This is a genomic window from Paraburkholderia sp. GAS199, from assembly GCF_050436585.1.
Lineage (GTDB): Bacteria > Pseudomonadota > Gammaproteobacteria > Burkholderiales > Burkholderiaceae > Paraburkholderia.
The window spans coordinates 690,341-745,946 of sequence record NZ_JBNDMM010000002.1; the positions used below are offsets into that span (position 1 = coordinate 690,341).

At 63.7% G+C, this 55,606-nt stretch carries 56 protein-coding genes (2 of these 56 cut by a window edge); 30 read left to right on the forward strand and 26 right to left on the reverse strand.

The features are described 5' to 3' along the window. Nucleotides 1-551 carry the 3' portion of a DeoR/GlpR family DNA-binding transcription regulator gene (locus P3T18_RS09170; RefSeq protein ID WP_429299593.1) on the forward strand. It extends 220 nt beyond the left edge of the window, so the window shows 551 of its 771 coding nt (coding positions 221-771); its start codon lies beyond the left edge, outside the window; the stop codon is at nucleotides 549-551. Nucleotides 552-576: 25 nt separating this feature from the next. On the opposite strand, the gene P3T18_RS09175 is transcribed toward P3T18_RS09170, so the two are convergent. Then, entirely contained in the window at nucleotides 577-2,244 is a 1,668-nt protein-coding gene (locus tag P3T18_RS09175; protein ID WP_429299594.1) for a Na/Pi cotransporter family protein, read from the reverse strand. Nucleotides 2,245-2,453: 209 nt separating this feature from the next. Between P3T18_RS09175 and P3T18_RS09180 the strand changes: the two genes are divergently transcribed. Then, a complete protein-coding gene (locus P3T18_RS09180) occupies nucleotides 2,454-3,137 on the forward strand; it encodes an HAD family hydrolase (RefSeq protein ID WP_429299595.1) in 684 nt (227 codons plus the stop codon). Between the two features lie 36 nt (nucleotides 3,138-3,173). Here P3T18_RS09180 and P3T18_RS09185 read toward each other — a convergent pair whose 3' ends face one another. Genes P3T18_RS09185 through tauA form a run of 3 tightly spaced genes read right to left on the reverse strand, consistent with a single transcriptional unit; the run spans nucleotide 3,174 to nucleotide 5,903 of the window. Continuing rightward, nucleotides 3,174-4,046: an ABC transporter permease subunit gene (locus P3T18_RS09185; protein ID WP_429299596.1), complete on the reverse strand. Its 873-nt coding sequence runs from the start codon at nucleotides 4,044-4,046 to the stop codon at nucleotides 3,174-3,176. Further along, complete coding sequence (locus P3T18_RS09190; protein ID WP_429299597.1) at nucleotides 4,043-4,840, reverse strand: taurine ABC transporter ATP-binding protein; 798 nt, start codon at nucleotides 4,838-4,840, stop codon at nucleotides 4,043-4,045. Before P3T18_RS09190 ends, P3T18_RS09185 begins: the two co-directional genes overlap by 4 nt. Before the next feature lie 40 nt (nucleotides 4,841-4,880). After that, nucleotides 4,881-5,903 carry a taurine ABC transporter substrate-binding protein gene (gene tauA, locus P3T18_RS09195; protein WP_429299598.1) on the reverse strand — a complete coding sequence of 341 codons (1,023 nt, stop codon included), beginning with the start codon at nucleotides 5,901-5,903 and terminating at the stop codon, nucleotides 4,881-4,883. Between the two features lie 265 nt (nucleotides 5,904-6,168). Between tauA and P3T18_RS09200 the strand changes: the two genes are divergently transcribed. Together P3T18_RS09200 and P3T18_RS09205 are read left to right on the forward strand one after the other, a co-directional pair. Continuing rightward, the gene (locus P3T18_RS09200; protein WP_429299599.1) at nucleotides 6,169-6,639 is read left to right on the forward strand and encodes a hypothetical protein; all 471 of its coding nucleotides are present in this window, start codon (nucleotides 6,169-6,171) and stop codon (nucleotides 6,637-6,639) included. A gap of 58 nt (nucleotides 6,640-6,697) precedes the next feature. Further along, a complete protein-coding gene (locus P3T18_RS09205) occupies nucleotides 6,698-6,832 on the forward strand; it encodes a hypothetical protein (RefSeq protein ID WP_429299600.1) in 135 nt (44 codons plus the stop codon). A gap of 138 nt (nucleotides 6,833-6,970) precedes the next feature. Here P3T18_RS09205 and lipA read toward each other — a convergent pair whose 3' ends face one another. Genes lipA through P3T18_RS09220 form a run of 3 tightly spaced genes read right to left on the reverse strand, consistent with a single transcriptional unit; the run spans nucleotide 6,971 to nucleotide 9,098 of the window. Next, nucleotides 6,971-7,978, reverse strand: a complete 1,008-nt coding sequence (gene lipA / locus P3T18_RS09210) for a lipoyl synthase (protein WP_429299601.1) — start codon at nucleotides 7,976-7,978, stop codon at nucleotides 6,971-6,973. A 12-nt stretch (nucleotides 7,979-7,990) separates the two neighbouring features. Next, nucleotides 7,991-8,716 carry a lipoyl(octanoyl) transferase LipB gene (lipB, locus tag P3T18_RS09215; RefSeq protein ID WP_429299602.1) on the reverse strand — a complete coding sequence of 242 codons (726 nt, stop codon included), beginning with the start codon at nucleotides 8,714-8,716 and terminating at the stop codon, nucleotides 7,991-7,993. Between the two features lie 55 nt (nucleotides 8,717-8,771). After that, nucleotides 8,772-9,098, reverse strand: a complete 327-nt coding sequence (locus P3T18_RS09220; protein WP_429299603.1) for a DUF2917 domain-containing protein — start codon at nucleotides 9,096-9,098, stop codon at nucleotides 8,772-8,774. Nucleotides 9,099-9,196: 98 nt separating this feature from the next. Here P3T18_RS09220 and P3T18_RS09225 point away from each other — a divergent pair, with 98 nt between their 5' ends. Further along, complete coding sequence (locus P3T18_RS09225) at nucleotides 9,197-10,165, forward strand: transcriptional regulator GcvA (RefSeq protein ID WP_429299604.1); 969 nt, start codon at nucleotides 9,197-9,199, stop codon at nucleotides 10,163-10,165. A 13-nt stretch (nucleotides 10,166-10,178) separates the two neighbouring features. On the opposite strand, the gene P3T18_RS09230 is transcribed toward P3T18_RS09225, so the two are convergent. The 10 genes from P3T18_RS09230 to P3T18_RS09275 form a co-directional block, all read right to left on the reverse strand. After that, nucleotides 10,179-10,448, reverse strand: coding sequence for a DUF493 family protein (locus P3T18_RS09230; protein ID WP_429299605.1), 270 nt, complete (start codon nucleotides 10,446-10,448; stop codon nucleotides 10,179-10,181). After that, nucleotides 10,420-11,373, reverse strand: coding sequence for a D-amino acid aminotransferase (locus tag P3T18_RS09235; RefSeq protein WP_429299606.1), 954 nt, complete (start codon nucleotides 11,371-11,373; stop codon nucleotides 10,420-10,422). Before P3T18_RS09235 ends, P3T18_RS09230 begins: the two co-directional genes overlap by 29 nt. 13 nt (nucleotides 11,374-11,386) lie before the next feature. Continuing rightward, nucleotides 11,387-12,616: a D-alanyl-D-alanine carboxypeptidase family protein gene (locus P3T18_RS09240; protein WP_429299607.1), complete on the reverse strand. Its 1,230-nt coding sequence runs from the start codon at nucleotides 12,614-12,616 to the stop codon at nucleotides 11,387-11,389. A 321-nt stretch (nucleotides 12,617-12,937) separates the two neighbouring features. After that, nucleotides 12,938-13,582, reverse strand: a complete 645-nt coding sequence (locus P3T18_RS09245; RefSeq protein ID WP_429299608.1) for an alpha/beta hydrolase — start codon at nucleotides 13,580-13,582, stop codon at nucleotides 12,938-12,940. An 8-nt stretch (nucleotides 13,583-13,590) separates the two neighbouring features. Then, nucleotides 13,591-13,914 carry a (2Fe-2S) ferredoxin domain-containing protein gene (locus P3T18_RS09250; RefSeq protein WP_429299609.1) on the reverse strand — a complete coding sequence of 108 codons (324 nt, stop codon included), beginning with the start codon at nucleotides 13,912-13,914 and terminating at the stop codon, nucleotides 13,591-13,593. A 113-nt stretch (nucleotides 13,915-14,027) separates the two neighbouring features. Continuing rightward, a complete protein-coding gene (locus P3T18_RS09255; protein WP_429299610.1) occupies nucleotides 14,028-15,185 on the reverse strand; it encodes a VanZ family protein in 1,158 nt (385 codons plus the stop codon). Nucleotides 15,186-15,216: 31 nt separating this feature from the next. Further along, complete coding sequence (locus P3T18_RS09260; RefSeq protein WP_429299611.1) at nucleotides 15,217-15,843, reverse strand: ABC-type transport auxiliary lipoprotein family protein; 627 nt, start codon at nucleotides 15,841-15,843, stop codon at nucleotides 15,217-15,219. Nucleotides 15,844-15,872: 29 nt separating this feature from the next. Beyond that, nucleotides 15,873-16,850 (reverse strand): MlaD family protein, encoded by a 978-nt coding sequence (locus P3T18_RS09265; RefSeq protein WP_429299612.1) that lies wholly within the window; start codon nucleotides 16,848-16,850, stop codon nucleotides 15,873-15,875. Between the two features lie 16 nt (nucleotides 16,851-16,866). After that, complete coding sequence (locus P3T18_RS09270; RefSeq protein ID WP_429299613.1) at nucleotides 16,867-17,745, reverse strand: ABC transporter ATP-binding protein; 879 nt, start codon at nucleotides 17,743-17,745, stop codon at nucleotides 16,867-16,869. Continuing rightward, complete coding sequence (locus P3T18_RS09275) at nucleotides 17,742-18,875, reverse strand: MlaE family ABC transporter permease (protein ID WP_429299614.1); 1,134 nt, start codon at nucleotides 18,873-18,875, stop codon at nucleotides 17,742-17,744. The genes P3T18_RS09270 and P3T18_RS09275 overlap by 4 nt, the downstream gene beginning before the upstream one ends. 106 nt (nucleotides 18,876-18,981) lie before the next feature. On the opposite strand from P3T18_RS09275, the gene P3T18_RS09280 reads away from it, so the two are divergent. The 3 genes from P3T18_RS09280 (at nucleotide 18,982) to P3T18_RS09290 (ending at nucleotide 21,066) form a co-directional block, all read left to right on the forward strand. Next, nucleotides 18,982-19,899: a biotin--[acetyl-CoA-carboxylase] ligase gene (locus P3T18_RS09280; RefSeq protein ID WP_429299615.1), complete on the forward strand. Its 918-nt coding sequence runs from the start codon at nucleotides 18,982-18,984 to the stop codon at nucleotides 19,897-19,899. Further along, nucleotides 19,896-20,747 carry a type III pantothenate kinase gene (locus P3T18_RS09285; protein WP_429299616.1) on the forward strand — a complete coding sequence of 284 codons (852 nt, stop codon included), beginning with the start codon at nucleotides 19,896-19,898 and terminating at the stop codon, nucleotides 20,745-20,747. Before P3T18_RS09280 ends, P3T18_RS09285 begins: the two co-directional genes overlap by 4 nt. Nucleotides 20,748-20,826: 79 nt before the next feature. Then, nucleotides 20,827-21,066, forward strand: coding sequence for a hypothetical protein (locus P3T18_RS09290; protein WP_429299617.1), 240 nt, complete (start codon nucleotides 20,827-20,829; stop codon nucleotides 21,064-21,066). Between the two features lie 19 nt (nucleotides 21,067-21,085). Here the strand turns inward: P3T18_RS09290 and rfaE2 are convergent, their stop codons facing one another. From rfaE2 to P3T18_RS09320, 6 genes are all read right to left on the reverse strand, one after another. Beyond that, nucleotides 21,086-21,568 (reverse strand): D-glycero-beta-D-manno-heptose 1-phosphate adenylyltransferase, encoded by a 483-nt coding sequence (gene rfaE2, locus P3T18_RS09295; protein WP_429299618.1) that lies wholly within the window; start codon nucleotides 21,566-21,568, stop codon nucleotides 21,086-21,088. Between the two features lie 207 nt (nucleotides 21,569-21,775). Further along, nucleotides 21,776-22,648, reverse strand: a complete 873-nt coding sequence (locus P3T18_RS09300; RefSeq protein WP_429299619.1) for a ferritin-like domain-containing protein — start codon at nucleotides 22,646-22,648, stop codon at nucleotides 21,776-21,778. Between the two features lie 563 nt (nucleotides 22,649-23,211). Next, nucleotides 23,212-24,012, reverse strand: a complete 801-nt coding sequence (locus P3T18_RS09305; protein ID WP_429299620.1) for a PhaM family polyhydroxyalkanoate granule multifunctional regulatory protein — start codon at nucleotides 24,010-24,012, stop codon at nucleotides 23,212-23,214. A gap of 61 nt (nucleotides 24,013-24,073) precedes the next feature. Next, entirely contained in the window at nucleotides 24,074-24,940 is an 867-nt protein-coding gene (locus P3T18_RS09310) for an enoyl-CoA hydratase/isomerase family protein (RefSeq protein ID WP_429299621.1), read from the reverse strand. Nucleotides 24,941-24,995: 55 nt separating this feature from the next. Then, nucleotides 24,996-26,216 carry an ABC transporter substrate-binding protein gene (locus tag P3T18_RS09315; RefSeq protein WP_429299622.1) on the reverse strand — a complete coding sequence of 407 codons (1,221 nt, stop codon included), beginning with the start codon at nucleotides 26,214-26,216 and terminating at the stop codon, nucleotides 24,996-24,998. 209 nt (nucleotides 26,217-26,425) lie between these two features. Next, nucleotides 26,426-27,409: a fumarylacetoacetate hydrolase family protein gene (locus P3T18_RS09320; RefSeq protein WP_429299623.1), complete on the reverse strand. Its 984-nt coding sequence runs from the start codon at nucleotides 27,407-27,409 to the stop codon at nucleotides 26,426-26,428. 185 nt (nucleotides 27,410-27,594) lie between these two features. On the opposite strand from P3T18_RS09320, the gene P3T18_RS09325 reads away from it, so the two are divergent. The 7 genes from P3T18_RS09325 (at nucleotide 27,595) to P3T18_RS09355 (ending at nucleotide 35,870) form a co-directional block, all read left to right on the forward strand. Further along, a complete protein-coding gene (locus tag P3T18_RS09325; RefSeq protein WP_429299624.1) occupies nucleotides 27,595-28,497 on the forward strand; it encodes an IclR family transcriptional regulator in 903 nt (300 codons plus the stop codon). A 242-nt stretch (nucleotides 28,498-28,739) separates the two neighbouring features. Further along, a complete protein-coding gene (locus P3T18_RS09330; RefSeq protein ID WP_429299625.1) occupies nucleotides 28,740-29,975 on the forward strand; it encodes a DUF3108 domain-containing protein in 1,236 nt (411 codons plus the stop codon). Nucleotides 29,976-30,142: 167 nt separating this feature from the next. Continuing rightward, entirely contained in the window at nucleotides 30,143-30,931 is a 789-nt protein-coding gene (locus tag P3T18_RS09335; protein WP_429299626.1) for an alpha/beta fold hydrolase, read from the forward strand. Nucleotides 30,932-31,050: 119 nt separating this feature from the next. After that, a complete protein-coding gene (locus P3T18_RS09340) occupies nucleotides 31,051-31,308 on the forward strand; it encodes a BTH_I0359 family protein (RefSeq protein WP_007179533.1) in 258 nt (85 codons plus the stop codon). A 277-nt stretch (nucleotides 31,309-31,585) separates the two neighbouring features. Then, nucleotides 31,586-32,656 (forward strand): homocysteine S-methyltransferase family protein, encoded by a 1,071-nt coding sequence (locus P3T18_RS09345; RefSeq protein ID WP_429299627.1) that lies wholly within the window; start codon nucleotides 31,586-31,588, stop codon nucleotides 32,654-32,656. A 128-nt stretch (nucleotides 32,657-32,784) separates the two neighbouring features. Beyond that, nucleotides 32,785-35,502 (forward strand): methionine synthase, encoded by a 2,718-nt coding sequence (metH, locus tag P3T18_RS09350; RefSeq protein ID WP_429299628.1) that lies wholly within the window; start codon nucleotides 32,785-32,787, stop codon nucleotides 35,500-35,502. A 158-nt stretch (nucleotides 35,503-35,660) separates the two neighbouring features. Next, nucleotides 35,661-35,870 (forward strand): acid-shock protein, encoded by a 210-nt coding sequence (locus tag P3T18_RS09355; protein ID WP_429299629.1) that lies wholly within the window; start codon nucleotides 35,661-35,663, stop codon nucleotides 35,868-35,870. 198 nt (nucleotides 35,871-36,068) lie between these two features. Here P3T18_RS09355 and P3T18_RS09360 read toward each other — a convergent pair whose 3' ends face one another. Next, on the reverse strand, nucleotides 36,069-36,395 hold the full coding sequence (locus P3T18_RS09360) for a DUF1840 domain-containing protein (protein WP_429299630.1): 327 nt from the start codon (nucleotides 36,393-36,395) through the stop codon (nucleotides 36,069-36,071). 476 nt (nucleotides 36,396-36,871) lie between these two features. Here P3T18_RS09360 and argS point away from each other — a divergent pair, with 476 nt between their 5' ends. The 6 genes from argS to P3T18_RS09390 all read left to right on the forward strand — a co-directional run bounded on the left by argS (nucleotide 36,872) and on the right by P3T18_RS09390 (nucleotide 43,799). After that, complete coding sequence (gene argS / locus P3T18_RS09365) at nucleotides 36,872-38,662, forward strand: arginine--tRNA ligase (protein ID WP_429299631.1); 1,791 nt, start codon at nucleotides 36,872-36,874, stop codon at nucleotides 38,660-38,662. A 61-nt stretch (nucleotides 38,663-38,723) separates the two neighbouring features. Further along, nucleotides 38,724-39,530: an SPOR domain-containing protein gene (locus P3T18_RS09370; RefSeq protein ID WP_429299632.1), complete on the forward strand. Its 807-nt coding sequence runs from the start codon at nucleotides 38,724-38,726 to the stop codon at nucleotides 39,528-39,530. 174 nt (nucleotides 39,531-39,704) lie between these two features. Then, nucleotides 39,705-40,343 (forward strand): thiol:disulfide interchange protein DsbA/DsbL, encoded by a 639-nt coding sequence (locus tag P3T18_RS09375; protein WP_429299633.1) that lies wholly within the window; start codon nucleotides 39,705-39,707, stop codon nucleotides 40,341-40,343. 16 nt (nucleotides 40,344-40,359) lie between these two features. Then, a complete protein-coding gene (locus P3T18_RS09380) occupies nucleotides 40,360-41,133 on the forward strand; it encodes an SDR family oxidoreductase (protein WP_429299634.1) in 774 nt (257 codons plus the stop codon). A gap of 3 nt (nucleotides 41,134-41,136) precedes the next feature. Then, a complete protein-coding gene (locus tag P3T18_RS09385) occupies nucleotides 41,137-41,955 on the forward strand; it encodes a helical backbone metal receptor (protein WP_429299635.1) in 819 nt (272 codons plus the stop codon). A gap of 257 nt (nucleotides 41,956-42,212) precedes the next feature. After that, nucleotides 42,213-43,799 (forward strand): ABC transporter substrate-binding protein, encoded by a 1,587-nt coding sequence (locus P3T18_RS09390; RefSeq protein WP_429299636.1) that lies wholly within the window; start codon nucleotides 42,213-42,215, stop codon nucleotides 43,797-43,799. A 79-nt stretch (nucleotides 43,800-43,878) separates the two neighbouring features. Here P3T18_RS09390 and P3T18_RS09395 read toward each other — a convergent pair whose 3' ends face one another. Next, nucleotides 43,879-44,961, reverse strand: coding sequence for an MBL fold metallo-hydrolase (locus P3T18_RS09395; protein ID WP_429299637.1), 1,083 nt, complete (start codon nucleotides 44,959-44,961; stop codon nucleotides 43,879-43,881). Between the two features lie 155 nt (nucleotides 44,962-45,116). Between P3T18_RS09395 and P3T18_RS09400 the strand changes: the two genes are divergently transcribed. The 8 genes from P3T18_RS09400 to P3T18_RS09435 all read left to right on the forward strand — a co-directional run bounded on the left by P3T18_RS09400 (nucleotide 45,117) and on the right by P3T18_RS09435 (nucleotide 53,763). Next, nucleotides 45,117-45,521, forward strand: a complete 405-nt coding sequence (locus P3T18_RS09400) for a MerR family transcriptional regulator (RefSeq protein WP_429299638.1) — start codon at nucleotides 45,117-45,119, stop codon at nucleotides 45,519-45,521. Nucleotides 45,522-45,596: 75 nt separating this feature from the next. Further along, on the forward strand, nucleotides 45,597-47,423 hold the full coding sequence (aceK, locus tag P3T18_RS09405; protein ID WP_429299639.1) for a bifunctional isocitrate dehydrogenase kinase/phosphatase: 1,827 nt from the start codon (nucleotides 45,597-45,599) through the stop codon (nucleotides 47,421-47,423). A gap of 94 nt (nucleotides 47,424-47,517) precedes the next feature. After that, entirely contained in the window at nucleotides 47,518-48,291 is a 774-nt protein-coding gene (gene can, locus P3T18_RS09410; protein WP_429299640.1) for a carbonate dehydratase, read from the forward strand. A gap of 49 nt (nucleotides 48,292-48,340) precedes the next feature. Further along, nucleotides 48,341-49,534: an acetyl-CoA C-acetyltransferase gene (locus tag P3T18_RS09415; RefSeq protein WP_429299641.1), complete on the forward strand. Its 1,194-nt coding sequence runs from the start codon at nucleotides 48,341-48,343 to the stop codon at nucleotides 49,532-49,534. Nucleotides 49,535-49,573: 39 nt separating this feature from the next. Further along, nucleotides 49,574-50,251: an SDR family oxidoreductase gene (locus P3T18_RS09420; RefSeq protein WP_429299642.1), complete on the forward strand. Its 678-nt coding sequence runs from the start codon at nucleotides 49,574-49,576 to the stop codon at nucleotides 50,249-50,251. Nucleotides 50,252-50,304: 53 nt separating this feature from the next. Next, nucleotides 50,305-51,435 (forward strand): acyl-CoA dehydrogenase family protein, encoded by a 1,131-nt coding sequence (locus P3T18_RS09425; RefSeq protein ID WP_429299643.1) that lies wholly within the window; start codon nucleotides 50,305-50,307, stop codon nucleotides 51,433-51,435. A gap of 7 nt (nucleotides 51,436-51,442) precedes the next feature. Beyond that, nucleotides 51,443-51,892 carry a YchJ family protein gene (locus P3T18_RS09430; protein WP_429299644.1) on the forward strand — a complete coding sequence of 150 codons (450 nt, stop codon included), beginning with the start codon at nucleotides 51,443-51,445 and terminating at the stop codon, nucleotides 51,890-51,892. A gap of 599 nt (nucleotides 51,893-52,491) precedes the next feature. Further along, nucleotides 52,492-53,763: a dienelactone hydrolase family protein gene (locus P3T18_RS09435; protein ID WP_429299645.1), complete on the forward strand. Its 1,272-nt coding sequence runs from the start codon at nucleotides 52,492-52,494 to the stop codon at nucleotides 53,761-53,763. A 64-nt stretch (nucleotides 53,764-53,827) separates the two neighbouring features. On the opposite strand, the gene P3T18_RS09440 is transcribed toward P3T18_RS09435, so the two are convergent. After that, a complete protein-coding gene (locus P3T18_RS09440; protein ID WP_429299646.1) occupies nucleotides 53,828-54,301 on the reverse strand; it encodes a PAAR domain-containing protein in 474 nt (157 codons plus the stop codon). A gap of 249 nt (nucleotides 54,302-54,550) precedes the next feature. Here P3T18_RS09440 and bioA point away from each other — a divergent pair, with 249 nt between their 5' ends. Next, nucleotides 54,551-55,606, forward strand: the 5' portion of a protein-coding gene (bioA, locus tag P3T18_RS09445; protein WP_429299647.1) for an adenosylmethionine--8-amino-7-oxononanoate transaminase. 294 nt of this gene lie beyond the right edge of the window; the window shows 1,056 of its 1,350 coding nt (coding positions 1-1,056); it begins with the start codon at nucleotides 54,551-54,553; the stop codon falls past the right edge of the window.

A 55,606-nucleotide genomic window follows, 5' to 3' on the forward strand; every position in this document is an offset into this window, starting at 1 on the left:
AATCCAAAACGTCGATTGCGAAGGCGGCCACGGGATTGATTGCGAGCGGCCAGACTTTGTTCATCGACGCGGGCACGACCACGGCGGCGCTGGCCGAAGAACTGGCGAAGCTCGCGAACCTGACGGTCGTCACGAATTCGATCGACGTCGCCATGAAAATGCGCGGCGCGGTCGAACAATCGGACGCGGCCAACGAAGTCATCCTGCTCGGCGGCTCGATCAGCGATCGCGCCATGGCCACCACTGGCGCAACCACGGTGCTGGACATCCAGCGTTATCGCGCCGACATCGCCTTGCTCTCGCCGGTCGGTGTCGATCATCGCCACGGCGCAACGAATTACGATCACGCCGAGACCGAAGTGGCTCGCGCCATGGTGGCGAACGCGGACCGCGTGGTGATACTCGCGGACTACAGCAAGATCGGCCAGCGCAGCCGTATTTCGTACTGCCCGGTAGACCGCATCGATGTGCTCGTCACCAACAAGAAAGCCGCAGATATCGCCGAGTTCGCGTCGCTGAAAAAGAAGCTCGAAGAAATCGTTCTGGCGTAAAAGGCCGCGCCCGCTCGCGAGCGGCCTACTCCTTCACATACATCGTATCGAGCGAGCGCTTGCGCAGGCGTGTGTCGTGCAGCGCACCGGCCGCGTCGAGAACCGGGTACGCCGTCGAACAGAACAGCGAATTGAGCCGCTTCATGTCGCTGATCAGATCCAGATGCAGCGCGCTCGTCTCGATGCTGCGCAGGGTCTGTCCGGACAGGCGGTCCAGATGCTTGTACGAATACGCGCGCTCCAGATCGCGGAAGCGTTCTTTCTCGGCCAGCAGACGTTCCGCGCAACGCAGATCGTTGTTCAGGAATACCGAGAGTCCGAGTTGCAGATTGGAGACGAGGCGCGTCTGCAGGTCGTCCAGTTCGCCCAGACCTTCTTCGGAAAACGACAGACGGTGCGCGATTTTCTTTTCTTCGATGTCGCGCACGATCCGCTCGATGATGTCGCCCGCATGCTCCAGATTGATGGTCAGCGAAATGATGTCGGTCCAGCGGCGGCTGTCAGCTTCGTCGAGTTGCTCGCGTGAGATCAGCGTCAGATAAGTTTTGACCGCGGCGTAGAGTTCGTCGACGTCGTCGTCCTTCCGCACGGTCTCGCGCGCCTTGTCGAGATCGTTGTGATGGATCAGGTCCGTCACGTTGTCGAGCATCTCACGCACGATGTCGCCGATCCGCAGTACCTCGCGGGCGGCGTGCGCCAGCGCGAGTGTCGGCGTGGACAACGCGGCGGGGTCCAGATGCAGCGGCCGCAATTCGCCGTTCGGCATGGGACGATTCGGCAAGACGCGCGTGCAGACGCGCGCAACGGGATCGATCAGCGAGAGGCAAGCGCAGCAGCGCAGCGTGTTGTAGATGAGATGAAAGCCGACCGTGGCCTCCCGCGGATTGGCGATCAGCACCGGCAGACCGCGCGCGAGCAATGGCGCGAACGGCAGGATCAGCAGCGCGCCGGCCAGCTTGAACGCGAAGCTGCCCAGCGCGAGCCGCCGCGCCGCCGCGTTTTGCGCCACCGTGCCGAGCAACGCCAGCAGGCCGCTGCCGAGGTTGGCGCCGATCACGAGGCACAGCGCCACCTTCAACGAGATCACGCCCGACGACGCGAGCGTCGCCGTCAGCAGCACGGCCGCGAGGCTCGAATAGGACAGCATGGCGAAAGCGGCGCCGACCAGCGCGTCGAGCATGGTGTCGCCGGTCAGCGCGCCGAACATCACGCGCACGCCGGCGCCCTGCATCATGGGTTGCGCCGCTTCGACGATCAGATGCAGCGCCAGCAGTATCAGACCGAGGCCGATCAGCGTGCGCCCCGCCTGACCGATACGCGTCTGCTTGCGCGACAGAAACAGCGGTACGCCGAGGAGGATCAGGATGGGCGAGAGCCAGGACAGATCGAGTGTGAGCACGCGCGCCATGAGCGCAGTGCCGACATCGGCGCCCAGCATGATGGCGAGTCCGCTCGTGAGCGGCAACAGTCCTTGTGCGGCGAACGACGTGACGATCACCGCCGTGGCGTTGCTGCTTTGCACGAGGCTCGTGACACCGACGCCCGCGAGAAACGAGCGCCAGCGGCTGCTCGTACTACGTCCGAGCACGCCACGCAGGTCGGCGCCGAGCACTCGCAGGATGCCCGTGCGAACGATGTGCGAACCCCAGACGAGCAGCGCAACACCGGCCAGAAGGTTAAGGAGAATCAACATAACGCACTACTCTTCCATTCCTGCTGCCATGACCGAACCGAATGCCGAGCGCGTCGGCAGTGGAGCGTATATGACAGTAGTGTTGCACATTTTTGCCTTATTGTAATTTTGTGCTTTTAAATATACGCTCGTGCAAAACTGTGGATTACTGTGCACCGGCCGGACGTCGTCGCGTGTTCGCTCCCCCACTCAACCGACGAGGACTCTGGATGAGCCGCAATCTTGCGCTATTCGACCTGGACCATACGCTGCTGCCGCTCGATAGCGACCAGGCGTGGGCCCACTTCATTGCTGACCTGGGGATCGAGGGCGCGGCGCGGCACGCAGAGGAAATCGACGGGTACTATCGGCAGTACGTGGCGGGCACGCTCGATATGAGCGCCTATCTGAACTACACCCTGGCGCCGCTCGCGCGTCATTCGCGCGAACAGCTGGATGCGTGGCACTCGCAGTTCATGCGGGACATCATTGCGCCGGCCACCCTGCCTGCCGCACTCGACCTCGTGCGGCGTCATCACGAAGCGGGCGACCTGTGCTGCATCGTCACCGCGACCAACGAGTTCATCACGCAGCCCATCGGCAAGGCGCTCGGTTTCGAACATCTGCTCGGCATCCAGCTCGGCACGGAAGGCGGCGATCCGCTCGGGCGCTTCACCGGCGCGGCGCTCGGCGTGCCCACGTTCCGTGAAGGCAAGGTCACACGCACCGAGAGTTGGCTGGCGTCGCTCGGTCATGCATTGCACGACTTCCCGCAAAGCTATTTCTATAGCGACTCCATCAACGATGTACCGTTGATGGAGCGCGTCACGCATCCGGTCGCAACCAATCCGGATGCAAGGCTGCGCGCGATTGCCACGGACCGTGGCTGGCCCGTGATCGAACTGTTCGAGTAAGCGCGGCTTTGCTGTGCGGGTCCGCGTGCATCGGAATTAGTGACGGCCCTTCCACGGCACCAGACGCCGTTCGAGCGCGCGCATGCCGAGATCGAAAAGCCATGCGATCAGGCCGATCAGCAAGATGCCCATCACCACGACATCGGTGCGTAAAAAGCTCGACGCGTTGAGCACCATCTGACCCAGGCCGGCCGTGGCGGCGACCATTTCCGCCGCGACCAGCGTGGTCCAGCCGAAGCCGATGGCAATCCGCAAGCCGGTCAGAATCTCCGGCAACGCGGCGGGCAACACCACGAAGCGCACGATCTGCGAAAAGCGGCCGCCGAGCGAGTACGCGGCATGAATCTGCTCGATGGTCGCGCTGCGCACACCGGCTCGCGCGGCCATCGCGATCGGCGCAAAACAGGCGAGATAGATCACGACGATCTTCGCCGTCTCGTCGATGCCGAACCAGATTACCACGAGCGGCAAATACGCCAGCGGCGGCAGCGGCCGATAGAACTCGAGCGGCGGATCGAGCAGGCCGCGCGCCACGCGGCTCACCCCCATCAGAATGCCGACCGGCACCGCCGTGACAGCCGCCAGCGCGAACGCGCCGAATACGCGCAAGGCACTCCATGCCAGATGTTCGGAAAGCGGCAGGCCGCCCTGAATGCGTCCGTGCCAAGCGTCGATGAATGCGCGCCACACGGCTTCCGGGGTCGGCAAAAAAAGCGGCGGCAGCCAGTGCAGGTGCGTGGCGAGCCACCAGAGCGCTGCGAGCGTCGTCACGGAGACGACGCTGAGTGCCGCAGTCGGACCCTCGCCCGGCAGATGCCAGCCTCGCACGGGGCGCGCTTTGCGTTGCGGCGGCTCGCCGGATGGCGCGAGCGCTATGCCGCTGCGCAGCGATTCACGCGACGCCGTCATGACAGCACCTCTTCCCCGTTGCGCTGGTGCAAACGCTGCACCAGCCGTTCGCGCCACTCGATGAAGTCCGGCGCGGATTTGACCGCGCGCGCGTCGCGCGTATCGAGAAAGCGCTGGGCGAACGGCAGATCGTAGCTGTCGGCAATGCGGCCCGGCCCTGGCGTCATGACGACGAGCCGCGTCGCCAGAAAGAGCGCTTCTTCGACGCTATGCGTGATGAAGAACACTGTCTTGCGCGTACGGCCCCAGACATCGAGCACCAGTTCCTGCATCGACTCGCGCGTCATCGCGTCGAGTGCGCCCATGGGTTCATCCATCAGCAGCACGTGCGGATCGCTGGCCAACGCGCGGGCAATACCGACGCGCTGCTGCATGCCGCCCGACAGCGCATAAACCGGCGCGCGCGCATGCTTCGCCAGGCCGACGAGCGCCAGTTTCTCCATCGCGATCTGTTCGCGTTGCGCCTTCGGCATGCGCTGAAAACGCAGCCCGAGTACGACGTTGCCGAGCACGTCGAGCCAGGGCATCAGCGCGTATTTCTGGAACACGACACCACGATCCGCACCCGGACCGAGTACCGGCTCGCCGTTCAGACGCACCTCGCCCGCTGTCGGCTGGATGAAGCCCGCAATGCAATTGAGCAGCGTGGTCTTGCCGCACCCCGACGCGCCGAGCGCGACGACGAACTCACCGGGTTCGATCCGCAGATCGACGTCCGCGAGCGCCACGTGAGGTGCCGCGCCGCGAGCGCCTTCGTAAGCGACTTCCAGCCGCCGGATATCAAGACCGCTCATTGCCGAACCTCATCGTGACGATGTTCCGTGAACGCACGTCTTACTGCGCCGCTTGCTGGACGAAGCGAGGATCGACGCCGCCCGAGTAGTCCGACAGCACGTTTTGAATCGTGCCCTGCGTCTTCAGGAAGGCGGCGGTCGCAGCCAGCGACTTCGCCGCGCCCGATTGCGCGCCGCCGCCGAGCCACACGTTCGACGCCTGCTGCGCCGGCGTCGGAAATGCGTACAACGCGAGACTCGCCGGCACGTCCTGCGCGGTCGCGCCCGATTCCTTCGCTACGGCCTCGACCTGCGGAGACGTCGCCGTCCATGCGGCAGTGTGGTCGCGATAGCTGGCGTCCGTCGCGGCGAGCACCTTCACGAAGCGCGTCACGAATTCGGCATTCTGCGAGGCGAACTTGCGATCCACCACGAAGCCGTCGAATGTCGCCTTACCCGTCTGCCCGGCAACCTGGCCCGAGGTGATCAACACCTTGCCGTTCTTCTTGACCTTCGCCAGAACCGGGTCCCAGATGTACGTGGCGTCGATATCGCCACGCGCCCAGGCCGCCGCGACTTCAGGCGGACGCAGATTGACGATCTTCACGTCGGCCGGATTCACGCCCGCGTTCTGCAGCGCGACCAGCGTGTGAAAGTGCGACGTGGAGACGAACGGCACCCCGATTTTCTTGCCCTTCAAACCGGCAATGCTGGTGACGTTGGAACCGTCGCGCGCAACCAGCGCTTCGGCGTCGTTGATATTGTCGAGAATCCAGAACAGCGAAATGTCCACACCTTGCGAGAGACCGGCCGCGATCGGGCTCGAACCGGCTTCACCGAGTTGCACGGAGCCCGATGCAAGCGCGCGAATCACGTCGGCACCGCTGCCGAGCTTGCGATACGTGACCTTGTAACCCGTCGCCTTCTCGACTTCACCGGTGGCCTGCGCATAGCGCCAGGGCACGACCATGTCCTGATAGGCAATGACGACTTCTTTGGTGTCGGCGTGCGCGACGGTGGCGAGCGGCGCGCCGAGCGCGAGCGCCGTTGCGAGCGAGGCCAGCGGGCGGAGGAAACGGTTCATCGGGAAGCCCCTTTAGTGGATGTTGTACGGGAGGCTTCCGACTATAGGGAGTTTGGTGACGGCCGGTTCTAATTAATCCGCAATTGCTAATCACGCTGTTCAAGCATTGCTTTTCACGCGTGGATGGATGGGGCTGATGGCTCCGGCGTGAAGTGCGCCGGTTCGAGCGGACGGTGGCGCACCGCCGTTACGACTATATCGAGACGGATTGGCGCAAGCTGGCCATCCGGCGGATTGTTGCGTTCAGGTAGCGGCAGCATGATTCATGACGTTACCTTTACTTCGCTCTCCTATGGTCGATATGTTCAGTTGTTTAAGCTGGTTGTTTTTCAATGTCGGCGTGCCCGCGTTTGCGCCGGTAACGTTGCTTCCGCTGCTGGGTTTTTCACGCCACTATCGCGGCGTCGTTCACGACATTGCGCGTCGTTCCATCCAGAACGGGCAACTTTTCTGGGTCGTCATTTCGATGTGCGCGAGCGCCTGCTACGAGATCGGCTGCGCGGTGGGCGACGCGTCGACGCGCGGCACGCTCGCGCTGATGCTGGCGGGGCTTCTGTGGCATGTGCTCTTCATTGTTCTGGCGTCAGTGCTGGTTTGTCTCGGCGCGGCCGATGCGGCAGACCCGATATCGTTACCGGCGAACGACGAGTGCGATGATCGGCTCGTATGGTTTTCGTTGATCATCACCGCCGTGATATCGATCAGCTTTTCTCTGTCTCATTATTCGTTAACCTAACTAATTAGGGAACGCTGAGATATAATTTTTTCGGCCAAATTCAACAAGGAGATCCAGCATGTCGAACCTGATCGACCGTCTCATCGGCGACCGCGCATTCCGCAATCGCTTCATCGACTTTCTCTACCCATTCACCATTATCGGCTCGATCGCTTCGTCGGTCTGCATGCTGCTCGCGCGTCACTACCGGTAGTCTTAATGTTCTGAACGGGCGCAGCGCGGCGTGCTGGAATTGCTCATGCGCGTTCGCATCGACCCCACCCGTCTGCGCAAAAAACAAAGCCCGCAACATGTGCGGGCTTTGCATTCAAACTTCAGGTAATCGAAGCGTTCAGACCACGCCTGCTCCGTGCGCCTGCAAATCGGCGTGATAGCTCGAGCGAACCATGGCACCAACCGCCGCGTGCGTGAAGCCCATCTTGTACGCCTCTTCTTCGTACATCTTGAACGTGTCCGGGTGCACGTACGAGCGCACCGGCAGATGGTGTTCCGACGGCTGGAGATACTGGCCAATCGTCAGCATGTCCACGTCGTGATCGCGCAAGTCGCGCATCACCTGCAGAATTTCTTCTTCGGTTTCGCCAAGGCCGACCATCAGGCCGGACTTCGTAGCGACATCCGGATGCAGCGCCTTGAAGTCTTTCAGCAGCTTCAGCGAATGCGCGTAATCCGAACCTGGGCGCGCTTCCTTGTACAGACGCGGCACCGTTTCGAGGTTGTGATTCATCACGTCGGGCGGCGCGGCATTCAGGATGCCGATCGCGCGATCCAGACGGCCGCGGAAGTCCGGCGTCAGGATTTCGATGCGCGTTTCCGGCGACAACTCGCGCGTCTGACGGATGCACTCCACGAAGTGCGCTGCGCCACCGTCGCGCAAGTCATCGCGGTCGACGCTGGTAATCACCACGTACTTCAGCTTCAGCGCGGCGATGGTGCGAGCCAGATTGCCCGGTTCGTCCACGTCGAGCGGATCGGGGCGGCCGTGACCGACGTCGCAGAACGGGCAACGGCGCGTGCACTTGTCGCCCATGATCATGAACGTGGCCGTGCCCTTGCCGAAACATTCGCCGATGTTCGGGCAGCTCGCTTCCTCGCACACCGTATGCAGGTTGTGCTCGCGCAGAATCTGCTTGATCTCGTAGAAACGCGAATTGCCGGTGGCCGCTTTCACGCGAATCCAGTCCGGCTTCTTGAGTTTTTCGATCGGGACGATCTTGATCGGGATGCGAGCGGTTTTGGCTTGCGCCTTCTGCTTCGCGGTAGCGTCGTAAGCGGCGGCGGTAGCCGGCGTTGCGTCGGTAGCGGGGGAGCCTGCGAGGTTCGCGGTAACGTCAGTCATTCTTCGGTCCAGTCAGGCGGTGAGAGCACCGGCCTGCGGTTGGGCGACGGCCGCGGGACTGCCGTCGAGGTTTGCGGTGAGACAAGCTGCGAAGGTGTGGGCTACGTCGTTCCAGCCGGCGGTGACGCCCAGCGTTGCCATATCGACTGTTTCGAGCCCGGCATAACCGCATGGGTTGATGGCCAGAAACGGCCGCAAGTCCATGCTCACATTGAGGCTCACGCCATGATAGCTACAGCCGTTGCGGATTTTCAGCCCCAGCGCCGCAATCTTGGCGCCGTCATGCTGCCCGGCTTGCGGCCCAGGCGCCACATAGATTCCCGGGGCGCCCGCCTTGCGTTCTCCGGCGAGATTATACGCCGCGAGGGTGTCGATCACGGCCTGTTCGATCCGCGTGACCATCTCGCGCACCATCAGCTTGCGGCGGCGCAGGTCGAGCAGCAGATATGCCACCACCTGACCGGGCCCGTGATACGTGATCTGCCCGCCCCGGTCGACTTTCACCAGAGGAATGCCACTGTCGGCGGCCAGCAGGTGCGCTGGGTCGCCGGCCTGGCCGAGCGTGAAAACGGGAGGATGTTCGACGAGCCAGATTTCGTCGGGGGTGTCGGCGGTGCGCGCATCCGTGAACGCGCGCATGGCGTCGAAACTGGCTTCGTAGGGTTCGCTGCCCCGCCAGCGCAGCGTGAGCGGCGTTGAGGCGGGCGCAAGAGACGGAGAAACCGGGGTAGCGGACATAATCCCGACAGTTTACCGAAATATGGGAAACCCCGCCGGGCGTCGCCGCGTTCCGTCAAACGGTGCGCCAGCCTCCACGCAGACGCATCGCCAGCCGCTCGCCCAGACGGGCAAACCAGTTGAGTGCGCGCTCGTCGCAGCGCGTCGGCACCGAGAAAGCGACTTTCGCCAACGTGTCGTTCTCCGCGCTCAGCCACAGGCGTTCGCCGCGCCGCAATCTCAGCGTGTGACCGGGTTGCAGCCAGTAATCTTCGACGTCGTCGCTACGGGTTACCCAGACCGCGCCGCCGTGCACGACCATCCGGGTACTGCGCGCCACCTTCATGGGAATCGTTTCGCCGTTCCGGATTTCAAACGATATGCTAGAGGAAATTTCTCGCATGATGCCCTCGCCAAAGTTCGTTTCATGGCTACAATCGTAGGTGCATCAAGGGTTTAAGCAAAACGATCTATTTTCACCTCTATGTGAGATTTATTGCGATGGACCTCCGTCAGCTACCGGCCTTGAATGCTATCAAGGCTTTTGAAGCCGCAGCCCGCCACGAGAGCTTTTCCCGTGCCGCAGACGAACTCTTCGTCACGCACGGCGCGGTCAGCCATCAGATTCGCGCGCTCGAAGCCGAACTCGGCATCGCCCTGTTCGCGCGCGACGGCAAGCGGGTGCGGCTGACCGACACCGGCCGCCGCTACGCCACGCACGTGCGCACCGCCCTCATGGCCCTCGCCGACGCCACCCGCGAAATCCGCGCCGGCGACCGCGAGCGGCGCCTCGTGGTGTCGATGCTGTCGTCGTTCGCGGCGCGCTGGGTCACGCCACGCATCGGCAGCTTCATCGAGGCGCATCCGCAGTGGGACCTCGAGCTTCTGTCCACGAATGCGCTGACGGATTTCGCGCGCGACGACGTCGACGTGGCGATCCGCTTTGGCTTCGGCAAATATTCGGGGATGCATTCGGAGCTGCTGCTGGAGGAAATTTTCTTCCCGGCTTGCTCGCCGAATTTCAACGGCGGCAAGCTGCCGCAAACACCGGCCGATCTCGCCAAAGTGCCGCTGCTGCGCTCGGACGACGAACTCTGGCGTCCGTGGTTCGACGCCGCCGGCCTGACGGACTGGCCGGAGCCGAAACGCGGCGTGCTGTATCAGGACTCGTCGAATCTGTTGCAGGCGGCCATCGACGGCCAGGGCGTCGCCCTCACGCGCCGCTCGCTCGCCATGCATGAAGTCGCGGCAGGGCGCCTTGTGCGTCTGTTCGACGTGGACGGCCCGAGTCCGTGGCAGTACTACTTCATCTGCCCGCCGCATATGCTGGAGGCGCCGCGGGTCAAGGCATTCCGGGATTGGGTGTTCGAAGAAGTGGGACGGTTCAAGCAGCTTTTCGACCGCGCCTGCGAGGTGGGACTCACCGCAGGCGCCGATCTGGCGGCGAACGCATTGCGCGTCACGCCGTAGAACGCAGCGGTGCTTACAGCACCACTTTCACCATCGGGTGACCGGTCAGCGCGCGATAAATATCGTCGAGTTGCGCGCGGCTGGTTGCACGCACGGTGACTGTGAGACCGGTGTATGTGCCGCCGCTCGACGGGCGCGTTTCGATGCGCTCGGGGTCCACTTCGCTGTCGAAGTGCCGGACCACGCTCACGATCGTTTCGGCAAACTCAGGATGCGACTTGCCCATCACCTTGATGGGAAAATCGCACGGGAATTCAAGCAGTGACTCGTTCTCGGGATTCATTCTTTACTCCTTGCTGCGCCTCTTGCGCTTCTTTCGCCTTGGCGCGCTGATAGGCTGCATACAGCGCAGCAAACACCGCACCCGGCTTGCCGTCGCCAACCGGCTTGCCGTCCAGCTGCGTGACCGGCAGGACTTCCTTGGTGGCGGAACTGACCACGATTTCGTCCGCGGCGCGCAGTTCGGCTTCGGTAACCTCGCGCGCCTCGAACCCGATGCCGCACTCGCTCGCCAGCTCTTCGATCAGGCTGTAGCGAATGCCTTCGAGAATCTTGTGGCTGCGCGGCGGCGCAAACAACGCGCCGTCCTTCACCACCCACACATTCGACGACGACCCTTCCGTCAGCATGCCGTCACGAAACTGAATGGTTTCGAAGGCGTCGTTTTCCGCGGCGTACTGCGCCATCAACACGTTGCCGAGCAGCGACACCGATTTGATGTCGCAATTGAGCCAGCGGCGATCTTCCGCCGTGACGCAACGCACGCCTTGCGCACGCTGCGCGTCGCCCGGCAGATTCAGCGGCGTGACCATCACGAAGACCGTGGGCTGAATGCCGGCCGGAAATGCGTGACCGCGTTTCGCCACGCCGCGCGTAATCTGAATATAGGCGATGGCGTCCTGATCGGCGGCGAGGCCGGCGTCCGCTTCATTGGCGGACACCACGCGCTCGATCAACTCGCGCCACCCGGCGTTGTCGAACGGATTGGCAATGCCGATCTTTTCCAGCGAGCGCGACAGACGCGCGAGGTGATGCGCGAAGCGAAATGCCGTGCGGCCACCTGCGTGCGCATAGAGCGGCGCGACTTCGTAAATGCCGTCGCCGAAAATAAAGCCGCGGTCCAGCACGGGAATGCGTGCCTCGGACAGAGGCACCAGCTCGCCATTCAGAAAGACAATCGGGTCGGACGAAACGTCGGAAACAGTCATCGCGATGGCGCTCTTACTTCTTCTTGTTGAACATGAGCATCAGCGAATCCCACACGCGACCCACCACGCCCGCTTGCGGCACCGCCTGCAATGCGACGATCGGGAATTGCGCGAGCACCTTGCCGTCGGCCACCAGCTTCGCCGTGCCGACCTGCTGACCGTTCGCGATCGGAGCGATCAGCGGATCCATCTGTTCGATCTGCGGCTTGACCTTGTCGCCCATGCCCTTCGGCACGGTGATGTACTGGTCGCCCTTCACGCCGATCTGCACGACGTCTTGTGCGCCCTTATAAACGCGCGGCGTACCGACGACCTGATTGGCCTTGTACAGACGCACCGTGTCGTACGCGGTGTAGCCGTAGTTCAGCATCTTCAGGCTGTCCTGCACGCGGTCGTGTTCCTTGGTCTCGCCCATCATGACGGAGACGAGACGGCGCGAGCCGTCGTTCGTGCCCGGCAGCGAACGCTTCGCGCTGGCGATCAGGCAGTAGCCCGCCGCCTGGGTGTGACCGGTCTTCAGACCGTCGACCGTCGGGTCGATCCACAACAGACGGTTGCGGTTCGGCTGCTTGATCTTGTTGTACGTGAATTCCTTGACCGAGAAGATGTTGTAGTAGTCGGGGAAGTCACGAATCAGGCGCGCCGACAGGATCGCGAGGTCGCCCGCGGTCGTGAAGTGCTGCGGATCGGGCATGCCGTTCACGTCGGCGAAATGCGTGTGCTTCATGCCGAGGCGAGCGGCTTCGGTGTTCATCATGTTGACGAACTGCGCTTCGCTGCCGCCCACGAGTTCGGCCAGTGCGATCGCCGCGTCGTTACCCGACTGGATGATCATGCCGTACACGAGATCGTGCACGGTGACCGGCTTGTTCGCCTCGATGAACATGCGCGATTCGTCCGTGCGCACGCGGCGCACCGCTTCGCTCGGCATCACCGTCTGGTCCATCGTGATCTTCTTCGTTTGCAGCGCTTCGAAGACGAGATACGCGGTCATCAGCTTGGTGAGCGAAGCCGGTTCGACACGTTCATCCGCATTGCCGGACGCGAGCACTTGATTGCTGGTCGCGTCGACGAGCACCCACGAACGCGCGTTCACCGCGGGCGGCGGCACTTGCGCGAACGCCGTGCTGGCGACCAGCGTGGCCGGCAGGATCGCGCCGAGAGTGACGGCGCGGCTCAACGATGAAGGAACGAAGGAAGCAACAGAAGGGAATGACGTGCGGCCGGAGATGGAGAAACGCATAGGGTCGATTCGTGCAGATAAATACATCGCGCGCAAGGCGCATTGTTTGGAAGAGCCGGTCGGCGAGCGTCAGGCCGTAAAAAACGGCGCGGCGCCCATTGGACTTCCGGCCACGCGATCGGTTCGCGCAGCACGCCTCGCATCCGGCACCGCTGCGCGCGCAAACAGGCTACGCGTCGCGCGAACTGCCGGGTGGGCGGTGCTGCGCCCAAAAAAGAGCGCTCATTATACGCGCGCTATCCTGGTAACTTTGCGCAATGGCCGGTGATTAATTTTCGTTTGCGCGTACCTGTACCCCGGAAAACGCGCGGTGGACGAGTGTCAGCGCCAGGCTTCGACGATGATCCGTTTCAGGATGTGCAACTTGCGATGCAGAAAATGCTCCGCGCCCGGAATCACGACGACAGGCAATTCTTGCGGACGCGCCCAGTCGTAAACGGATTGAATGGGAACGGTCTCGTCGGTCTCGCCGTGAATCACCAGCGTGTTTTCCGGCACCGGCGCCACTTCCCAGCGGCTCGCCGCCGTACCGACGAACACCATCCGCTCGATCTCTTGACCTTCTTCGCGCAGCCGCGCGGCAGCATGCGACAGCACGAACGTACCGAACGAAAAGCCGGCGAGCACGAGGGGCAGATCAGCTTGCCCGCTTTGCTCGCGCATGTGATCGAGTACGGCGCGCAGATCGTCGCGCTCGCCGATGCCCGCGTCGTGCTCGCCCTGCGTTTCGCCGACACCACGAAAATTCGAACGGTAGGTGATGTAATTCAACTGCACCAGGGTGCGCGCAAGCGTCTGCGCGACCTTGTTGTCCATCGTGCCGCCGAACAGCGGATGCGGGTGCGCGACGAGCGCAATGCCGCGCGGCGCGGCGCCGTTCTCGCGCACTTCGTCGGGCAGATCCAGCGCGACCTCGATTTTGCCGACCGGGCCGTCGATCAGATACTTCTTCGTGTGTACATTCATGGCAGAGCTTATTGATCGATTTTCAGACGTTCGACGATCTTGCCGTTGGCGAGATGGGAATCGACGATCTCGTCGATATCCGCTTCATCCACGTACGTGTACCAGACGCCTTCCGGATACACCACGAGCGCCGGGCCGAGTTCGCACCGATCGAGGCAACCCGCCTTGTTGATCCGCACCTGGCCGGGTCCCGCCAGACCGAGTTTCTTCACGCGCTTCTTGGCATGTTCCTGCATCTCCTGCGCGTTGCAATTCGCGCAACTGGGCCGCTCGGCGCCCGGGTCTCGCTGATTCAGGCAAAAGAAGACGTGGTACTTGTAGAAAGAGTCCATGGTGTCCGGGGATCGTTGCTGTATGAGTGGGAACGGCGCGGGCAACGTCGGCGTGCCGCAAGCTTATGCGGTCGATTATAGCGAGCGAGCCTCGCGGCCGGCTTGCGCGCCGTTCAAGCGCGCGGCGCACGCCGCCGGATCCACGTCTGCTCGACCACATAGGCCATCCACACCAGCGCCGCGTATGGCCAGACCCACGCGATCCAGTGCGCGAGGCCGTTGAAGTGCAGATAACGGCCTTGTCGCCAGTCGGCGAGCACGGCGTCGAAGTACGGATTCACCGGCAGCAGATTGACGAACACGAGAGAGACGCTTAGCGCGGCGGCGGCAAGCACCGCGCGCGGTCTGCGCGGCAAACGCAGGGCCAGCAACGCCGCGACCGTGCCGCACACGAGCCCGGCGAGCGCGCCGGGCGTCGCCCAGTCGAAGGCGAGTCCGGACTGCGACTGCAGGAACGTCGCGCCAACCTTGACGCACAAGGTGACGGCAATGAACGCGAACAGCAATCTCAGGCGCGGCGCATGCCGACGGATGGACAGCGACGCGAGCGCGAGCGCCGCAAACAGATTCAGCGTGGTGATCAGGGCCTCCCAGACGTAGTCGGGGAACCATGCGGCAACGGACGCGGGCCATGCGCCGACGTGCCAGCCCGGCGGCGTCCAGGCGAGCAGTACGTCCTGCGTCGCCTGATCGAAGCGCAGCCACAGCGCGCGCGGCCAGTTGCCGAGGCCGAACAGACGCGGCGCCGGATACATGGTCGCAAAAGGCCACGAGGCGACGAGACACGCCAGCGCGGCACGATCGCGCTCGAACCACAGCATCCGCAGACGCCGCAGCAAGCCGCGGTCCAGCAGCGCGCCGGTAGCCGGCGACACGATGGCCGCGCCAAGCAGCGCGCCGAGCGCATTGGCGGCGAGGTCGAGATTGGAAGCGACGCGCGTCGGCAGGTAGGTCTGCACGGCCTCCATGACGCCGGAGAGCAGCGCGCCCAGCAGGAACGCCTGCGCGACGGCCAGCGTGCCGCGCCAGCGCGGATAGACCGCGAGTACCACCAGCGCCCCGAACGGCATATAGCCGAGCACGTTGCTGACGACGTCGAACGCCGTCAGATATTGCGGCATGGGATCGGCGAGATAGGCGAACGGACCGAGGCCCAGCGAACGCCAGCCGGAAAACGGATACCACGAGCCGTAGACGATCAGCGCCGTGTACAGCAGCAGCGTCTGGCGGGCCAGCGCCGACGGCCGGCGCGCCCACGGTTTGACGCTCATGCAGCGCTCCGTGCCGCGCGCTGCACGCCGGTCATTGCGCGGCGACCAGCGCCTGCACGCCGAGCCACGCGCTGATCTGCGAGACGAGGTCGTCGCTCGCGGCGGCGAGCGCCTGCGCGCCGCCGGCGGCGTCCGCCGAACTGGCCGGCGCGCGCGACAGGAAGGTGCGCTGACCGATCACCTTGCCGTTTTGCGTCAGCGTGGCGCGCGCGGTGACGGCCGCGTGACTTTCCGACTGGCTGTCGAACACCTGCTCGAACTCGTTCAGTTCGACCTTGAGCACCGGCGCACGCACGCCGTCGGCGCCGGTCAACACGGTGCCGTGCGAACTGAGCGCGTTGCGCAGACGCTGCGTGAGCAGCAGCGACGGCGCCATGGTCCAGTGACTATTCGCGTACGCCGCCGTCTGCTGCGCGTCCGAATAGCTGAGGCGGTAAATGAGCTTGTCGGTGGCGAGCATTTCGGGCGCCGTCACGTCGAGCACCTTGACCGGCGGCATGGCGCCCGCCGATGCTGCCGGCGCCGGAGGTCCGAGGTCATAGCGGATGTCCGCAATCGCCGCCGGCGTGCCTGCGCAGCCGGCAGCCAGCACGCCGAACGCGAGCAGCGCGGCGAGCGCGCCGCCTGAGGACAACAGTCGGTGGATGGAACGTGACATGAGCTTCTTCCTTCTTCAAAACTTTCGAATTACCTGGCGGCGGGCGCGGCAGCGCGCGCAGCGGGCCATCTAAAACCGGCTTCGCCCGGTCCGGGCGCCGCGGCGGGCGGCGCGCCGAACAGCAGACTGCTCGGGTTGTTGCTGAACGTGTCGGCCGCGCGGTCCACGGAACGCGCGGCGGAACGCACATCGTCGGCGAGCGAATTGACGCGCGGCAGCGTGTCATAACCCACGCGCGCCGACAATTCCTGGATCGTGCTGTCCATCGACATCAGCGCGTCGCCCGCCTGCTGGGCGGCCGTACCGACCTTGTTCAGGTTCGTCTCGAACGGGCCGTCCGGACGGTTCAGACTGGTGATCAACGTGTTGGTCGACGCCAGCGTGCGATCGAGCTGATTGATCGTCGCGGGCAGCTTGCCCGCCACCGGCGCCATCTGCTGACTGATCGCGGCGACACCGTCGGCGGCCTTCTGGATGCTGGCCGCCGTGCCGTGAAACTGATCGATCATTTCCGGCGACAGCAGCCGGTCCACGTCGTCGGCGACCCGATCGAGCTTACGCAGCAACACGTCGCCGCGCTGCTGGAGCTGGTCGAGCAGACCCGGCCGCATCGGAATCTGCGCGACGTCTTTCGCCGACGACGGCAACGCCGAGGTATCGCGGCCGCTGTCGTCGAGCTGGATGAAGGCGAGGCCCGTGACGCCCTGAAAACCCAGACTGCCGTACGTCGAATGCGTGATCGGCGCATTGGTGTCGACGAGGATGCGGATCAGGATTTGTCCGGGATGCGTCCGATCGAATTTGATCGACTGCACCTTGCCGACGTCGAGCCCGCGATAGCGCACGGCGGCGTCCGTGGACAGCCCGGTCACGCTGGTGCGCGCGATCAGGTCGTACGGCACGCGCACCGACCGGTCGACGTTGAACAGAAACGCCGCGAGCGCGATGGCAACCAGCAGCGCCACCGTGAACAGCCCCGCCCAGAAGGCATGTGATTTGTTTTCCATTCTCAGGTTCCCTAGTTCACAGCGGCAATGCGGACGAGGCCGGCTCGAGCGCGGCGCGCGGCAGTCTGGCGCGGCGCTCCGGCGGCAACGCCTGAAGCGCGCGGCGTCCGCGCAGGCCGAGGAAATATTCGCGAATGAACGGATGGTCGTAGCCCGCCGCCTCTTCGACCGGCGCGGCAACCAGCACGCGGCGGTCGGCGAGCACGGCCACCCGCGTGGACAGCGCGATCATCGTGTCGAGATCGTGCGTGATCATGACAACGGTCAGCCCGAGCGCACGATGCAGCGCCGAAATCAGTTCGACGAATTCGTCCGATGCCTGTGGGTCGAGACCGGCGGTCGGTTCGTCGAGAAACAGCAGTTCGGGTTCGAGCGCGATGGCACGCGCAATACCGACACGCTTGACCATGCCGCCCGACAGCGCCGACGGCATTTTCGACGCGTGCTTGCACGGCAGGCCGACCATTTCGAGCTTGAGCATCACGATGTCGCGCAGCAGGTCTTCCGGCACCTTGCCGAGTTCGCGCACCGGCTGCGCGATATTGTCGAACACCGAGAGCGACGAAAACAGCGCGCCACGCTGAAACAGCATGCCGGAGCGGCTGCGCATCAGGAGCGCGGCGTCGGGCTCGATGGTCGCGAGGTCCTGGCCGAACAGCTTGATCGTGCCCGACGTGGGACTTTCGAGTCCGAGAATCTGCCGTACCAGCGTGGTCTTGCCCGAGCCCGAACCGCCCACGATCGACATGATCTCGCCGCGCCGCACGTCCAGATTCAGATGCTGATGCACGATATTGCGACCGTAGCGCTTGGTCACGTCGATCACTTCGATCACCGGTTCGGCGATCTCGGGCGCCGGCTGGCCGCGTACGGCCTGGGAAAGTGGCGCGATCATCCTAACCCCACGTTCTGGAACAGGATCGCGAACACGGCGTCCGCGAGAATCACGATGGTGATCGACGTCACCACCGAGGTCGTCGTGCCTTCGCCCAGACTCTGCGAATTGGCCTTGATACGGAAACCGAAATGACAGCCGACGATCGCGATCAGCATGCCGAACGCGACGCCCTTGCCCAGACCGATCCACAGATTCGCCACCGGCACCACGCTCGGCAACGCGCGCGCGAAGTAACTCATGTCGATGCCGAGCACGACTTTAGCGGCCAGCGCGCCGCCGGTCAGCGCAATGATATTGGTCCACATGACCAGCAGCGGCATGGCCAGGCCGAGCGCAATCACACGCGGCAAAATCAGCCGCAGACCGTGCGGAATGCCCATCACGCGCATGGCGTCGAGTTCTTCGGTCACGCGCATGACGCCGATTTGCGCGGTGATGGCCGAACCCGAACGGCCGGCAACCAGAATAGCCGACAACACGGGCCCCAGTTCGCGGATCACCGAGAGGCCGAGAATGTTGACGATGAACTGGTTCGCGCCGAACAGCCGTAACTGCTGCGCCGAGAGATAGCTCAGCACGATGCCGATCAGGAACGCGACCAGCGCGGTGATCGGCAGCGCCCGGGTTCCCGCGTTGTAGACGTTGGCGGAAATCTCGGTCCACGGCGTGATTTTCGGCTTGCGCACGATGGCCAGCAGATCGAGCACGACACGCCCGAGCATCGAGATGCCGCCGTACAGATGCTCGAAGAACGAAAATATCGACAGACCGAGGCGCGTGAACGGATCGAACCTGACGACCGGCTCGGCGGCGTCGCGCGCCGTGTCGAGCAGCGCAATGCGCTCGAAAATGTCGCGCTGCGTGTCGGTCAGGGTGGTGTCGGGCGGCATCTTGTGGCCCCAGACGCGCCACAGCGCCTGACCGCCGACGTGGTCCATCCGGTTGATGCGCGACAGGTCCCACTGCGCGATGCCCGTTGCGCCGATCAGCGAGCGCAACTGCGGAATCACGTGTCCGGTGGCGCGGTCGCGTGCGAGCGCAAGCGCCGTCCACTGGCCCGAAAGCCGGACGATCTTGCCTTGGCTGCCTGCCGCGACTTCGAGGCCGGGCGGAGTGTCGTAGTTCAAGGATCGCGAGAAACTGGTTATCGGATTAGGGGCCATTGTAACGAAGGCGCGGCACAAGGGCCTTGCAGGCGGCCCCGCCCGGTAGCGTGTCGCTACAATATGAGACATGAACGCTTCCAAGACCCCACGCAAGACCGCCAACCCGCCCGCCGCGGCCTCCGACTGGCGCATCGACCGCGAGCGCGCGGTCGCCCTGTTCGGTCCTCACGCGCACGACTGGCCGATCGAAATCGTCGAAGAAACCGGCTCGACCAACGCCGACCTGATGACGCGCGTCAAAGCGCTGCCGCGTGAAGCGGGCGCGCTGCCGCGCCCGATCGTCCGCGTCGCGTATCTGCAGACCGCCGGGCGCGGGCGGCGCGGCCGTCCGTGGTACGCGGAGCCGGGCAACGCGCTGCTGTTTTCGGTGGCGTGCGTCCTGCCGCGTCCGCTCGAAGGGCTCGCGGGCCTGAGTCTGGCGATCGGCGTGGCGCTGGTCGACGGGCTGCGCTCGCTGCCGGTCGCCGGGCCCGGCCAGATCGCGCTGAAGTGGCCGAACGACGTGCTGCTCGAAGGCGACAAGCTGGCCGGCATCCTGATCGAAACCGCCTGGAGCACCGACGAAGCGAGCGCGGTGGTCATCGGCATCGGCACCAACGTGAAGGGCGCGGACGAACTCGCCGCCAAAGTGGGCGCGCTGAACGCCGACGTGCCGCCGCAAGCGCGCGGCACGGTGCCGACCGCGCTGCAACGCGCGTTGCCCAACGCCAACCTCACCGACACGCTGGCCGCCGAACTCAACGCGCTCGAACCCGCCCTGCAGCGCTTCGGCGCGGAAGGCTTCGCGCCGTTCCAGTCGCGCTGGAATGCCGTGCACGCCTACGCGGGGCGCGAAGTCGTGCTGCTGGAGCAAGGCAAGGAGTTGGCGCGCGGCGTGGCGAAAGGCGTCGACGAGCGTGGCCAATTGTTGCTTGCCACGGCCGCCGGGCAATTGACGGTCGCGACCGGCGACGTCTCGCTGCGTCTCGCCGACGGTGCTGCATGACGAGCAGCGCGCCTTCTCTGCTGATCGACGCGGGCAATAGCCGCATCAAGTGGGCGCTGGTCCTCGCGGATGGTACACAGAGCGCAACGGGCGCGCTGTCTCACGACGCGGCTGGCCGCCCCGACTGGTACGGTTTGCCGGCACCGCGCGGCGCGTGGATTTCAAACGTGGCAGGCGCGGCGGCCGCTGCGCGCATCGACGCCCTGCTCGACGCACACTGGCCGCAGCTTCCGCGCACGACGATTCGCGCAAGCGCGCAGCAGTGCGGCGTCACCAATAGCTACTCGACGCCGCAGGCACTCGGCAGCGATCGCTGGGCCGGCATGATCGGCGCGCGCGCGGCTTTTCCGGGCGAACATCTGCTGATCGCGACCTTCGGCACGGCCACCACGCTGGAAGCTTTGCGCGCGGATGGACGGTTCGTCGGCGGCCTGATCGCGCCCGGCTGGACGCTGATGATGCGCTCGCTCGGCGAACACACCGCGCAATTGCCGACGCTCGACGCCGGCGCGGCGCGCGGGTTGCTGGAAACGGGTGCCGTCCACGAAGGCGCGCGTCGCGGGCCATTCTTCGCCACCGACACGCCGCGCTCGCTGTCGGCCGGTTGCACGCTGGCGCAAGCGGGATTGATCGAGCGGATGTGGCGGGACTTGCAGGACGAATGGCAAGTGCCGGTGCGCCTCGTAGTGAGCGGCGGCGCAGTGGACGAAGTGACAAGCGCGCTCAAAGTGCCGCATACTCGCCACGATTCGCTGGTGCTTTCCGGACTCGCGCTGATCGCAGCCGAAAGCGCGGGCAACGCAGCGAAGGTGAGTGACACGACGAGTGCGACGGGGCGCGACGCCTGAGCGAGGCTAAAGAGAAAAGCCGAGCCGGACGACGGGGATCGCCGATGGCGATTGAACTTGTGGATGGAGAATTCTAACGATGCTGCGCTGGCTGATCGCCATACTGTTTCTCGCCAACATGCTGGCATTCGTCGCAATGCGCGGCGTATTCGGCCCGACGCCTACCGCGGGCGGACGCGAGCCCAACCATCTGAATCGGCAGATTCATGCTGACTGGTTGAAAGTGCAACCGGTGAGTCCGGCACAAGCCGCGGACCAACCCGTGGTGGGCGGTCCCGCGCCGGCCGCGCCAATCGCGGCATCGGCGCTGCCGCAATAACGGTAGTCGCAGACGCGATTTACGTCTGCGCCCGTACCTTCTTCAACAGCTTGGTGGTCGAGCGGTCGTGCTCGAAGGGAATGGCCAACGCGCGACCACCCCAGCCACGCACGATTGCCGACTCCGGCAACGCGTCCATATCGTAGTCGCCACCTTTGACTAGCACGTCCGGCCGCAGCGCCGAAATCAGATCCACCGGCGTCTGTTCACCGAAACACACCACGTAATCCACGCTCTCCAGCGCCGCGAGCAAAGCCATCCGGTCCGCTTCGTTGTTGATGGGACGGTCGTCGCCCTTGCCGAGCATACGCACCGACGCGTCGCTGTTCACGCCCACGATGAGACAGGCGCCCAACGCCTTGGCATCCGCGAGATAGGTGACGTGCCCGCGATGCAGGATATCGAACACGCCATTGGTGAATACGACCGGCGACGGCATGGAGCGACGCAGTTCGACCAGCGCCTCGCGCGTGAAAATCTTGCGTTCGAAAGTAGCAGCCATGACGAAATCAGATTAGAGAAGTTGAATCACGATACACGCCGTACGGCGTGAAACGAAACGCTATGGAAGCCGAGCCATGAAACAGAACGGCCCGGCAAGCTCACGCCTGCCGGGCCGTTCGTCGAATCGAAACATCGAGGCACGCTGACTTCTGTTTGCGTGCCGTTCGAATCCGGACCGATCGCGAGGATCAATCGTGGTGATCAATCAGGCCGGCTGTTCCGCCGACTTCTGATCTGCCTGCAAACGCCCCACCACTTCTTTGCGGTAACGGTTCAGCTCTTGCGCGGTAGTGAACGTGCGCTCGAACAGAATGGACAGGTTGTGCAGAATGCGTTCGACCACTTTCTTTTCCCAGCCGTCGTCGAAACGGATCTGTTCGTCGAGCCAGCGTTCCAGCCACTCCGGGTCCGGCAGACGCGACTGAATGGTGTCGCGCGGGAACAGTGCCTGATTGACGTGCAGATTCGTGGGGTGCAACGGCTTTTCGGTGCGACGCGCCGAGGCCATCAGCACGCCGATCTTCGCAAACGCGGCACGTGCGATGTCGCCGGTTTGCGACATGGCTTTCTTCATGTAGCGCAGATACGCGCCGCCATGCCGCGCTTCGTCGCGCGAGATGGTTTCGTAAATGGCCTTGATGACCGGCTCGGTGTGCCATTCGGCTGCACGGCGATACCAGTGATTCAGACGGATCTCGCCGCAGAAGTGCAGCATGAGCGTTTCGAGCGGCGGCGCCGGATCGAATTCGAAGCGCACGGCGTGCAGTTCTTCTTCCGTCGGGCACATTTCCGGTTTGAACCGGCGCAGATATTCCATCAGCACCAGCGAGTGTTTCTGTTCTTCGAAGAACCACACGCTCATGAACGCGGAGAAATCGCTGTCGTGATGGTTGTCACGCAGAAACATTTCCGTGGCGGGCAGCGCCGACCATTCGGTGATCGCGTTCATCTTGATCGTCGCGGCCTGCTCGTCGGTCAATAGCGATGCATCGAACTTGTCCCAGGGAATGTCTTTCTCCATGTCCCATCGAACGGATTCGAGCGATTTATAAAGTTCCGGATAAAGCATGGTGTTCATAGTCCCACCCCTGTTCTGCGCATACTGTCTGTGTCTGTAACTACTACGTGTAGCAACCTAGCCCGCCACGAACGAAGCACGCCGCTTTTTGCGTCTTTCGTGGACCAAGCATTCAATTTTACGCGGTAACCGACTGCCCGGATGCACCGGGCAGAAAGAAGTTCTGGCGTATTTGCGCGGCGCGCCAACCAGAAGTTACGCGCCTGCGCGGCCAACCGTGGGTGAGGGATACCCTGTGCCTGAGGTCGAGCCAGTCTGCGATAAAAACCGCACCGTCCAGCCCTGCGCCGGTCGTGCCGGCGGCTTTGTAGCAAGGGCGGCTGGATTGGTTGTTTTCAGCGCACGCCCAAAACAAATAAAGCTTACACAATGATAGCACGCTGACTTTACCGATCCCGCGCTATGACAGACGCAATTGCGGTGCCTGGTTGACGTCACTCAACAAAAATACAACTTGGGAGTATGGACGACGATCCCTGTCAAAACCATGACAGATGCCGCCGTCACCCAACCATTCAGCATGCCTCTCTAACCGGCCATGCGGCCCCGTTTGATTCCTGCCGTTAAATAGACTTTTTCGTGGCACGCGTGCCCGACGCGCTCGTGCCGCTCGCCCGTTTTGCTGCGCCCGTCGCGGCTCGCTTCGCCGCGGGACGTTTGGCCGCGGTGCTCACGCCGGCGTCCGGCGCGTCCTGCGCAGCGGCCGATTCCGCCGACGACGCAGAGCCGCCCGCTTGCGCCGACGCGTCGCCGGCCGCGCCGCTGGTGCCCATTCCCGTTGCGGCGGCAGCCACCGCGGGTTGGGTCATCGCAAACTGGGCGATCTGGTTGAATTGCGATTGCAACAGATTCCACCATGCCGAGGCGTCGAACGGCGGCGTGGTTTCCCCCGCTTCCTTACCGTCGCTTTCTTCGCTTTCCGGCTCGGCCGGCGCGGACGCGCTCTTCGCTTCCGGATGCGGCCAGCCCGTAGCGGGAGCAGGACTCGGCGCGGCGCTCGCAGCCGGTTGCGCCATCGACGACTGCGCGAACGCGCCGAATGCGCGCAAGGTCGCGAGCGTCGCGCGCTGCACTTCGAGCGCCTGAATGGCCGACTGCAGCATGCTCAGATTCAGCTTCAGCCACTGCTCGACCGCGCGCATATCGGTGATGCGTTTGTCGAGTTCTTCAACATTGGTGAGCGGCGCCATCATGTCGGACATCATCGACAGCGACGGTCCGAGACCGCCGCCCGGTTGCGCACCCGACAAGCCCGAACCGAACGGCGACATGCGCATCATGCCCCACATGCGTTCGAGCATGTCGGTGGGCGGAAAACCGGGAAAGCCTGGGAACGGCGGCGTAGTGCCGGATGTGTCGGTCATGCTGGTCGCCTCGCTGCGTCAGAAGAAGAAAATCGCGCCGTGCCGCGCGCCCTCGCGTCGATCATACCGCGCGGGGCGGCTTGCCCTGCCACGGATCGGTGCCGCCGAAATCCGGCGCGCGGCGCTCGCGCAGCGAGTTCACGCCTTCGCGCACGTCGGGTCCCGCGAAACCCATGAATTCGAGCGCCAGCGAGGTATCGAACGCCGGTCCTGCCGAGCGCAACCAGTTGTTCAGCGCGTACTTGGTCCAGCGAATGGCGGTCTGTGAGCCGTGCGCCAGTTTCTGCGCGACTTCGAATGCCTTGGCCTGCAGATCGCCTTCGTCGACGGCGAGCGACACGAGGCCGATCCGCTCCGCCTCTTCGCCGCTCACCGGCTCGCACAGCAGCAGGTAATACTTGGCCTTCGCCATGCCGCACAACAGCGGCCAGACGATCGCGGCATGATCGCCGGCGGCCACGCCGAGCCGCGTGTGTCCGTCGATGATGCGCGCGGTCTTCGTGGCGATCGAAATATCCGCGAGCAGACCCGCGACGAGCCCCGCCCCCACGGCCGGCCCATGCATGGCGGAGACAATCGGCTTGCTGCAGTTGATGACGTTGTAGACGAGATCGCGCGCTTCGCGCCAGACTCTGGCGCGCACGTCGAAATCGGTTGCCATGTCTTCGACCAGTTGCAGATCGCCGCCCGCCGAAAAGCCCTTGCCTTCGCCGCGAATGATCGCGACACGTGTTTCGGGGTCCCGATCGATATCGCGCCAGATTTCGGCCAGCTCGAAATGCATGCGCGCGTTTGCGGTGGCGAGGCTGCTTTTGTTGGCACCCTCGCCGCTCATCACGACTTCGAGCACGCCATGCGGATGACGATGCATCTGCAGCGACTGGTAGTGCGCGTAGAACGCGTCGTTACTGTGTGGTGCGTGAGACATGATGAGCAATCCGAGTGTCGTACATCCGTTAAAACCGCGCGGCAAACTACGCGTGTCAGCGCGGCTGATAAACCCACTTTCCGTTCTGGATCTCGACCATCACGCGGGCGCGCTGGTCGAGGCCGAGGTGATCGTTGGCGCTCATGTTGACCACGCCATTGGTGTCCGCGAGACCGCGCGTCGCTTCGAGCGCGTCGCGCAGCGCACGGCGGAATTCCGGCGTGCCGGGCGCGGCCGACTTCAACGCGATCGGCACGGCATGGCCGAGCAGCAAACCGGCGTCCCAGGTGTACGAACCGAACGCGGACACGCTGCCCGGTCCGCGCAGCGCTTCGAAGCGGCCGATGTAGTCGAGCGCGAGACGTTTGGCGGGGTGATCGGCGGGCAGTTGCGCGGCGACCAGCACCGGGCTCGCGGGCAGGAACGTGCCGTTGCAATCGGCGCCGCACACTCGCAGGAAGTCGTTATTGCCGACGCCATGATTGTGATAGATCAGCCCTTTGTAGCCGCGCTCGCGCAGCGTCTTGGGCGGCAACGCGGCGGGCGTGCCGGCCGCGCCTACTACGACCGCATCCGGATGGGTGGCGAGAATCTTCAGGATCTGGCCGGTCACGCTCGGGTCGGTGCGGTTGAAACGCTCGCTCGCCACCATGTTGATGTGGTGGATCTGCGCGAACTTCGCCACCTCGGTGTAGAACGTTTCGCCGAGTGCGTCGGCCTGACCGATGAACGCGATGGTCTTCACGTTGTGCGAGCTGGCATGTTCGGCGATTGCCGACGCCATCATCGCGTCGGTCTGCGGCGTCTTGAAGACCCAGTGGCGCTTCGCATCCACCGGCTCGATGATTTTCGCCGACGAGGCGAGCGAGATCATCGGCGTTTCGCCGTCTGCCACCACGTCGATCATGGACAGCGAGTTCGGCGTGATCGACGAACCGATGATCGCATCGACGTGAGTCTCGGAGATCAGCTTCTTGGTGTCCTGCACGGCTTGCGTGGTGTCGGAGGCGTCGTCGAGCACGATGTATTCGACGCTCTGCCCGCCGATCTGCTTCGGCAAAAGCGTGGCGGTGTCGCGAGCGGGAATGCCGAGCGAAGCGGCCGGTCCCGTCAGGGAAAGCACGAGGCCGATCTTGACCTGCGCGAGCGCGATGGCAGGCAAAGCGCCGATCAGCGCGGCAGCCACGCGGGCGAGTTGCTGTTTCGGCCGGTTCACGCGGGTGAATTCACGCGCCGCTGCATTTTTTCCAGGTTTGGACCACTCAAATCGCGACATCGTGTCTCCTCGCGTCGGTTTTTCGTTTTGGTGAACTGCGGGGCACGCCTGCGCATTTCGCTATGTGCCGCCCCCGCAGTGAAACGGCGGCCGACCACCCCGGGCGCGCCGCCGCGCCAGTCAGTGTAGCGGCGCGTCGTAACGGCGGCATCGGGCGAAACCCTTTCGTCAGGACACAGACCGCGTGCCGCGCGCACGACTCGCCGTCGTCAATCCAGCGGCGCGATGCCCTGGTCGATCGAACCGAAGATGGATTTGCCGGCTTCGTCGAACATCTCGATGCGAACCGTGTCGCCGTACTTCATGAACTCGGTTTGCGGCGCGCCGTGTTCGATGGTTTCCAGGCAGCGCTTCTCGGCGATACAGCAATAGCCGCGCTTCGCGTCCTTGTTCGAGACCGTGCCCGATCCGACAATCGCGCCCGCCCGCAGATTGCGCGTTTTCGCCGCATGCGAAATCAGCTGGCCGAAGTGAAACACCATGTCGGTGCCGGCGTCGGGCTGGCCCACTTTCTTGTTGTTCCAGTGGACGATCATCGGACGGTGCACGCGGCCTTCGCGCCAGTGCTCGCCGAGTTCGTCCGGCGTGACGGCGACCGGCGCAAACGACGTGGCAGGCTTGCTCTGGAAAAAGCCGAAGCCTTTGGCGAGTTCAGCCGGGATCAGATTACGCAGCGAAACGTCATTCACGAGCGTGATGAGCCTCACGCCGCGCAGCGCCTGGTCGGGCGTGGCGCCCATCGGCACGTCGGTCGTGATGACCGCCACCTCGGCCTCGAAGTCGATACCGAACGCTTCGGACGCGCACAGCACGTCGTCTTTCGGGCCGATGAAGTCGTCGCTGCCGCCCTGATACATCAGCGGATCGGTCCAGAATTCCGGCGGCATTTCCGCGCCGCGCGCGCGCCGCACCAGTTCGACGTGGTTCACGTAGGACGAGCCGTCGGCCCATTGGAAAGCGCGCGGCAGCGGCGCCATGCACTCCTTCGCGTCGAAGGCAAAGGTGTTGCGGGCGCGCCCGTGGTTCAGCGAGTCGTACAGATCCTGCAATTGCGGCGCGTAGAAGGCCCAGTCGTCGAGCACGCGCTGCATGGTGGGCGCGATCGCGTCGGCGATGGCCGCGGTTTGCAGGTCGCGGGACACGACGATCAATTGACCGTCGCGCGTGCCGTCCTTCAGCGTGGCAAGTTTCATAGCAGAGTGGAACCGTGTTGGTGACGATAGAAGGAATCTATTCTACGATGGTGAATCGGCGCGGCCCAAGTGCCGCAGTCGGGCCGGCATCCTCGGCCCGCTTACGCGCGGCATCGGGCGACACCGCGCGCGTCACCCGCGCGTCACCATCTACCGTTTTTTAACGCGCTTCGTGCGCCTTGCTCATGCCTCCAACTGCCCGTTCCGGCATTCGTGCCGACGCCGCATCCACCGCGCCTGTCGAGCCGCTCGACACCGTCGACACACCCGACACCGATGACGACGCCAGCGAAGCCGGCGAAGAAAAGCTGCGCTCGGGCATCCAGTCGATCGAGGTCGGCTTTCGCCTGCTCGACGTGTTGACCCACGAACCACGCGCCATGATGCTGCGCGATCTGGCGCAACGGGCCGGCATGAGTCCGGCGAAAGCGCATCGCTATCTGGTGAGTTTCCTGCGGCTCGGCGTGGTGGCGCAGGACCCGCTGTCGGGACGTTACGAACTCGGCGGCTTTGCGTTGCAGCTGGGGCTCGCGCGCCTCGCTCGCGTGGACGGCGTGAAGCTCGCTCGCATCGCGCTGGCCGAGCTGCGCGATCGTCTCGATCTGACGGTCGGCATCGCGGTGTGGGGCAATCAGGGGCCGACGATGGTCCACTGGATGGAATCGAGCCATCCCGCCAAGGCTTCGCTGAAACTCGGCGACGTGATGCCTTTGCTTAGTTCCGCCACCGGCCTGCTGTTTGCCGCTTATCTGCCGTCGAGCAAAACGGCGGCCATGCTCGACCGTGAACTCGCCGATTCGCGCCGCGCTTCGCATGTCGGCGGCCCGCGTACCCGCGAGGAAGTGGAACGGGTGCTGGCCGATGTGCGCAAGCACGAGGCTGCTCGCGTGGAAGGCATGTTGCTGCCGACCATCCACGCGTTCTGCATGCCGGTGTTCGATTCGACCGGCGATCTCGCGCTCGGCCTCATCGCGCTGGGTCACGAAGGCGTGTTCGACATCAGTTGGGGCGGCGAGATCGATACGGCGATGCGTGAGTGCGCGCAGAGGCTGTCGTACGAGCTGGGCTATAGTGCGACGCCACGCTGAGCGTGGTCGACGCCGGGCATCGAACCGGTCAACCGTTCAACCGTTTGCCGTGAAGTGGGGAACATCGCCGTTCGACCGTGAGTCGAAAACCTTCGCTGCCTGGGGCGCGCGAGGTTAGCGCGGCGTTTGATGCGCCACGTCCGCCTTAGCAGGTCGTGAACCGTTGACATCCGTGCATCGAACCAGACCCTGGCGCTTTACCCGCACCCATCTACCGCTTATATCACGATCCGCACTTGCCCATGCCGTCTTCCTCCCACGCTAACCTACGCCCTTCTGCGCCGTCCGGCGCACTGCGCGTTGCGGCACGGATGGCGCGCTGGATCGCCGTGTTACTGGTGGTGGCCGTGTTGCACTGGATCGCGGCGCAATGGGTCGAGCGCAATCGCGCCAATCTGAATGCCCGCGACTCCGAACGCGTGCCGGTACAGGTGGCGCTGCTGACGCCCGAACGCGTCGAGCACAAACCCGCGACAAAGCAGCGGCCCGCCGCGCCCACGCCTGCGCCGAAGCCGGCTGCCGCGCCCAAACCCCGCGAGCACGTACTGACAGCGTTACAACCCACGAAGCAGACGCCCGCGATCGCCCCGCCGTCCACCGCCTCGGACACGGCGGCGAGTGCGGCAAGCGCGGCTGCCTCGGGCGCGGCCAGCAGTGCGGCGAACACCGGCGCGGCCAGCGCCACTGCCGCCGCCAGCGCGCCGCCAGCCGCAGCGGGCGTGAAATTCTCCGTGCCGCCTTCCGGCGAACTGCAATACGACACGTTCTACAACGGCGTGCGCAACCAGCCCGGCACGATCCACTGGACCAGCAGCGCGCAAGGCTACGAGATGGTGGTGTCGGTGCCGCTGCCGTTCGTCGGCACCTTCGTCTATTCGAGTCATGGCCGTATCGACGCATTCGGCCTCGCGCCGGATCAATACGTCGAAAAACGCGGACGTCGCGCGGAAGACATCGCCATCTTCAATCGCACGGAAAAGAAGATCGCCTTCACGCGCACGCCGGCAGCCTTGCCGCTGCCCGACGGCGCGCAAGACCGTTTCAGCGTGGTCATGCAACTGGCAAGTCTCGTGCGTGGCGATCCGGCTGCCTATCAACCCGGCGTGACGCGGCAATTCTTCGTGATCGACAGCGACAGCGGCGAAAACTGGCCCGTCGAGACGATCGGCAACGAAACCATCCGGACCGCGCAGGGTTACCTCGATACGCGCCATTTCAAACGCCTGCCGCGACACGACGGCGACCAGCGACGCATCGACGTGTGGCTCGCACCTTCGCTCGGCTGGCTGCCCGCGCGCATCATGCAAACTGAACCAAACGGTACACAGATCGAACTGGTCTGGCGCGGCAAGCTCGACGCCGGGCAAAATCCCGATGGCGCTGCCACACCTGCCGCGCCGCCAGAAACTTCACCCGACACCCCACCCGCCGCGCCGGTCGATTCGACCGTCCCCGGCAATGCGCCCGAAAAGCCCTGACTTCGAGTAGGGACTCGAGCAGATCGCAGAAACTTCCACGCGTTGGCTCACTCGCACGAAGAGTTGCAACCGTTCGCACGTTCAGCGCGTATATGTCCTCGTGGCAAAGCGCCGCGGCGTTCGCGGCGAACGGCTCTTTCCACTGCGATCCTCTTCAAGGAGCCCGCATGCAAGTGAACATCAACGGTATCGAGACGCGCTACGTACTGAGCAACGAGGGCGGCGGCCCATGGCTGACCTTCGTGCATCAGCTTGGCGGCGATCTGTCGGTGTGGGACCAGATGGCCGGCTATTTCCGCGAGAATTACACCGTTTTGCGTTACGACGTGCGCGGGCATGGCGACACAGCGGTGTCGCCGGAGCCGTTCGGCGTGAGCGATCTGTCCCGCGATCTCGCCACGCTGCTCGACAAACTGGGGGCGCCGAGCACGCATCTGGTCGGCATGTCGATGGGCGGCATGATTGCGCAACAGTTCACGCTGGATCATCCCGACCGCGTCGATTCGCTGACACTTGCCGACACTTCCGCCGGCACACCGTCCGAAGCACGCGCCGCGTGGGACCAACGGGCCGCTGCGGCACGCTCCGACGGCATGGCGGCGCTGGTTCCCGCCACCCTGAACCGCTGGCTGACGCCCGATTTTCAGACCGCCCATCCCGAAGCCGTCGAGCAGATTCGCGAGGTCCTGAGCCATACGTTGCCAGAAGGATACGCAATGGCGTGCACAGCGCTGCGCGATTTCGACGTAAGCAGTAAGCTGGGAACAATACGTCGCCCGACGCTCACTGTGGCTGGCCGCCACGATACGGGCACGCCACCTGCTTATACGCAGGCAATAGCAGACGCCATCGAAGGCGCCCAGTTCGAACTCCTCGACGCCGCTCATCTTGCGCCCGTCGAGCAATCTCACCGTTTTGCTGCACTGCTTGAAATGTTTCTTGGAAGGCCGGTCTAACCGGTAGGTTCGGAACTTTTACAAGCGTCAATCCGGACCCACCCCTTGAATTCCAAACCATAAGCTCCACCTATGGCGCAGGAACGGCCAAGGAGCCAACGGAAATAAGGAGTGTCGCCATGCAAATGATCTACAACAGCCCCAACTACTGTGTCGTCGAGTTTCCGCCGCAGGAAGGTCCGCTGGCCATGAAGTCTGGTGGCTACGAGATCGTCGACAAAAACATGCAGCGCGAAATTTACATCGACGGTGCAATGGCGGCGCGCTTTCGCGAGCACGTGCAGAAGCTGATCGAAGAAGAACCGTCTTTGGACGAAGTCGACGAGTTCCTCGGGCAGTTCGACAGTCTGATGCATCAGCCGGTCATTCTTCACTGAGTTTTCTTCTCGCAGCACGTAGGCAGCACGTTTGGCGACATTTGTAGACCGCGCCGCCCGGCTTGGCCGGCGGTCATGACAAAGCGGTCCACATCGATAAGACGGTCCAGCAGGCTTCGCGCTCGCTGGGCCGTTTTCTTATCCAGTTTCGAGTGGTTTTCGCCATGCGCGCCACCCCGCCCCGCGCCCCGGCCGTCCGAGGCGCATCCCCGTCAACACGGCTACAATGACAGGTTTCCCGCAAACCCGAAAAAGCCGGCGCAAGCCCTCGTCCGCCATGAACCAGCCTGCTCAAATCGCCACGCCAGCCCGTTCCGACGCCACTTACACGCGAGGCACGGCGCTGCCCGCGCTGCTCAAGTCGCGCATCCTGATTCTGGACGGCGCCATGGGTACGATGATCCAGCGCTACAAGCTCGACGAAGCCCGTTATCGCGGTGAACGCTTCAAAGACTACGGCCGCGACATCAAGGGCAACAACGAGTTGCTGTCGATCACGCAGCCGCAGATCATCGCCGAGATCCACGAGCAATACCTCGCGGCGGGCGCGGATATCATCGAAACCAACACGTTTGGCGCGACCACGGTCGCTCAGGCCGATTACGGCATGGAAGACCTCGCGGTCGAGATGAATCTCGAATCGGCGAAACTGGCGCGAGCCGCCTGCGACAAATATTCCACGCCGGACAAGCCGCGCTTCGTCGCGGGCGCCATCGGGCCGACGCCGAAGACCGCCAGCATTTCCCCTGACGTGAACGATCCGGGCGCGCGCAACGTCACGTTCGACGAACTGCGCACGGCTTACTACGAGCAGGCCAAGGCGCTGCTCGACGGCGGCGCCGATCTGTTCCTCGTCGAGACGATCTTCGACACGCTCAACGCCAAGGCGGCGCTGTTCGCGCTGGACGAACTGTTCGAAGACACCGGCGAGCGTTTGCCGATCATGATTTCCGGCACCGTCACCGACGCATCGGGCCGCATTCTCTCGGGCCAGACCGTCGAAGCGTTCTGGAATTCGTTGCGTCACGCCAAGCCGCTCACCTTCGGTTTGAATTGCGCGTTGGGCGCGGCGCTCATGCGCCCGTATATCGCCGAACTGGCCAAGCTCTGCGACACTTATGTCTCGTGCTATCCGAACGCCGGCTTGCCGAATCCGATGAGCGACACCGGCTTCGACGAATTGCCCGCCGACACCTCGGGTCTGCTCAAGGAGTTCGCGCAGGCCGGGCTCGTAAACATCGCGGGCGGCTGCTGCGGCACGACGCCGGAGCACATCGCCGCGATTGCCCAGGCGCTGGCCGAAGTGAAGCCGCGTCAGTGGCCGACGCAATACCGCGACGCGGCCTGAGCCGAGGCGCTAACGCAGCCCTTCCAGGTAACGTGTCTGGCGGGCCGCGCCCCGCCGGCCGCGCTTGAACAGCACGCAATCCGCTCGCATCCCGTATCCATCGCACGTAACCGAATCGCACTCACGCCATGACCGATCACACCATGCGCCTTGCCGGCCTCGAGCCGTTCAACGTCACGTCCGGGACGCTCTTCATCAACGTCGGTGAACGCACCAACGTGACCGGCTCGAAGGCGTTCGCGCGAATGATCCTGAACGACCAGTTCGACGACGCCATCGCAGTCGCGCGTCAGCAGGTCGAAAACGGCGCGCAGGTCATCGACGTCAACATGGACGAAGCGATGCTCGATTCGAAAGCGGCGATGGTGCGCTTCATGAATCTGATCGCCTCGGAGCCGGACATTGCGCGCGTGCCGATCATGATCGACTCGTCGAAATGGGAAGTGATTGAAGCCGGCCTGAAATGTGTGCAGGGCAAGGCGATCGTCAACTCCATTTCGCTGAAGGAAGGCGAGGAAGCGTTTCGCCATCACGCGAACCTGATTCGCCGCTACGGTGCGGCGGCCGTCGTGATGGCTTTCGACGAACAAGGCCAGGCCGACACGTTCGAGCGCAAGACCCAGATCTGCAAACGCTCGTATGACTTTCTGGTGAACGAAGTCGGCTTCCCGCCGGAAGACATCGTGTTCGACCCGAACATCTTCGCAATCGCCACGGGTATCGAAGAACACAACAACTACGCCGTCGACTTCATCAACGCGACGCGCTGGATCAAGGAAAACCTGCCGTATGCGAAAGTGAGCGGCGGCGTGTCGAACGTGTCGTTCTCGTTCCGCGGCAACGATCCGGTGCGCGAGGCGATCCACACCGTCTTCCTGTACCACGCAATCCAGGCCGGCATGGACATGGGCATCGTCAACGCGGGTCAGCTCGGCGTGTACGCCGATCTCGACCCGGAGCTGCGCGAACGCGTCGAAGACGTGGTGCTCAACCGTCGCGAAGACGGCACCGACCGTTTGCTCGAAATCGCCGACAAGTTCAAGACCGGCGCGGCGAAGAAAGAAGAGAACCTCGAGTGGCGCAATCAGCCGGTTGAAAAGCGTCTCGCGCATGCGCTCGTGCACGGCATCACGAACTTCATCACCGAAGACACCGAAGAAGTGCGCGCCAAAATCGCAGCTGATGGCGGCCGTCCGATCAACGTGATCGAAGGCCCGCTGATGGACGGCATGAATATCGTCGGCGACCTGTTCGGTCAGGGCAAGATGTTCCTGCCGCAGGTGGTGAAGTCGGCGCGCGTGATGAAGCAGGCCGTCGCGCATCTGATTCCGTTCATTGAAGAAGAAAAGAAGCAGATGGCCGAGGCCGGCGCCGACGTGCGCGCGAAGGGCAAGATCGTGATCGCCACGGTCAAGGGCGACGTGCACGACATCGGCAAGAACATCGTTTCGGTGGTACTTCAGTGCAATAACTTCGAAGTGGTCAACATGGGCGTGATGGTCTCGTGCAACGACATTCTCGCGAAAGCGAAGGTCGAAGGCGCGGACATCATTGGTCTTTCCGGGCTGATTACGCCGAGTCTCGAAGAGATGGCTTACGTCGCCTCCGAAATGCAGCGCGACGACTATTTCCGCGTGAAGAAGATTCCGCTGCTGATCGGCGGCGCGACCACCTCGCGCGTGCATACGGCCGTGAAGATCGCGCCGCATTACGAAGGGCCGGTGGTGTACGTGCCAGACGCGTCGCGTTCGGTGTCGGTGGCGTCGAGCCTGCTCTCGGACGAAGGCGCGGCAAAGTATCTGGACGAACTGAAGTCCGACTACGACCGTATCCGCGATCAGCACGCCAACAAGAAAGCCCAGCCGATGGTCACGCTCGCCGAGGCCCGCGCGAACAAGACGAAAATCGACTGGGAGGGCTATCAGCCGGTCAAGCCCAAGTTCATCGGCCGGCGCGTGTTCAAGAACTTCGACCTGAGCGATCTGGCGAACTACATCGACTGGGGTCCGTTCTTCCAGACCTGGGATCTGGCCGGTCCGTATCCGGCCATTCTGAATGACGAGATCGTCGGCGAGTCGGCGCGGCGCGTGTTCTCGGACGGCAAGTCGATGCTCGCGCGTCTCATTCAGGGCCGCTGGCTGCAGGCCAACGGCGTGATCGCGCTGTTGCCGGCCAACACGGTGAACGACGACGACATCGAAATCTACACGGACGAATCGCGCTCCGAAGTTGCGCTCACGTGGCGCAACCTGCGTCAGCAAAGCGTGCGTCCGGTGGTGGACGGCGTGATGCGGCCGAACCGGTCGCTCGCCGACTTCATCGCGCCGAAAGACTCGGGCGTCGCCGACTACATCGGCATGTTCGCGGTCACGGCGGGTCTCGGCGTCGACGTGAAGGAAAAGCAGTTCGAGAAAGACCACGACGACTACAGCGCGATCATGCTCAAGGCGCTCGCGGATCGCTTCGCCGAGGCGTTCGCCGAAGCCATGCACGCTCGCGTTCGGCGCGACCTGTGGGGCTACGCGAACGCCGAGACCCTGTCCAACGACGACCTCATCGCCGAGAAATACCACGGCATCCGTCCGGCGCCCGGTTATCCGGCTTGCCCGGATCACCTCGTCAAGCGCGATATGTTCGAGGTTCTGCAGGCCAACGAGATCGGCATGAGCGTGACGGAATCGCTGGCGATGCTGCCGGCGGCAAGCGTCTCGGGCTTCTATCTGGCGCATCCGGACAGCACCTACTTCTCCGTCGGCAAGATCGGTCAGGATCAGCTGGAAGACTATGCGCAGCGCATGTCGCTCTCTAAAACGGACGCGGAACGGGCGTTGGCGCCGTTGCTTTAAGCCTTGTGTGGCGGGGAACCCACTATATCGGGCCACATAGGCTGAATATTTGCGGCAGCGTAATTTTCGGCTTTGTAGACTGACCTGGGTTTCAACCCGCCAGACGCGGCAAAAACGCGTCGGCTTATCTATTTGCAATCGTCAACGGAGAGAATCGTATGAAGAAGCTGACGCTGTTATTGACTGCTGTTTCGCTCGTCGCCGGGGCTTCGGTCGCGCTGGCTCAGCCTGCCGCACCCGCCGGCTCCAGCGCGGTCAGTTCGTATTCGCCGCCCACGGAGAAGCACGTCAAGAAGCCTAAGAAGAAGAAAATGAAGAAGGGTGCGTCGGCGCCGGCAGCGGCCCCGGCGGACGCGGCCAGCCAGTAAGCATCGGAATGGACGGCCTCAACGAGGCCGTCCGAAACGAAAGAGCCCGCTCGAAGCGGGCTCTTTTCATTGGTGCGCATTGCTGCGCGGTACTCCGGGCGCTGGCTGGCTCACGGCGCGTTTGCTCACGCCGCCGCCGCTCATGCCCCTCACGGGCGCCTCCAGAACGCCAGCCGGGACTAAGCGCCCGTGGCCGGACTACAGCCCCCAGACGATATCCGCGTTTTCCTTCTGCGCTGCGCGCAGCATGTCGAGGAACGGATACGCGCGCTGGGCGAGGCCCGGCGGAATCTCGTGATGCTCGTGACCGTCTTCGCCTTCGTGGAAATGGCCGTCGTGCTCGGCGCGCTCCTGCTTGTCGACCGAGATTGCCGCTTCGAGCTTGGTGATGGCCGGGCCGAGTTCGTCGTGGGTAATGACGCCACGTTCGCCGAGTCGCTTACCGACGATGCCGACGAGATACTGGGCGAGGTTCTCCAGCATCATGACGTCTGGGCAAGCGCGACATTTGAAAGTAATCAGCATGACTGTTCCCTTTTTCGTTATGTTGGATCAATGCGCGCGCGCCTCGAAGCCGGCTACCGCCACGCATCACGTTGACGCGCCGATCAAGCGCGGCGGTCACGGCCCTGGCTGAGCATCTCATTGAACATATTAGCACCTGCTAAAATCCGTCTGGACGGAAAAGCGTGCTGCCTGCAACGCGTACGGCGCGGCCTGGAAAGCTTTGGCCGGGTCGCCTGGTTTTAAACCCGCAAGCCGCCTGAGAAATGCCGCAGCATCGACCGCATGATTGGCCTGAGCGCCGGGCGCACCGGCGCGTTAGCGCGCATCGCATCCAATGCGTTGCACGCAACGTGCCTGATAACGCGGCCGGCTGGACGCTTTGGTCCGCGCGGGCGTTTCGCCGCTTTCCACGCTTCTGACTGACCGGGCGCGCCTGCCGCGCGGCCGGCGCCTCTTCCGCATCACCGGATTGCCTCACTGGACTCGCAACAAGCATGCTGCCTGCACACAAACAAACCCTCGAAACCCTGCTCGCCGACACGGTCAAGCAGGTTGCTCAAGCATCCCAGGGCGAGAGCGAAGCCGCTTTCGTCTCGCCCGTCATCACGCTGGAACGTCCCAAGGTTGCCGCTCACGGCGACGTGGCGTGCAACGTGGCGATGCAACTCGCCAAGCCGCTGCGCGCCAATCCGCGTCAGCTGGCCCAGCAGATCGTCGACGCGCTGCTCGCGCAGCCGCAGGCGAAAGGCCTTGTCGACGCCGCCGAAGTGGCCGGCCCCGGCTTCATCAACCTGCGCCTCGCCGCTGCCGCCAAGCAGGCCGTGATCGCCGCCGTGTTCGCGGAGCAGGATGCATTCGGCCGCTCGCAACGCGACGCCGGCAAGCACGTGCTGATCGAGTTCGTCTCGGCCAACCCGACCGGTCCGCTGCACGTCGGGCACGGCCGTCAGGCCGCCCTCGGCGACGCGCTCTCGAACGTGCTCGCCTCGCAAGGCTGGGACGTGCATCGCGAGTTCTACTACAACGACGCCGGCGTGCAGATCCACACGCTCGCAGTCTCGACCCAGGCACGCGCGCGCGGCCTCGCGCCCGGCGACGAAGGCTGGCCGGCGTCGGCGTACAACGGCGAGTACATCGCCGACATCGCGAAAGACTATATGAACGGCGTCACCGTGGCTGCGAGCGACGGCGAGCCGGTCACCGGCGCGGGCGACATCGAAAATCTCGACGCGATCCGCCGCTTCGCGGTGGCCTATCTGCGTCGCGAGCAGGACATGGACTTGCAGGCGTTCGGCGTGAAGTTCGACCAGTACTATCTGGAGTCGTCGCTGTACAAGGAAGGCCGCGTCGAGAAAACCGTCGAGGCACTGATCGCCGCCGGCAAGACCTACGAGCAGGAAGGCGCGCTGTGGCTGCGCACCACGGACGACGGCGACGACAAAGACCGCGTAATGCGCAAGAGCGACGGCACCTACACCTACTTCGTGCCGGACGTGGCCTATCACGTCGCCAAGTGGGAACGCGGCTTCACCAAGGTCATCAACATTCAGGGCTCGGACCACCACGGCACGATCGCGCGCGTGCGCGCCGGCCTGCAAGGGCTCGGCATCGGCATTCCGAAGGGCTACCCCGACTACATCCTTCACAAGATGGTCACGGTCATGCGCAACGGCGAAGAGGTGAAAATCTCGAAGCGCGCGGGCAGCTACGTCACCGTGCGCGACCTGATCGAATGGTCGGGCGGCGCAACGCCGGGTTCGGAAGCGGCCGTCGATCTGATCGACGAGGAAACCATCCGCCGAGGCCGCGACGCCGTGCGCTTCTTCCTGATCTCGCGCAAGGCGGACACGGAATTCGTGTTCGACATCGACCTGGCGCTCAAGCAGAACGACGAAAATCCGGTGCATTACGTGCAGTACGCGCACGCCCGGATCTGCTCGGTGATCGCCGAATGCAAGGCACGCTACAACACCGACGAAAGCACGCTCGCGCAAGTGGACGTGTCGCCGCTGACGAGCGAACGCGCCATGGCGTTGCTGAACAAGCTCGCCGAGTTCCCGGACATGCTCCAGCATGCCGCCGACGAACTCGCGCCGCACGCGGTCGCGTTCTATCTGCGCGACCTCGCCGGGGAATTCCACTCGTTCTACAATGACCGTGCCGAACGCGTGCTGGTGGACGATGCAGCCGAGCGCAATGCGCGCGTCGCGCTGCTCGCCGCCACGCGTCAGGTGCTGGCCAACGGTCTCGCGACGATCGGCGTCTCCGCTCCCGTCAAGATGTAAGTCCTCCGGCGCACTATGCACGCGGCCGTCGTTATAATCGACGGCCGTTCCAGGATTCTTTTTGCAGGTGATTCATACGATGGCAAAACCACGCCGCACAACGAAGCAATCGAAACAAACCGGGGGTACGTTTCTCGGTATCGTGCTGGGCCTGATCGTCGGCCTCGCGATCGCGGTAGTGGTGGCGCTGTATATCACCCGTGCGCCTACACCGTTCGTCTCGAAGGTGGCGCCGCCCGTGGCGTCGGACTCCGGCGCGAGCCAGCCTCAATACGACCCGAACCGTCCGCTGCAAGGCAAGACGCCGGGTCAGCCGGTGCCGCAAGCCGCACAGCCCTCGCCGCCCAATACCGCGCCGGGCCAGACCAATTCGCAAACCCAGTCGGGCATGCTGGAAGAACCGCAAATCGTCGAAGTGCCGCCGCAAAACGGCAGCGCCAACGGCGTAGCGGTTGCGCCCAAGCCTGCTCAGGATAACGGCACGGGCACGACCACGCCGGCGAAGAAGCCGCAGGCGTCCAGCGTACCGGCCGCCACCGCAGCGGGTTCGGCGCCGAAGAGCACCTCGTCCGCCACGGCCGCCAACGCCAAGCCGGGTTCCGGCGCGGCACCGGCGCCAGGCGACGCGAACACCGGCTACTTCCTGCAGGTCGGCGCCTACAAGACTGCCGCCGATGCCGAACAGCAGCGCGCACGGCTCGCCTTCCAGGGTTTCGAATCGAAGGTCACGCAGCGCGATGCGGGCGGTGTCACCTACTATCGCGTGCGTATCGGTCCGTTCTCGAAGTTCGAGGACATGAATTCGAACCGTCAGCGTCTGTCGGACGCGGGCGTCGATACGGCCGTGATCCGCTTCACGAAGCAGTAAGCAACCAACAATAAATAAACGGTGACTTCCCGACACGCGCCGCCGCCGAACTATCGGCGAGCGGCGCGTGTCACAAGCACCAGAGACGATTGAAACGTCTAAAGCCGATGATCAGAACGGTGACGGGCATTTGCGTGGCGCCACCGCTTTACCGCCTACTTGGGTCAACACAACATGAAAAAGCTGCTGAGCATTCTTTTCCTCTCGCTGGGCCTTGTCGCCGCCACGGCGCATGCTTCGCCCACCGCGCCGGTCGCCGGCAAGGACTACACCGTCCTCGCCACGCCGCAGCCGACCGACGTGCCGGCCGGCAAGATCGAAGTCACCGAATTCTTCTGGTACGGCTGCCCGCACTGCAATGAGTTCGACCCGTACCTCGAAGCGTGGATCAAGAAGCAGGGCCCGGACGTCGTGTTCAAGCGCGTGCCGGTCGCCTTCCGCGACGACTTCATCCCGCATTCGAAAATGTTCCACGCGCTCGACGCACTGGGACTCGCGCAGCAACTCACGCCGAAGGTCTTCAACGAAATCCACGTCAACAAAGACTATCTGCTGACGCCGGAAGATCAGGCCAAATTCCTCGCCAAGAACGGCGTCGATCCGAAGAAGTACATGGACGCGTACAACTCGTTCTCGACGCAAAGCGCGCTGCAACGCGACAAGAAGCTGCTCGACGACTACAAGATCGACGGCGTGCCGACGCTGGCCGTGCAGGGCAAGTACGAAACCGGTCCGGCTGCGACGAACAGCTTGCCGGGCACGACCCAGGTGCTCGACTACCTGGTTCAGCAGATTCGCGCCAAGAAGATGTAACGCCCAAGGCGCCGGAATGAGTTCTCCCCTGAAAGTTTTCATTACCGGCGCTTCGAGCGGCATCGGCCTCGCGCTCGCCGCCGAATATGCGCGGCGCGGCGCGATTCTCGGCCTCGTTGCCCGTCGCGGCAGCGCCCTCGCCGCCTTCCAGCAGTCGCATCCCCAGAACACCGTCTCCATCTTTTCCGTCGACGTGCGCGACGCGGAAGCGCTCGCCGAGGCGGCTGCGCAATTCATCGCGCAGCACGGCCTGCCCGACGTCGTGATCGCCAATGCCGGCGTCAGCCGCGGCGCGGTCACGGGTCAGGACGACCTGCGCGTGTTCCGCGAGGTGATGGACATCAATTACTTCGGCATGGTCGCCACCTTCGAGCCGTTTGCCGCCGCCATGATCGCGGCGAAGCGCGGCACGCTGGTGGGCATCGGCAGCGTGGCGGGCGTGCGCGGCTTGCCGGGTTCGGGCGCGTATAGCGCGTCGAAATCGGCGGCGCTCAAGTATCTCGAAGCGTTGCGCGTGGAAATGCGTCCGCTCAACGTCGGCGTGGTCAGTATCGCGCCGGGCTATATCCGCACGCCCATGACCGCGCACAATCCGTACACCATGCCGTTCCTGATGGACGCCGACCGTTTCGCCGTCAAGGTGGCCGGCGCGATCGAACGGCGCACGGCCTTCGCGGTGTTCCCGTGGCAGATGCGTATCGTCGCCATGCTGCTGCACGCGCTGCCGCGCTGGCTTTACGACCGCGCGTTCGAGCGCGCGCCGCGCAAACCGCGCGCCGTCACCGAGTAAGTCATGTCGTCGCGTGCGGTCGATGCAGCCGGCGTCGCGCACGAAACCGGCGTCAGGCATCCGCGCATCGTGTCGCTGGTGCCGAGCATCACCGAATTGCTGTTCGCGCTCGGTCTCGACAGGCAGATCGTCGGACGCACCGGTTTCTGCGTGCATCCGCACAACAAAGTCCAGCAGGTTCGCAAAGTGGGCGGCACCAAGTCGCTCAAAGTCGACGCGATCCGCGCGCTGCGCCCCACCCATCTGATCGTCAATATCGACGAAAACGAGCGCGAAACCGTCGAGCAATTGCGCGAATTCGTGCCGAACATCGTCGTGACTCACCCGCAAACGCCACGCGACAATCTTTCGCTGTACGCGCTGTTAGGCGCGATCTTCGACCGCGAGCAGCCGGCGCAGCAATTGAGCGACGCGCTCGAAGCGCGCCTGCGCGAAGTCGCCAGCCACGCCTTTCCCGCGCAAAACGTGCTGTACCTGATCTGGCGCGAGCCGTGGATGACCGTCGCGCGCGACACGTACATCGCCGCAATGCTGCGGCTCGTGAACTGGCACACGCTGCCCGACGTGCGCGGCGGCGAGCGCGGCGCGGCGCGATATCCGACGCTCGACTTCGACCGTGCGCCTTGGCTGGACAGCGTGGATCGCGTGCTGCTGTCGAGTGAGCCTTATCGCTTCACGCAAGCGCACTGCGACGCGCTGAAGCGGGACCCGCGCCTGGCGGGAAAGCGCATCGAGTCGATCGACGGCGAACTGGTGTCGTGGTACGGCGTGCGCGCAATCGAAGGCATCGCCTATCTGCAGCGCCGCGCGGCAGGCCGTTGACCGAACCACGAGCGGCTGGAGCGCAGGGCGCGGCGGTCGAACATATTGATATACGGATTAAGTTGTTGTCGTCACAACCACCCTTCGATAAGCTTTCGCCAGACCGGGAGTGTATGTGCGCCAATTCTTTCGGATAGCCATGGGCGCCGGAAACGTATCACAATAAACACGACGATCGCGCCGGCTGGCCGTCCGTCAACGGAACATAACCACACAACCAGACGCACTGCCTGACTGCGCTCGTTATGGGAGAACCTATGCGCTTCAAACTGCTCGCAGCCGCCGTACTGTTCACGGTGCCCGCGCTCGTGCTCGCCAAACCGCTGACTGTCTGTACCGAGTCGAGTCCCGACGGCTTCGATGTCGTGCAGTTCAATTCGCTGGTGACGACCAATGCGTCGGCCGACGTGATCTTCAATTCGCTGGTCTCGTACGACGAAGCCGCGAAGAAGGTCGTGCCCGCGCTGGCCGACAAGTGGGAAGTGAGCGCCGACGGCCTCACGTACACGTTCCATCTGCGCCCCAACGTGCAGTTCCAGACCACCGACTACTTCAAGCCCACGCGCGCGCTGAACGCCGACGACGTCGTCTTCACGTTCGACCGCATGCTCAACGACAGCAATCCGTGGCACAAGGTGGCGGGTGCGAGCGGCTTCCCGCACGCGCAGTCGATGGGCTTGCCCAAGCTCATCAAGTCGATCGCCAAGGTCGACGACAACACCGTCAAATTCGAACTGAACGCGCCGGACGCGACTTTCGTGTCGATCCTGACCATGGGTTTCGCGTCGATCTATTCGGCCGAGTACGCCGACCAGTTGCTCAAGGCCGGCAAGCAGGTCGACCTTAACTCGAAGCCGATCGGCACGGGTCCGTTCGAATTGAAGAGCTATACGAAAGACGCCGTGATCCGTTACGACGTCAATCCGACCTACTGGGGTCCCAAGCCGAAGATCGACCGCCTGATCTACGCGATCACGCCGGACGCCACGGTGCGCGCGCAGAAGGTCAAGACGGGCGAATGCCAGATCGCGCTGTCGCCGAAACCGCAGGATCTGGCTGACGCGAAGAGCGATAAATCCGTCACCATCGTGCAGACGCCCGCATTCATGACCGCGTTCGTCGCGCTGAACACGCAGAAGAAGCCGCTCGACAACCAGAAGGTGCGCGCCGCGCTGAACATGGCGTTCGACCGCACCACGTATCTGAAAACCGTGTTCGACAACACCGCCACGCCGGCCGTCAACCCGTATCCGCCCAACACCTGGAGCTATGACAAGGCCGTCAAGGCATGGCCGTACGATCCCGCCAAGGCGAAGAAACTGCTCGCGGACGCGGGCTATCCGAACGGCTTCGAGACCACCATCTGGGTGCGTCCGAACGGCAGTGTGCTGAATCCGAATCCGAAGGCCGGCGCCGAACTGCTGCAAGCCGACTTCGCGAAGATCGGCGTGAAGGCCGAGGTGAAGGTGATCGAATGGGGCGAGCTGATCAAGGAAGCCAAGCAGGGTCAGCACGACTCGCTGTTCATGGGCTGGGCGGGTGACAACGGCGATCCGGACAACTATCTGTCGCCGCTGTTCAGCTGCAATGCGGTCAAGTCGGGGATCAACTTTGCGCGCTTCTGCGACCAGGATCTCGACAAGCTGATCGCCGAAGGCAAGGCCACGCCGGACCAGGCCAAGCGCGCCAAAGCATACGAGCAGGCGCAGCAGATCATCCACGATCAGGCGTTGTGGATTCCGCTCGGCTATCCCACCGCAGCGGCAATCGCGCGCACGAACGTGAGCGGCTATCACGTCAGTCCGTTCGGCCGGCAGAACTTCGGTGCCGTGACGGTTCAGTAAGCGGCAAGCGTCGTCACGAGTGCCAGAAAAAAAGCCCGGTTGCGCAAGCAGCCGGGCTTTTCTGTTTTCAACGAAGGTTTCACCGAGGCGTCGATGCCGAAAAGCGGAACACGCCGTCCGCGTCCTGCTTGCGCGTCAGCTCGCCCGCGAGCCACAGCAGATGCAAATGCGCGAGCGCTTCGCCGAGCGCGAACGTCAATTGATGCATGTCGAGCTGACGCTTGAACATGAGCGGCACGATATCCGCGGCGCTTTGCGGCTTTTCCGCGCATGCCTCGCGCACTTCGGCGAGACGCGCGTCGTGGTGCTCGCGCAATTGACGGATGCGCGTACGCACGCCGCGAAACGGCTTGCCGTGCGACGGCAGCACGAGTGTGTCTTCCGGCATCGTCTCGTAGCGGCCGAGCGACTCCAGATACAGCGCGAGCGGCGTGCCTTCCGGCTCCATGTCGAACACCGAGACGTTGGTCGAAATGCGCGGCAGCACCATGTCGCCGGAAATCAGCACGCCGGTTTCTTCGCAATGCAGCGCGCAGTGTTCGGGCGAATGACCGAAGCCCGTCACCACGCGCCACGTCTTGCCGCCGATCGAGACGCCGTCCGCTTCCCGCAGACGCCGGTATTGACCCGGAATTGCCGGCACCAGGGTGGCGTAATAGCTCTTGCGATTGCGCAGCTTCTCGAGCGATTCCTCGTCGGTGACACCATGACGCGCGAAGTGCCGCGCCGCGCCTTCGCCGCCGGCATTCGAACCGTCGCCCGCCGCCATCACGCGCGCTTGCATGTATTCGCCGAGCGTCGTCCACAGGCGCACGTCCCAGCGCTGCTTGTCGCCGCCGGAGCAAATCCAGTGCGCAAGCCCGATGTGATCGGGATGGCAATGCGTCACGATCACGCGCAGCACGGGCAAGCCGTCGAGCACCGTGTCGAAAATCGTCTCCCAGTTCTGCTTGATCGTGTCGGACGTAATGCCGCAATCGACCACGGTCCAGCCCTGCTGACCGTCGATCTCATCGCGCAACAGCCACAGGTTGATGTGATCGAGCGCGAACGGCAACGGCATACGCAGCCAGAACACGCCGGGCGCGACTTCCAGCGCGCGGCCGGCTTCGGGCAAGGTGTCGTTGAACGGGTAGTCGAGTTGGTGTTCGAGTGCATTCATTGTGGGTGTCTTCCTCCGTCGGCCGTCCGGGTTGGCGAGGTGTGCGATGCCGGATGACGTGGTTGCGCGCGGTTGCGTTTCCGTTAAGTTGACGATAACGTAAACGTCGATTCTATCGTTCAATCCGATTTTCTGCCCGGCGACGGGATGCCCCGATGAACACGCAATACACGATCACCGAGCTCGCACGGGAATTCGACGTCACGCCGCGCGCGATCCGCTTCTACGAAGACCAGGGTTTACTCGCACCGAGCCGTGAAGGATCGAGCGGCTTGCGACGCGTCTACTCGGGCCGCGACCGCACGCGCCTCAAGCTCACCTTGCGCGGCAAGCGGCTCGGCTTCACGTTGTCGGAGATTCGCGATCTGCTGGACGTCTACGAGTCGCCCACCGACACCGTGCCGCAACTACACGCGTTTCTGGCCACCGTGGCGCGTCATCGCGAGGTGCTGGAGCGTCAGCTGGAAGACCTGAACGCCACGCTCGAAGACCTCGCGCAGTACGAAACGCAGGCGCGTGCATTGCTCGACGGCGGCACGCGCGAGACGCGCCCGGCCTGAGCCGCGCGCGGCCGCCAGAACCCGGACGATACAATCACGGCTGTCTTCACGACATGGGACGAATGCACGGTCGACATGAATCACTTTCCCAAACTACTGTCGTCGCAGATCGGTTTCGACGTCGCGCAGACGATGCTCGAAGGTTTCGATCGGCATTACCGCATCTTTCGCGACGCGGCGATCCACGCCAAGTCGCTCTTCGAGGCATCGGACTGGCACGCGCTGCAAAAGCTGGCGCGTGAGCGCATTACCTCGTACGACGAACGCGTCGAGGAATGCGTCGAGTTGCTCGAAGACGAGTACGACGCGGAAAACATCGACAGCGAAGTGTGGCAGCAGATCAAGCTGCACTACATCGGCCTGCTGACCACGCATCGTCAGCCGGAATGCGCGGAGACGTTTTTCAATTCGGTCTGCTGCAAGATTTTGCATCGCTCGTATTTCAACAACGATTTCATCTTCGTGCGCCCGGCAATCTCGACCGAATACATCGAGAACGACGAACCGGCCGCGAAGCCGACGTATCGTGCGTACTATCCGGGCAAGGACGGCCTCGCCGCCACGCTGGAGCGCATCGTCACGAATTTTCAGCTGGAGTCGCCGTTCGAGAATCTGCAACGCGACGTAGGTTGCGTCATGCAGACCATCCACGAAGCATTCGGCGTGTTCGACGAAGCGCCGAACTTCCAGATTCACGTGCTCTCGTCGCTGTTCTTTCGCAACAAGTCGGCGTATATCGTCGGGCGGATCATCAACGGCGACGTGCTGCTGCCGTTCGCCGTGCCGCTGCGTCACGTCGCGCCCGGCGTGCTCGCGCTCGACACCGTCCTGCTCAAACGCGACCAGTTGCTGATCATCTTCGGCTTCTCGCACTCGTACTTTCTCGTGGACATGGAAGTGCCGTCGGCTTACGTGGAATTTCTCGGCACCATCATGCCGGGCAAACCGAAGGCGGAAATCTATACGTCGGTGGGTTTGCAGAAGCAGGGCAAGAACCTGTTCTATCGCGACCTGCTGCATCATCTGAAACATTCGAGCGACCAGTTCATCGTCGCGCCCGGCATCAAGGGTCTGGTGATGCTGGTGTTCACGTTGCCGTCGTTTCCGTACGTGTTCAAGCTGATCAAAGACTATTTCCCGCCGCCGAAGGAAACCACGCGCGCGCAGATCAAGGAGAAGTATCAGCTCGTCAAACGTCACGACCGGCTGGGGCGCATGGCCGACACGCTCGAATACTCGAGCGTCGCGTTGCCCCGCTCGCGGCTCGACGACGCACTCGTGCGCGAACTCGAAAAGGAAGTGCCCTCGCTGATCGAATACGACGGCGACAACCTCGTGATCCGTCACATGTACATCGAACGGCGCATGGTGCCGCTCAATCTTTTCCTGCAGAGCGGCACGGACGAAGACGTCGATCACGGCATTCGCGAATACGGCAACGCCATCAAGGAACTTATGCAGGCAAACATCTTTCCGGGCGACATGCTGTACAAGAACTTCGGCGTGACGCGGCACGGCCGCGTCGTGTTTTACGACTACGATGAAATCGAATATCTGACCGACTGCAACGTGCGCGCCGTACCGGCGCCGCGCAATGAGGAAGACGAAATGTCGGGCGAACCGTGGTACTCCATCGGCGCGCACGACATTTTTCCGGAAACGTATGGCACGTTCCTGCTCGGCGACCCACGCGTGCGCCGCTCCTTCATGCAGCATCACGCGGACTTTTTCGATCCGGCGCTGTGGCAACGGCACAAGGATCATCTTCTGAAAGGCGAACTGCCCGACTTTTTTCCGTACGACAGCAGCGTGCGCTTCAGCGTCCGTTATCCGGAACGCTTCGGCGTCGCGGCCAAACCGATCGACCTATCCGCCGGAGAACACAGCGCGCGCATGGCATGAACCCCGTGTGCCGCGCGCCTTCCGGCACGCATCGCACGACTCTCCCGTATTTACACCGACCGCTCACGCGGTTTAGCAAACATCAAGACGCATCATGAACACAAACGACCGCTCTTCCAATCCGCTCTCGCACCTGTTCGACAACAACGACGCATGGGTCGCCCGCAAGCTGTCCGAAGATCCCGAATACTTCTCGCGTCTCGCGCATCAGCAGACGCCCGAATATCTGTGGATCGGCTGCTCCGATTCGCGCGTGCCGGCTAACCAGATCATCGGCTTGCCGCCTGGCGAAGTGTTCGTGCATCGGAACATCGCCAACGTGGTCGTGCATACGGATCTGAACTGTCTCTCCGTGATCCAGTTCGCCGTCGATCTGCTGAAGGTCAAACACATCATGGTGGTCGGCCATTACGGCTGTTCGGGCGTGGCCGCTGCGCTGCACGGCCGGCGCGTCGGTCTCGCGGACAACTGGCTGCAACACGTTCAGGACGTGCGCGCCAAGCATGCCGCGCTGCTCGAGGAATGGCCGATTGGCGAAGCGCGCCATCGGCGTCTGGTCGAGCTGAATTCGATCGAGCAGGTCATGAACGTCTGCCGCACCACCATCATCAACGACGCATGGGCGCGCGGCCAGGAATTGACGGTGCACGCGTGGGCTTACGGCGTGCACGACGGCAAGATGCGCAATCTCGGCATGATGGTGAGCGACCCCGCCGCACTCGAAGCGACCTATCAGAACTGCGTCGAAGCCATCACCGCCCGCGGCAACCACAAGGCGGACAACGACGTCATCGCGGAAGACGCCGCAAAACTCGGCGATGTGCCGGCTGTCGTCGCCGGTGTGATCAAAGAGCTCAAACACGAGTAAATAAGCGCGAGTCAATAAGCACGAGTCAATCCAGATAAGCGAGGCAAACATGAGCGAGACAAAGACTGACCCGATCGTGATCGTAGGTGTGGCGCGTACGCCGATGGCGGCGTTTCAGGGCGACTTCGCGTCGCTGACCGCGCCGCAACTCGGCTCGGCGGCCATCGAAGCGGCCGTGCAGCGCGCGGGTCTAAAGCCCGAGCAGATCGACGAAGTGGTGATGGGTTGCGTGCTGCCCGCCGGACTCGGTCAGGCGCCGGCGAGGCAAGCGGCGCTGGGCGCCGGCTTGCCGTTGAGCACGGGCAGCACCACCGTCAACAAGATGTGCGGCTCGGGTATGCGCGCCGCCATGTTCGCGCACGACATGCTCGCCGCAGGTTCGGTCGACGTGATCGTCGCGGGCGGCATGGAAAGCATGACCAACGCGCCCTATCTGCTACCGAAAGCACGCGGCGGCATGCGGATGGGCCACGGTCAGGTGATCGACCACATGTTCTACGACGGCCTCGAAGACGCCTACGAAAAGGGCCGTCTGATGGGCACGTTCGCGGAAGAATGCGCGGCGTCGTTCGACTTCACGCGCGAGGCGCAAGACGCGTTCGCCGTCGAGTCGCTCAACCGTGCGAAGCGCGCCAACGAAGACGGTTCGTTCGCGTGGGAAATCGCGCCGGTGAAGGTCGAAAGCCGCAAGGGTGAACTCACCATCGAGCGCGACGAGCAGCCCTTCAAGGCGAATCTGGAAAAGATCCCGACGCTCAAGCCTGCCTTCAGCAAGACCGGCACGGTGACGGCGGCGAACTCGTCGTCGATTTCCGACGGCGCCGCGGCGCTGGTCATGATGCGCGAATCGACGGCGAAGCGTCTCGGTGTCGAGCCGATTGCGCGCGTGGTCGGTCATTCCACTTTCGCGCAGGAACCGGCGAAGTTCACCACGGCGCCTGTCGGCGCAATCCGCAAGCTGTTCGAGAAGAACGGCTGGCGCGCCGACGAAGTCGATCTTTACGAGGTCAACGAAGCATTCGCGGTAGTCACGATGGCCGCGATGAAGGAACACAAACTGCCGCACGACAAGGTCAACGTGAACGGCGGCGCGTGCGCGCTAGGTCATCCGATCGGCGCGTCGGGTGCGCGGATTCTCGTCACGCTGATCGGCGCGCTGAAGAAGCGTGGTCTGAAGCGCGGCGTGGCCACGCTGTGTATCGGCGGCGGCGAAGCCACCGCAATGGGTATCGAGCTGGTTTAAACATAGATTGTCCAGGGCTTGCAGGTTCGAGGTGATGTGATGAAAACAGTGTTGATCGTCGGTGCGTCGCGTGGCATCGGCCAGGAGTTTGTCCGGCAGTACAAGAAGAGCGGCTGGCGCGTGCTGGCCACCGCGCGCGACGGCGCGTCGCTCGACGCGTTGAACGCACTCGGCGCGGAAACCTTTTCGCTCGACGTCACCGCGCCCGAGGAAATCGCGGCGCTCGGCTGGAAGCTCGACGGCGAACGCCTCGACGCCGCCGTGCTCGTGTCGGGCGTGTACGGCCCGCGCACCGAAGGCATCGAGACCATCACCGCCGAAGACTTCGATCACGTCATGCAGACCAACGTACGCGGTCCGATGCAGTTGATGCCGATTCTGCTGCCGCTCGTCGAGGAAGCCGGCGGCGTGTTCGCCGTGATCTCGAGCAAGATGGGCAGCATCAGCGACACCAGCGGCACCACCGGCTGGCTGTATCGCGCGAGCAAGGCCGCGTTGAACGACGCGCTCAAGCTGGCATCGCTCGACGCCGTCCGCGCCACCTGCGTCTCGCTGCATCCCGGCTGGGTGCGCACCGACATGGGCGGCGCGGGCGCGGCGATCGATCCGGCACGCAGCGTCACCGGCATGCGCGACGTACTCGCGCATGCCGCGGCGTCGCGCGAGTCGTTCAACGGCCGCTTTTATCAGTACGACGGCACCGCCCTCGACTGGTAACCGGGACCATACCGGCAACACAGCACTAAACACCGGACCGAGGAGACAGAGCCATGGTGCTCGATCAGGACCACGTGATGATTCGCGACGCGGTACGCACCTTCGTGCGCGAGGCCGTCGCACCGCACGCCGCGCAGTGGGACCGCGAGCGCGTCTTTCCAGCAGACGTGCATCGCCAGCTGGCGGAATTGGGCGCCTACGGCGTACTGGTGCCCGAGGAATACGGCGGCGCCGGCATGGATGCGCTCGCACTGGCGTTGATTCTCGAAGAAATCGCCGCCGGCGATGGCGGCACGTCCACCGCGATTTCGGTGAACAACTGCCCGGTTTGCAGCATCTTGCTGACGTACGGCAACGATGCGCAGAAACGCGACTGGCTCACGCCGCTCGCTCGCGGCGAGATGCTCGGCGCGTTTTGCCTGACGGAACCACAAGCGGGCTCGGACGCCTCCGCGCTGCGCACCACCGCCACGCGCGACGGCGACGCTTACGTGCTGAACGGCGTCAAACAGTTCATCACGAGCGGCAAGAACGGCGACGTCGCGATCGTGATGGCCGTCACCGACAAAGCCGCGGGCAAACGCGGCATCAGCGCCTTCATCGTGCCGACCGATACGAAAGGCTACGTGGTCGCGCGCATCGAAGAAAAGCTCGGGCAGCATTCCTCCGATACCGCGCAGATCGTGTTCGAAGACTGCCGGGTGCCGGCGGCGAATCTGATCGGCGCCGAGGGCGAGGGATATCGGATCGCGCTGTCGGGCCTGGAAGGCGGACGCATCGGCATCGCTGCGCAAAGCGTCGGCATGGCGCGCGCCGCGTTCGACGCCGCGTTGAGCTACGCGAAAGAGCGCGAAAGCTTCGGCCAGCCGCTATTCGCCCACCAGGCCGTGCAATTTCGCCTCGCCGACATGGCAACCCAACTCGAAGCCGCGCGTCAGTTGATCTGGCATGCAGCGTCGCTCAAAGACGCGGGCCAGCCGTGCCTCACCGAAGCCGCGATGGCCAAGCTGTTCGCCTCGGAAGCTGCCGAGCGCATCTGCTCAGCCGCCTTGCAGATTCATGGCGGCTACGGCTATCTGAGCGACTTCCCCGTCGAACGGATTTACCGCGACGTGCGCGTATGCCAGATTTACGAAGGCACCAGCGACATCCAGAAGATCCTGATCGCGCGCGGGATTGCCTGAACATTCCATGAACGAGCCATTGTTGACCACGCAACGACCCACCGATTGCCCCTGCGGCGGCGCCGCGCCGAATGCGCGCAGCGCAGCGAAAGCGCCGCGCTTCATGCAGTGCTGCGGCCGTTATATCGACGGCGGCGAAATCGCGCCGCGCGCGCTCGAACTCATGCGCTCGCGCTATAGCGCGTACGTTGTGGGCGCAACGGATTATCTGCGCGCCACATGGGCAACGCACACCTGTCCCGCCGATCTCGACGCCGATCCCGCCGCACCCGACGCGCCGCGTTGGCTCGGACTCCAGATCAAAGCCTTCGCCGAAACCGACGCCACCCATGCCACGGTTGAATTCGTCGCACGATACAAGGTAGGCGGCCGCGCGCACCGTTTGCACGAACTCAGCCGTTTCGTACGCGGCGACGACGGCGCGTGGCGTTACGTAGATGGCGACATCCGCGAATGAGAAAAAACCTTTCGGCGCCTTACATGCGCCACTCGTTGCCGTAGCAACGGATTTAATTGCGTTGTCACATATGGCCCTCAAAGTGAGGGCCTTTTTTCTTGTTGGCTCTGCACCACAGCCCTTTGTACGGGCAATCGCACGGCGATTGTTTCGTGCAGCCAAATAGCACGGCGCCACCGTGTTTTTGCGCGCCCTCGCTGCCGATTTAAACGCGGCAATTTTTTCGTCGCGGGTTCTCCTTGATTGCACAAAACAAAATTGTCGTGCCAGGATGAGGCTGTAGGTCATGACGCCACGTTGCGAAGATCGTTCGATATCGGTCTCGCAGATTGCGAAGGCGCCTCGCCGGTCCCGGTGGTTACAGGCTAGCGACGGTTCCCGGCTGCATCGTGTGGCGCTCATCATCGGCGCGTGGGGTCGCGTCGGCCAATTGGGTTCATCCCGTGCGATCTCGATCAAACGTACATGCGCTTCGCGCACTGCGTACGTGAGTGTGTTTTTGTGTGTCGAATGCGTTGACGAAAGCTTTATGTCAGAAAACGGATTCGGCGGACAAAACAGCGCGGTGTTCAGGGCAGGCTTTTGAGGCAGGTGCGGCAATGGTGTTCAGCAAGGTTCTGACGAAGTGTGCGGTGATCTGTGCAGCGGCAACGTGCGCAGTTGCAGTCGCGCATGCCGACCCGCTCGCCGACACCCAGGTCGGGCCGCTGTCGCGCGCTCACGTGCCGCGCATTGCCCTCGACGACGACGTCTACCTGCCGACCGCCGGCCTCAACGAAGAAATCATCCGTGTGCCGGTCGATCCCGCCGGCACCGTCACGCTCGAAACGACGATCTACAAACCGGACGGCCCAGGCCCGTTCCCGATGATCGTTTTCAACCACGGCAAGATTCCCGGCGACCCGCGCACGCAGGAACGCAGCAACCCGCTGCCGTTCGCACGCGAATTCGTGCGCCGCGGCTACGTGGTCGTCGCGCCGAACCGTCAGGGCTTCGGCCACTCCGGCGGCTCGTATCAGCAGGAAGGCTGCGACGTGGAACGCAACGGCATCAGCCAGGCCGGCGACGTCGCCGCCACCATCGACTACATGTCGAAGCAGCCTTACGTGGACGCCTCGCACATCGTGGTTGCCGGCACGTCGCACGGCGGTCTCGCCACGATGGCCTACGGCACCGAAGCCGCGCCAGGCGTGCGCGCCCTGATCAACTTTTCCGGCGGTTTGCGCCAGGACGCCTGCGAGAACTGGCAGGGCAACCTGACGCACGCGTTCGGCGCTTACGGCGAGAAGACCAAAGTGCCGTCGCTGTGGATGTACGGCGATAACGACTCGGTGTGGAACGCACCGCTCGTGGCCGGTATGTACGCCGCGTTCACCGAGCACGGCGCCAGCGCCAAGATGGTGGACTTCGGCAACTACAAGAACGACGCGCATCGACTGGTGGGCGACCGGGACGGCGTGCACGTCTGGTGGCCGGCTGTCGAAGCCTTCCTTGCCCGTGTCGGTATGCCGACTGGCGTTCAGTACCGCGTGGCGGACCCGTCGGCGCCCAAGGCGAGCGGTTTTGCCGCTGTCGACGCGATCGACGCCGTGCCGTTCGTCGACGAAGCGGGCCGCAACGGCTACCGCAATTTCCTGCATCAGTATCCGAGCCGCGCCTTCGCGGTGTCCGATTCCGGCGCGTGGTCGTGGGCCGAAGGTGGCGACGATCCGATGTCGGTTGCCGTGGCCAACTGCCAGAAGCAGAGTTCGGCGCCTTGCCGCCTGTACGCCGTGGACAATTCGGTGGTCTGGGGCAATCAGAATTCGCAAACGGCGGACGATTCTTCAAGCCGCGCCGCCGACAAGCGGGCGATTGCCAGCCGGAACTGAGCATAGTCACGATACCGGCGAGAGGCTTCCCAAGCTCGCCGGCCTTCTCCTAGGGGACGAGTCTTCAGTTCCCTTCCCCGCCTGACTCACCCCTATCGTCGAACCAGACCGTGCGCTGTACGCTCGCGACCATTCGTGGCGGCGTGACGCACCGGCAATCGAGCACATCCCCTTCGAGCGCGATCTCGCGCCCGTGCAGGCTCGACCGGCGCGCGCCGCCGGCCTTGGCGATCACGCCACGGCTCCCGCACGCGCGGCAAAAAGCCGTGCCGCCCACGAGCGCGGCCTGATGCCCGCGTAACGTACACGCCGGCATACGTTCTTCTTCGACAAAACCGCCGGTCTCGGGCTGATCGCCCACGCAGATCGCCACACGCAGCATGCCGGTCAGCCTCCATTTCCGTTTCCCGATCGATCCCGACAGATTGCATTTCTCCGTCGAAATCCGGTATCCGCAGCGCTCCAAAAATGCGTCAGGCAAGTCCGCTTCTGCGTAGGAGCGAACGTCATCGTGCTCAAAACCGGTGTGAAAGCCCACATTCCCGCCGGTAGGGTCCCACTACTTTGACGTCGCTAACTCCGCCGATTGGCGAGCTTCTGGACCGAACTGAAATGAGCTGTCGCGAACCGCGTCAAACCCCGGCCGGCTGGGCGATTGCGCGCTTTTCTGCCCTAGTGCATCGCGCCGCATAAACCGCTAATCTCGACCCCGCACGCCCATCGAAGCCTCGGGCCGCGTCGCCGAAAAACATGCTCGGCGGCCAGGAAAAGCACTCTGGAGTACCTTTTGGAAAAGTCAGCATCACCTGAAGACTGGATCGCCCGCAGCCTGCGCGCCGTCTGGCATCCCTGCACGCAGATGAAGCACCACGAGCGGCTGCCGCTCGTGCCGGTTTCGCGTGGTCAGGGCGCATGGCTGTACGACCGCGCCGGTCATCGCTATCTGGATGCGATCAGTTCGTGGTGGGTCAATCTGTTCGGCCACGCCAACCCGCGCATCAACGCGGCCCTGAAAGATCAGCTCGACACGCTCGAACACGCCATGCTCGCCGGCTGCACGCACGAGCCCGCTGTCGAGTTGGCCGAGCGTCTCGGGGCGCTCACCGGCAACACACTCGGTCACGCCTTCTTCGCATCCGACGGCGCGTCGGCGGTCGAAATCGCGCTGAAAATGAGCTTCCACTCGTGGCGTAATCGCGGCTTCGCGGACAAGCAGGAATTCGTCTGCATCGCCAACAGCTATCACGGCGAGACGATCGGTGCGCTCGGCGTGACGGACGTCGCCTTGTTCAAGGACGCTTACGATCCGCTGATCCGGCACGCGCATGTGGTGGCCTCGCCGGACGCACGGCTTGCCCAGCCCGGCGAAACCGCCGCGGACGTCGCGCGTCGCGCACTGGAAAACGTTCGCGCGCTGTTCGAAGCGCGCGCGAACAAGATCGCCGCGCTGATCGTCGAGCCGCTGGTGCAATGCGCGGCCGGCATGGCCATGCACGATCCGTCGTATATCGCCGGATTGCGCCCATTGTGCGACCAGTACGGCATCCATCTGATCGCCGACGAAATCGCTGTCGGCTGCGGCCGCTCGGGCACCTTCTTCGCGTGCGAACAGGCCGGCGTCTGGCCGGACTTTCTGTGTCTATCGAAGGGCATCAGCGGTGGCTATCTGCCGCTTTCCATCGTGCTGTCGCGCGACGAAATTTTCGACGCCTTCTATCACGACGACACCGCGCGCGGCTTCCTGCACTCGCACTCGTACACCGGCAATCCGCTCGCCTGCCGCGCGGCGCTGGCCACGCTCGACCTCTTCGCGAGCGACGATGTGCTGGCCGCCAACGCGCGG

Excerpts from the sequence above, each read along its gene's own strand:
- P3T18_RS09175 (WP_429299594.1), bottom strand. The coding sequence starts at position 2,244 with ATGTTGATTCTCCTTAACCTTCTGGCCGGTGTTGCGCTGCTCGTCTGG.
- P3T18_RS09180 (WP_429299595.1), top strand. The coding sequence starts at position 2,454 with ATGAGCCGCAATCTTGCGCTATTCGACCTGGACCATACGCTGCTGCCG.
- P3T18_RS09185 (WP_429299596.1), bottom strand. The coding sequence starts at position 4,046 with ATGACGGCGTCGCGTGAATCGCTGCGCAGCGGCATAGCGCTCGCGCCA.
- P3T18_RS09190 (WP_429299597.1), bottom strand. The coding sequence starts at position 4,840 with ATGAGCGGTCTTGATATCCGGCGGCTGGAAGTCGCTTACGAAGGCGCT.
- tauA (WP_429299598.1), bottom strand. The coding sequence starts at position 5,903 with ATGAACCGTTTCCTCCGCCCGCTGGCCTCGCTCGCAACGGCGCTCGCG.
- P3T18_RS09200 (WP_429299599.1), top strand. The coding sequence starts at position 6,169 with ATGACGTTACCTTTACTTCGCTCTCCTATGGTCGATATGTTCAGTTGT.
- P3T18_RS09205 (WP_429299600.1), top strand. The coding sequence starts at position 6,698 with ATGTCGAACCTGATCGACCGTCTCATCGGCGACCGCGCATTCCGCAAT.
- lipA (WP_429299601.1), bottom strand. The coding sequence starts at position 7,978 with ATGACTGACGTTACCGCGAACCTCGCAGGCTCCCCCGCTACCGACGCA.
- lipB (WP_429299602.1), bottom strand. The coding sequence starts at position 8,716 with ATGTCCGCTACCCCGGTTTCTCCGTCTCTTGCGCCCGCCTCAACGCCG.
- P3T18_RS09220 (WP_429299603.1), bottom strand. The coding sequence starts at position 9,098 with ATGCGAGAAATTTCCTCTAGCATATCGTTTGAAATCCGGAACGGCGAA.
- P3T18_RS09225 (WP_429299604.1), top strand. The coding sequence starts at position 9,197 with ATGGACCTCCGTCAGCTACCGGCCTTGAATGCTATCAAGGCTTTTGAA.
- P3T18_RS09230 (WP_429299605.1), bottom strand. The coding sequence starts at position 10,448 with ATGAATCCCGAGAACGAGTCACTGCTTGAATTCCCGTGCGATTTTCCC.
- P3T18_RS09235 (WP_429299606.1), bottom strand. The coding sequence starts at position 11,373 with ATGACTGTTTCCGACGTTTCGTCCGACCCGATTGTCTTTCTGAATGGC.
- P3T18_RS09240 (WP_429299607.1), bottom strand. The coding sequence starts at position 12,616 with ATGCGTTTCTCCATCTCCGGCCGCACGTCATTCCCTTCTGTTGCTTCC.
- P3T18_RS09245 (WP_429299608.1), bottom strand. The coding sequence starts at position 13,582 with ATGAATGTACACACGAAGAAGTATCTGATCGACGGCCCGGTCGGCAAA.
- P3T18_RS09250 (WP_429299609.1), bottom strand. The coding sequence starts at position 13,914 with ATGGACTCTTTCTACAAGTACCACGTCTTCTTTTGCCTGAATCAGCGA.
- P3T18_RS09255 (WP_429299610.1), bottom strand. The coding sequence starts at position 15,185 with ATGAGCGTCAAACCGTGGGCGCGCCGGCCGTCGGCGCTGGCCCGCCAG.
- P3T18_RS09260 (WP_429299611.1), bottom strand. The coding sequence starts at position 15,843 with ATGTCACGTTCCATCCACCGACTGTTGTCCTCAGGCGGCGCGCTCGCC.
- P3T18_RS09265 (WP_429299612.1), bottom strand. The coding sequence starts at position 16,850 with ATGGAAAACAAATCACATGCCTTCTGGGCGGGGCTGTTCACGGTGGCG.
- P3T18_RS09270 (WP_429299613.1), bottom strand. The coding sequence starts at position 17,745 with ATGATCGCGCCACTTTCCCAGGCCGTACGCGGCCAGCCGGCGCCCGAG.
- P3T18_RS09280 (WP_429299615.1), top strand. The coding sequence starts at position 18,982 with ATGAACGCTTCCAAGACCCCACGCAAGACCGCCAACCCGCCCGCCGCG.
- P3T18_RS09285 (WP_429299616.1), top strand. The coding sequence starts at position 19,896 with ATGACGAGCAGCGCGCCTTCTCTGCTGATCGACGCGGGCAATAGCCGC.
- P3T18_RS09290 (WP_429299617.1), top strand. The coding sequence starts at position 20,827 with ATGCTGCGCTGGCTGATCGCCATACTGTTTCTCGCCAACATGCTGGCA.
- rfaE2 (WP_429299618.1), bottom strand. The coding sequence starts at position 21,568 with ATGGCTGCTACTTTCGAACGCAAGATTTTCACGCGCGAGGCGCTGGTC.
- P3T18_RS09300 (WP_429299619.1), bottom strand. The coding sequence starts at position 22,648 with ATGAACACCATGCTTTATCCGGAACTTTATAAATCGCTCGAATCCGTT.
- P3T18_RS09305 (WP_429299620.1), bottom strand. The coding sequence starts at position 24,012 with ATGACCGACACATCCGGCACTACGCCGCCGTTCCCAGGCTTTCCCGGT.
- P3T18_RS09310 (WP_429299621.1), bottom strand. The coding sequence starts at position 24,940 with ATGTCTCACGCACCACACAGTAACGACGCGTTCTACGCGCACTACCAG.
- P3T18_RS09315 (WP_429299622.1), bottom strand. The coding sequence starts at position 26,216 with ATGTCGCGATTTGAGTGGTCCAAACCTGGAAAAAATGCAGCGGCGCGT.
- P3T18_RS09320 (WP_429299623.1), bottom strand. The coding sequence starts at position 27,409 with ATGAAACTTGCCACGCTGAAGGACGGCACGCGCGACGGTCAATTGATC.
- P3T18_RS09325 (WP_429299624.1), top strand. The coding sequence starts at position 27,595 with ATGCCTCCAACTGCCCGTTCCGGCATTCGTGCCGACGCCGCATCCACC.
- P3T18_RS09330 (WP_429299625.1), top strand. The coding sequence starts at position 28,740 with ATGCCGTCTTCCTCCCACGCTAACCTACGCCCTTCTGCGCCGTCCGGC.
- P3T18_RS09335 (WP_429299626.1), top strand. The coding sequence starts at position 30,143 with ATGCAAGTGAACATCAACGGTATCGAGACGCGCTACGTACTGAGCAAC.
- P3T18_RS09340 (WP_007179533.1), top strand. The coding sequence starts at position 31,051 with ATGCAAATGATCTACAACAGCCCCAACTACTGTGTCGTCGAGTTTCCG.
- P3T18_RS09345 (WP_429299627.1), top strand. The coding sequence starts at position 31,586 with ATGAACCAGCCTGCTCAAATCGCCACGCCAGCCCGTTCCGACGCCACT.
- metH (WP_429299628.1), top strand. The coding sequence starts at position 32,785 with ATGACCGATCACACCATGCGCCTTGCCGGCCTCGAGCCGTTCAACGTC.
- P3T18_RS09355 (WP_429299629.1), top strand. The coding sequence starts at position 35,661 with ATGAAGAAGCTGACGCTGTTATTGACTGCTGTTTCGCTCGTCGCCGGG.
- P3T18_RS09360 (WP_429299630.1), bottom strand. The coding sequence starts at position 36,395 with ATGCTGATTACTTTCAAATGTCGCGCTTGCCCAGACGTCATGATGCTG.
- argS (WP_429299631.1), top strand. The coding sequence starts at position 36,872 with ATGCTGCCTGCACACAAACAAACCCTCGAAACCCTGCTCGCCGACACG.
- P3T18_RS09375 (WP_429299633.1), top strand. The coding sequence starts at position 39,705 with ATGAAAAAGCTGCTGAGCATTCTTTTCCTCTCGCTGGGCCTTGTCGCC.
- P3T18_RS09380 (WP_429299634.1), top strand. The coding sequence starts at position 40,360 with ATGAGTTCTCCCCTGAAAGTTTTCATTACCGGCGCTTCGAGCGGCATC.
- P3T18_RS09385 (WP_429299635.1), top strand. The coding sequence starts at position 41,137 with ATGTCGTCGCGTGCGGTCGATGCAGCCGGCGTCGCGCACGAAACCGGC.
- P3T18_RS09390 (WP_429299636.1), top strand. The coding sequence starts at position 42,213 with ATGCGCTTCAAACTGCTCGCAGCCGCCGTACTGTTCACGGTGCCCGCG.
- P3T18_RS09395 (WP_429299637.1), bottom strand. The coding sequence starts at position 44,961 with ATGAATGCACTCGAACACCAACTCGACTACCCGTTCAACGACACCTTG.
- P3T18_RS09400 (WP_429299638.1), top strand. The coding sequence starts at position 45,117 with ATGAACACGCAATACACGATCACCGAGCTCGCACGGGAATTCGACGTC.
- aceK (WP_429299639.1), top strand. The coding sequence starts at position 45,597 with ATGAATCACTTTCCCAAACTACTGTCGTCGCAGATCGGTTTCGACGTC.
- can (WP_429299640.1), top strand. The coding sequence starts at position 47,518 with ATGAACACAAACGACCGCTCTTCCAATCCGCTCTCGCACCTGTTCGAC.
- P3T18_RS09415 (WP_429299641.1), top strand. The coding sequence starts at position 48,341 with ATGAGCGAGACAAAGACTGACCCGATCGTGATCGTAGGTGTGGCGCGT.
- P3T18_RS09420 (WP_429299642.1), top strand. The coding sequence starts at position 49,574 with ATGAAAACAGTGTTGATCGTCGGTGCGTCGCGTGGCATCGGCCAGGAG.
- P3T18_RS09425 (WP_429299643.1), top strand. The coding sequence starts at position 50,305 with ATGGTGCTCGATCAGGACCACGTGATGATTCGCGACGCGGTACGCACC.
- P3T18_RS09430 (WP_429299644.1), top strand. The coding sequence starts at position 51,443 with ATGAACGAGCCATTGTTGACCACGCAACGACCCACCGATTGCCCCTGC.
- P3T18_RS09435 (WP_429299645.1), top strand. The coding sequence starts at position 52,492 with ATGGTGTTCAGCAAGGTTCTGACGAAGTGTGCGGTGATCTGTGCAGCG.